Annotated in this window: 51 protein-coding genes and 1 pseudogene (1 of these 52 running past the window's edge); 39 read left to right on the forward strand and 13 right to left on the reverse strand. The window is 73.0% G+C overall.

What is annotated here, in order from left to right; genetic code table 11:
• Positions 1–16: 16 nt before the first annotated feature.
• Together ACZ6EG_RS20025 and ACZ6EG_RS20030 are read left to right on the forward strand one after the other, a co-directional pair.
• A complete protein-coding gene (locus tag ACZ6EG_RS20025) occupies positions 17–1,183 on the forward strand; it encodes a hypothetical protein (protein ID WP_469606232.1) in 1,167 nt (388 codons plus the stop codon).
• Positions 1,120–1,860, forward strand: coding sequence for a tetratricopeptide repeat protein (locus ACZ6EG_RS20030; protein WP_469606235.1), 741 nt, complete (start codon positions 1,120–1,122; stop codon positions 1,858–1,860). Before ACZ6EG_RS20025 ends, ACZ6EG_RS20030 begins: the two co-directional genes overlap by 64 nt.
• A 64-nt stretch (positions 1,861–1,924) precedes the next feature.
• Here the strand turns inward: ACZ6EG_RS20030 and ACZ6EG_RS20035 are convergent, their stop codons facing one another.
• Positions 1,925–3,217: a DUF1015 domain-containing protein gene (locus ACZ6EG_RS20035; protein WP_391970140.1), complete on the reverse strand. Its 1,293-nt coding sequence runs from the start codon at positions 3,215–3,217 to the stop codon at positions 1,925–1,927.
• 71 nt (positions 3,218–3,288) lie between these two features.
• Between ACZ6EG_RS20035 and ACZ6EG_RS20040 the strand changes: the two genes are divergently transcribed.
• From ACZ6EG_RS20040 to ACZ6EG_RS20055, 4 genes are all read left to right on the forward strand, one after another.
• On the forward strand, positions 3,289–4,326 hold the full coding sequence (locus ACZ6EG_RS20040; protein ID WP_391970141.1) for an HAD hydrolase-like protein: 1,038 nt from the start codon (positions 3,289–3,291) through the stop codon (positions 4,324–4,326).
• 102 nt (positions 4,327–4,428) lie between these two features.
• The gene (locus ACZ6EG_RS20045) at positions 4,429–5,475 is read left to right on the forward strand and encodes a FecCD family ABC transporter permease (RefSeq protein WP_391970142.1); all 1,047 of its coding nucleotides are present in this window, start codon (positions 4,429–4,431) and stop codon (positions 5,473–5,475) included.
• A gap of 5 nt (positions 5,476–5,480) precedes the next feature.
• Positions 5,481–6,518 (forward strand): FecCD family ABC transporter permease, encoded by a 1,038-nt coding sequence (locus tag ACZ6EG_RS20050; RefSeq protein WP_391970400.1) that lies wholly within the window; start codon positions 5,481–5,483, stop codon positions 6,516–6,518.
• Positions 6,515–7,402 (forward strand): ABC transporter ATP-binding protein, encoded by an 888-nt coding sequence (locus ACZ6EG_RS20055; RefSeq protein WP_391970143.1) that lies wholly within the window; start codon positions 6,515–6,517, stop codon positions 7,400–7,402. Before ACZ6EG_RS20050 ends, ACZ6EG_RS20055 begins: the two co-directional genes overlap by 4 nt.
• Positions 7,403–7,464: 62 nt before the next feature.
• Here ACZ6EG_RS20055 and ACZ6EG_RS20060 read toward each other — a convergent pair whose 3' ends face one another.
• Entirely contained in the window at positions 7,465–7,812 is a 348-nt protein-coding gene (locus tag ACZ6EG_RS20060; protein ID WP_391970144.1) for a sterol-binding protein, read from the reverse strand.
• Positions 7,813–7,854: 42 nt separating this feature from the next.
• Here ACZ6EG_RS20060 and ACZ6EG_RS20065 point away from each other — a divergent pair, with 42 nt between their 5' ends.
• The 4 genes from ACZ6EG_RS20065 to recN all read left to right on the forward strand — a co-directional run bounded on the left by ACZ6EG_RS20065 (position 7,855) and on the right by recN (position 11,811).
• Entirely contained in the window at positions 7,855–8,205 is a 351-nt protein-coding gene (locus tag ACZ6EG_RS20065; protein WP_469606242.1) for a hypothetical protein, read from the forward strand.
• A gap of 7 nt (positions 8,206–8,212) precedes the next feature.
• Positions 8,213–9,028, forward strand: coding sequence for a hemolysin (locus tag ACZ6EG_RS20070; protein ID WP_391970146.1), 816 nt, complete (start codon positions 8,213–8,215; stop codon positions 9,026–9,028).
• A complete protein-coding gene (locus ACZ6EG_RS20075; RefSeq protein WP_383648493.1) occupies positions 9,025–9,930 on the forward strand; it encodes an NAD kinase in 906 nt (301 codons plus the stop codon). Before ACZ6EG_RS20070 ends, ACZ6EG_RS20075 begins: the two co-directional genes overlap by 4 nt.
• A 162-nt stretch (positions 9,931–10,092) precedes the next feature.
• Positions 10,093–11,811: a DNA repair protein RecN gene (recN, locus tag ACZ6EG_RS20080; RefSeq protein ID WP_469606745.1), complete on the forward strand. Its 1,719-nt coding sequence runs from the start codon at positions 10,093–10,095 to the stop codon at positions 11,809–11,811.
• A gap of 190 nt (positions 11,812–12,001) precedes the next feature.
• On the opposite strand, the gene ACZ6EG_RS20085 is transcribed toward recN, so the two are convergent.
• Complete coding sequence (locus ACZ6EG_RS20085) at positions 12,002–12,235, reverse strand: hypothetical protein (RefSeq protein ID WP_469606246.1); 234 nt, start codon at positions 12,233–12,235, stop codon at positions 12,002–12,004.
• Here ACZ6EG_RS20085 and ACZ6EG_RS20090 point away from each other — a divergent pair.
• Both ACZ6EG_RS20090 and ACZ6EG_RS20095 read left to right on the forward strand, forming a co-directional pair.
• Entirely contained in the window at positions 12,222–12,449 is a 228-nt protein-coding gene (locus ACZ6EG_RS20090; RefSeq protein WP_469606249.1) for an STAS domain-containing protein, read from the forward strand. The two genes, ACZ6EG_RS20085 and ACZ6EG_RS20090, sit on opposite strands and share 14 nt — an antisense overlap.
• 249 nt (positions 12,450–12,698) lie before the next feature.
• On the forward strand, positions 12,699–13,844 hold the full coding sequence (locus ACZ6EG_RS20095) for a glycosyltransferase family 4 protein (protein ID WP_469606252.1): 1,146 nt from the start codon (positions 12,699–12,701) through the stop codon (positions 13,842–13,844).
• 40 nt (positions 13,845–13,884) lie between these two features.
• On the opposite strand, the gene ACZ6EG_RS20100 is transcribed toward ACZ6EG_RS20095, so the two are convergent.
• Together ACZ6EG_RS20100 and ACZ6EG_RS20105 are read right to left on the reverse strand one after the other, a co-directional pair.
• Positions 13,885–15,519: a PucR family transcriptional regulator gene (locus tag ACZ6EG_RS20100; RefSeq protein ID WP_391970149.1), complete on the reverse strand. Its 1,635-nt coding sequence runs from the start codon at positions 15,517–15,519 to the stop codon at positions 13,885–13,887.
• A 187-nt stretch (positions 15,520–15,706) separates the two neighbouring features.
• Positions 15,707–17,509, reverse strand: a complete 1,803-nt coding sequence (locus ACZ6EG_RS20105; protein WP_356606227.1) for a glycoside hydrolase family 15 protein — start codon at positions 17,507–17,509, stop codon at positions 15,707–15,709.
• Positions 17,510–18,055: 546 nt separating this feature from the next.
• On the opposite strand from ACZ6EG_RS20105, the gene ACZ6EG_RS20110 reads away from it, so the two are divergent.
• The 12 genes and pseudogenes from ACZ6EG_RS20110 (at position 18,056) to ACZ6EG_RS20165 (ending at position 31,702) form a co-directional block, all read left to right on the forward strand.
• Entirely contained in the window at positions 18,056–19,705 is a 1,650-nt protein-coding gene (locus tag ACZ6EG_RS20110) for a CTP synthase (protein ID WP_356606161.1), read from the forward strand.
• A gap of 86 nt (positions 19,706–19,791) precedes the next feature.
• Complete coding sequence (locus ACZ6EG_RS20115) at positions 19,792–20,427, forward strand: NUDIX hydrolase (RefSeq protein ID WP_356606159.1); 636 nt, start codon at positions 19,792–19,794, stop codon at positions 20,425–20,427.
• Positions 20,428–20,673: 246 nt separating this feature from the next.
• Positions 20,674–22,701, forward strand: coding sequence for a tetratricopeptide repeat protein (locus ACZ6EG_RS20120; RefSeq protein WP_391970151.1), 2,028 nt, complete (start codon positions 20,674–20,676; stop codon positions 22,699–22,701).
• A 132-nt stretch (positions 22,702–22,833) separates the two neighbouring features.
• Positions 22,834–23,958, forward strand: a complete 1,125-nt coding sequence (gene ald / locus ACZ6EG_RS20125) for an alanine dehydrogenase (protein WP_053128540.1) — start codon at positions 22,834–22,836, stop codon at positions 23,956–23,958.
• A 438-nt stretch (positions 23,959–24,396) separates the two neighbouring features.
• Positions 24,397–25,524 (forward strand): ParA family protein, encoded by a 1,128-nt coding sequence (locus ACZ6EG_RS20130; protein ID WP_356606154.1) that lies wholly within the window; start codon positions 24,397–24,399, stop codon positions 25,522–25,524.
• On the forward strand, positions 25,509–26,060 hold the full coding sequence (locus tag ACZ6EG_RS20135; RefSeq protein ID WP_356606152.1) for a hypothetical protein: 552 nt from the start codon (positions 25,509–25,511) through the stop codon (positions 26,058–26,060). The genes ACZ6EG_RS20130 and ACZ6EG_RS20135 overlap by 16 nt, the downstream gene beginning before the upstream one ends.
• 18 nt (positions 26,061–26,078) lie before the next feature.
• Positions 26,079–27,347 (forward strand): segregation and condensation protein A, encoded by a 1,269-nt coding sequence (locus ACZ6EG_RS20140; RefSeq protein ID WP_469606261.1) that lies wholly within the window; start codon positions 26,079–26,081, stop codon positions 27,345–27,347.
• Entirely contained in the window at positions 27,344–27,997 is a 654-nt protein-coding gene (scpB, locus tag ACZ6EG_RS20145) for an SMC-Scp complex subunit ScpB (RefSeq protein ID WP_469606264.1), read from the forward strand. The genes ACZ6EG_RS20140 and scpB overlap by 4 nt, the downstream gene beginning before the upstream one ends.
• Positions 27,997–29,112: a pseudouridine synthase gene (locus ACZ6EG_RS20150; RefSeq protein ID WP_391970153.1), complete on the forward strand. Its 1,116-nt coding sequence runs from the start codon at positions 27,997–27,999 to the stop codon at positions 29,110–29,112. Before scpB ends, ACZ6EG_RS20150 begins: the two co-directional genes overlap by 1 nt.
• A 62-nt stretch (positions 29,113–29,174) precedes the next feature.
• On the forward strand, positions 29,175–29,894 hold the full coding sequence (locus ACZ6EG_RS20155; RefSeq protein ID WP_391970403.1) for an NUDIX hydrolase: 720 nt from the start codon (positions 29,175–29,177) through the stop codon (positions 29,892–29,894).
• Positions 29,891–30,913, forward strand: a complete 1,023-nt coding sequence (locus ACZ6EG_RS20160; protein WP_469606269.1) for an ADP-ribosylglycohydrolase family protein — start codon at positions 29,891–29,893, stop codon at positions 30,911–30,913. Before ACZ6EG_RS20155 ends, ACZ6EG_RS20160 begins: the two co-directional genes overlap by 4 nt.
• A 4-nt stretch (positions 30,914–30,917) precedes the next feature.
• A pseudogene (locus tag ACZ6EG_RS20165) lies at positions 30,918–31,702 on the forward strand (nucleotidyltransferase domain-containing protein).
• Here ACZ6EG_RS20165 and ACZ6EG_RS20170 read toward each other — a convergent pair.
• Both ACZ6EG_RS20170 and ACZ6EG_RS20175 read right to left on the reverse strand, forming a co-directional pair.
• On the reverse strand, positions 31,628–32,368 hold the full coding sequence (locus tag ACZ6EG_RS20170; RefSeq protein ID WP_469606272.1) for a nucleotidyltransferase domain-containing protein: 741 nt from the start codon (positions 32,366–32,368) through the stop codon (positions 31,628–31,630). The pseudogene ACZ6EG_RS20165 and the gene ACZ6EG_RS20170 sit on opposite strands and share 75 nt — an antisense overlap.
• Positions 32,369–32,391: 23 nt before the next feature.
• On the reverse strand, positions 32,392–32,790 hold the full coding sequence (locus ACZ6EG_RS20175) for a Rieske (2Fe-2S) protein (RefSeq protein ID WP_391970155.1): 399 nt from the start codon (positions 32,788–32,790) through the stop codon (positions 32,392–32,394).
• Positions 32,791–32,931: 141 nt separating this feature from the next.
• On the opposite strand from ACZ6EG_RS20175, the gene aroH reads away from it, so the two are divergent.
• The 5 genes from aroH to der all read left to right on the forward strand — a co-directional run bounded on the left by aroH (position 32,932) and on the right by der (position 37,388).
• A complete protein-coding gene (gene aroH / locus ACZ6EG_RS20180; protein ID WP_356606139.1) occupies positions 32,932–33,294 on the forward strand; it encodes a chorismate mutase in 363 nt (120 codons plus the stop codon).
• A complete protein-coding gene (locus ACZ6EG_RS20185; protein WP_469606277.1) occupies positions 33,291–34,376 on the forward strand; it encodes a prephenate dehydrogenase in 1,086 nt (361 codons plus the stop codon). The genes aroH and ACZ6EG_RS20185 overlap by 4 nt, the downstream gene beginning before the upstream one ends.
• Positions 34,377–34,488: 112 nt before the next feature.
• Positions 34,489–35,184 carry a (d)CMP kinase gene (gene cmk / locus ACZ6EG_RS20190; protein ID WP_391970157.1) on the forward strand — a complete coding sequence of 232 codons (696 nt, stop codon included), beginning with the start codon at positions 34,489–34,491 and terminating at the stop codon, positions 35,182–35,184.
• A gap of 62 nt (positions 35,185–35,246) precedes the next feature.
• Positions 35,247–35,834 carry a lysophospholipid acyltransferase family protein gene (locus ACZ6EG_RS20195; RefSeq protein ID WP_469606749.1) on the forward strand — a complete coding sequence of 196 codons (588 nt, stop codon included), beginning with the start codon at positions 35,247–35,249 and terminating at the stop codon, positions 35,832–35,834.
• A gap of 75 nt (positions 35,835–35,909) precedes the next feature.
• Positions 35,910–37,388 (forward strand): ribosome biogenesis GTPase Der, encoded by a 1,479-nt coding sequence (gene der / locus ACZ6EG_RS20200; protein WP_391970158.1) that lies wholly within the window; start codon positions 35,910–35,912, stop codon positions 37,386–37,388.
• Between the two features lie 70 nt (positions 37,389–37,458).
• Here der and ACZ6EG_RS20205 read toward each other — a convergent pair whose 3' ends face one another.
• Both ACZ6EG_RS20205 and ACZ6EG_RS20210 read right to left on the reverse strand, forming a co-directional pair.
• A complete protein-coding gene (locus ACZ6EG_RS20205) occupies positions 37,459–37,749 on the reverse strand; it encodes a hypothetical protein (protein WP_053128507.1) in 291 nt (96 codons plus the stop codon).
• Positions 37,750–37,822: 73 nt separating this feature from the next.
• The gene (locus tag ACZ6EG_RS20210) at positions 37,823–38,620 is read right to left on the reverse strand and encodes a hypothetical protein (RefSeq protein WP_356606128.1); all 798 of its coding nucleotides are present in this window, start codon (positions 38,618–38,620) and stop codon (positions 37,823–37,825) included.
• A gap of 389 nt (positions 38,621–39,009) precedes the next feature.
• Between ACZ6EG_RS20210 and ACZ6EG_RS20215 the strand changes: the two genes are divergently transcribed.
• The 3 genes from ACZ6EG_RS20215 (at position 39,010) to ACZ6EG_RS20225 (ending at position 41,450) form a co-directional block, all read left to right on the forward strand.
• On the forward strand, positions 39,010–39,837 hold the full coding sequence (locus tag ACZ6EG_RS20215; RefSeq protein ID WP_469606751.1) for a hypothetical protein: 828 nt from the start codon (positions 39,010–39,012) through the stop codon (positions 39,835–39,837).
• A gap of 46 nt (positions 39,838–39,883) precedes the next feature.
• A complete protein-coding gene (locus ACZ6EG_RS20220; protein WP_469606283.1) occupies positions 39,884–40,879 on the forward strand; it encodes a helix-turn-helix transcriptional regulator in 996 nt (331 codons plus the stop codon).
• Positions 40,880–41,234: 355 nt separating this feature from the next.
• On the forward strand, positions 41,235–41,450 hold the full coding sequence (locus ACZ6EG_RS20225; RefSeq protein ID WP_383648534.1) for an I78 family peptidase inhibitor: 216 nt from the start codon (positions 41,235–41,237) through the stop codon (positions 41,448–41,450).
• 18 nt (positions 41,451–41,468) lie between these two features.
• Here ACZ6EG_RS20225 and ACZ6EG_RS20230 read toward each other — a convergent pair whose 3' ends face one another.
• Together ACZ6EG_RS20230 and ACZ6EG_RS20235 are read right to left on the reverse strand one after the other, a co-directional pair.
• Positions 41,469–42,479: a phosphatase PAP2 family protein gene (locus ACZ6EG_RS20230; protein ID WP_469606287.1), complete on the reverse strand. Its 1,011-nt coding sequence runs from the start codon at positions 42,477–42,479 to the stop codon at positions 41,469–41,471.
• Between the two features lie 238 nt (positions 42,480–42,717).
• Positions 42,718–43,884, reverse strand: coding sequence for a glycosyltransferase family 39 protein (locus tag ACZ6EG_RS20235; RefSeq protein WP_391970162.1), 1,167 nt, complete (start codon positions 43,882–43,884; stop codon positions 42,718–42,720).
• 261 nt (positions 43,885–44,145) lie between these two features.
• Between ACZ6EG_RS20235 and ACZ6EG_RS20240 the strand changes: the two genes are divergently transcribed.
• On the forward strand, positions 44,146–45,750 hold the full coding sequence (locus tag ACZ6EG_RS20240; protein WP_391970163.1) for an MFS transporter: 1,605 nt from the start codon (positions 44,146–44,148) through the stop codon (positions 45,748–45,750).
• A 101-nt stretch (positions 45,751–45,851) separates the two neighbouring features.
• Positions 45,852–47,042 carry an acyl-CoA dehydrogenase family protein gene (locus ACZ6EG_RS20245; protein WP_383648540.1) on the forward strand — a complete coding sequence of 397 codons (1,191 nt, stop codon included), beginning with the start codon at positions 45,852–45,854 and terminating at the stop codon, positions 47,040–47,042.
• Between the two features lie 40 nt (positions 47,043–47,082).
• Here the strand turns inward: ACZ6EG_RS20245 and ACZ6EG_RS20250 are convergent, their stop codons facing one another.
• Positions 47,083–47,520, reverse strand: a complete 438-nt coding sequence (locus ACZ6EG_RS20250; protein WP_356606114.1) for a cell division protein SepF — start codon at positions 47,518–47,520, stop codon at positions 47,083–47,085.
• Positions 47,521–47,809: 289 nt separating this feature from the next.
• Here ACZ6EG_RS20250 and ACZ6EG_RS20255 point away from each other — a divergent pair, with 289 nt between their 5' ends.
• The 4 genes from ACZ6EG_RS20255 to ACZ6EG_RS20270 all read left to right on the forward strand — a co-directional run bounded on the left by ACZ6EG_RS20255 (position 47,810) and on the right by ACZ6EG_RS20270 (position 52,398).
• The gene (locus tag ACZ6EG_RS20255; protein ID WP_391970165.1) at positions 47,810–48,982 is read left to right on the forward strand and encodes a DUF5685 family protein; all 1,173 of its coding nucleotides are present in this window, start codon (positions 47,810–47,812) and stop codon (positions 48,980–48,982) included.
• A 27-nt stretch (positions 48,983–49,009) separates the two neighbouring features.
• Complete coding sequence (locus ACZ6EG_RS20260) at positions 49,010–49,792, forward strand: DUF1684 domain-containing protein (protein ID WP_391970166.1); 783 nt, start codon at positions 49,010–49,012, stop codon at positions 49,790–49,792.
• A gap of 213 nt (positions 49,793–50,005) precedes the next feature.
• Positions 50,006–50,911: a S1 family peptidase gene (locus tag ACZ6EG_RS20265; protein WP_391970167.1), complete on the forward strand. Its 906-nt coding sequence runs from the start codon at positions 50,006–50,008 to the stop codon at positions 50,909–50,911.
• A gap of 404 nt (positions 50,912–51,315) precedes the next feature.
• Positions 51,316–52,398 (forward strand): S1 family peptidase, encoded by a 1,083-nt coding sequence (locus tag ACZ6EG_RS20270; RefSeq protein WP_469606295.1) that lies wholly within the window; start codon positions 51,316–51,318, stop codon positions 52,396–52,398.
• A gap of 103 nt (positions 52,399–52,501) precedes the next feature.
• Here ACZ6EG_RS20270 and ACZ6EG_RS20275 read toward each other — a convergent pair whose 3' ends face one another.
• A complete protein-coding gene (locus tag ACZ6EG_RS20275; RefSeq protein ID WP_391970169.1) occupies positions 52,502–53,560 on the reverse strand; it encodes an ABC-2 transporter permease in 1,059 nt (352 codons plus the stop codon).
• 153 nt (positions 53,561–53,713) lie between these two features.
• On the opposite strand from ACZ6EG_RS20275, the gene ACZ6EG_RS20280 reads away from it, so the two are divergent.
• Positions 53,714–57,015 carry the 5' portion of a DNA polymerase III subunit alpha gene (locus ACZ6EG_RS20280; RefSeq protein WP_469606299.1) on the forward strand. Its footprint extends 241 nt past the window's final position, so only the first 3,302 of its 3,543 coding nucleotides appear in the window; it begins with the start codon at positions 53,714–53,716; its stop codon lies off the right edge, out of view.

The raw sequence follows: 57,015 nt of genomic DNA on the forward strand, positions 1-57,015 counted from the left end.
CGTGACGATCGGGACCGTGGGCCGCGTCGCGATGACCGTGCCGGCGACCGTCCCCCCTTCCGTCGCGATGACCGGCGGGATGACCGCCGTGACGATCGCGGTGGCGGCCGTCCCCCGTTCCGTCGTGACGACCGCCGGGACGACCGGGGAGATCGCCCCGCCTCCCGTCGTGACGACCGGCGGGATGACCGCCGTGACGACCGTGGTGGTGACCGTCCCCCGTTCCGTCGTGACGACCGCCGGGACGACCGGGGCGGTTTCGGCCGGCGCGATGAGCGGGGTGGTGACGACCGTGGCGGGCAGCGGGGCGGTTTCCGTCGCGACGATCGCCGGGACGACCGTCGTGATGACAACCGTGGTGGAGGCTACGGGCGTCGTGACGATCGGGACCGTGGGCCGCGTCGCGATGACCGTGCCGGCGACCGTCCCCCCTTCCGTCGCGATGACCGGCGGGATGACCGCCGTGACGACCGTGGTGGTGACCGTCCCCCGTACCGTCGTGACGACCGGGGGGACCGCCCCGCCTTCCGTCGTGACGACCGGCGGGATGACCGCCGTGACGACCGTGGTGGTGACCGTCCCCCGTTCCGTCGTGACGACCGGGGGGACCGCCCCGCCTTCCGTCGTGACGACCGGCGGGATGACCGCCGTGACGACCGTGGTGGTGACCGTCCCCCGTACCGTCGTGACGACCGCGGCGACCAGGGCGGGCGTCCTTCGTTCCGTCGTGACGACCGGCGTGATGATCGGGGTGGTGACCGTCCCCCCTTCCGGCGCGACGACCGGGGTGAGCGTCGTGGTGACGACCGTGGGGACCGGGGCGGTTTCCGGCGGGACGACCGCGGTGACCGCGGTGATCGTGGTGGCTTCCGGCGTGACGACAACCGTGGTGACCGCGGTGGCTTCGGTCGTCGTGACGACCGGGGTGGCGACCGTGGTGGGTTCCGCGGCCGGGACGACCGCCGGGACGACCGCGGTGGGCGGCCCGGTGGATTCCGCGGGCGCGACGACCGGCAGGGTGGCGGTGGCCGCTTCCGCGACGAGCGCGACCGTGACCGGGAGCCGATCAAGCGCCTGCCGATCCCCGAGGAGGTCACGGGTTACGAGATCGACCAGGACGTGCGGCAGGAGCTGCAGAGTCTTCCCAAGACGCTCGCCGAGGACGTCGCGCGGAACCTGGTGATGGTCGCCCGGCTCCTCGACGAGGACCCGGAGGCGGCCTACGCCTACTCCAAGGTCGCCCTGCGTCTGGCGTCCCGTGTCGCCGCCGTACGCGAGGCCGGTGGCTTCGCGGCCTACGCCAACCAGAAGTACAGCGAGGCCCTGGCCGAGTTCCGGGCGGCGCGCCGGATGACCGGGTCCGTCGAGCTGTGGCCGGTCATGGCCGACTGCGAGCGCGGCCTCGGCCGCCCGGAGAAGGCGCTGGACATGGCCGGTGCGCCCGAGGTGCACAAGCTCGACAAGGCCGGTCAGGTCGAGATGCGGCTCGTCGCGGCCGGGGCCCGCCGGGACATGGGACAGTTGGACGCGGCCATCGTGACGCTGCAGAGCCCCGAGCTGGCCTCCAACTCCGTACAGCCCTGGACCGCGCGCCTGCGGTACGCCTACGCCGACGCGCTGCTGGCCGCCGGCCGGGAGCAGGAGGCGCGGGAGTGGTTCGCGAAGGCCGTGGAGTCCGACCGGGACGGCAGCACCGACGCCTCCGACCGGCTCGCCGAACTGGAGGGCGTGGAGTTCACGGACGCCCTCGACGAGGACGAGCACGAGCACGAGCACGAGGGCGGGCACGAGCGCGAGGGCGCGGACGAGCGCGAGAACGATGTGGTGAAGCCTTCCGCCGAGGACGGCGAGGAGGACTGACGTCCACCACGTGACGACGAAGGGGCGGGACCGGTGCACGGTCCCGCCCCTTCGTCATGCCGGGTCACAGATCAAGCGCACGCAGGACCAGGCCCGAGGCCGGCTTCGGGCCGAAGGACGTCGACTTGCGGGGCATGGTGACACCCTGGCGGGCCAGGTCGCGGACGACCTCCTCGCGGACCGGGTGCATCAGCACCGCCGTACCGCCGTCGCGTTCCGCCTTCTCGACCGTGGCCGCCGTGTCGTGGATGTATGAGACATGCGCCGCCGAGTCGTCGGGGACGTACCAGACGTGGGCCAGGAGCGTGGCGTGCAGGACGGTGGCGTCCAGGGTGCGCCAGGCCTCGGGGCGATCGGTGGGGACCGTGTCGGCGAGCAGATCGGGGTCCGGCCGGTCGACCAGGTGGAAGGCGCCGTCACCGGCGAGCAGGAAGGCGTTGCCCGCTTCGGCCGCCTTCGCCAGGGCGTCCATGGCCTGCGACAGGGGAGCGTTCACCCGGCGGACGCGGAAACGGCCGGCCAGGGCGGCCACGGCGTCCGCGACCGGAAGGCCGTGCAGCAGGCGGTGGATCGCGCGGACGCGGAGCGGGTAGCGGACGGTGTCGACCAGCAGGACGAGGCCGTGGTCCCAGGGGCTGGGGGAGGGGTGCTCCGCGCGGAGCGTGCGATAGGTCGCCCAGCGGTGGTGGCCGTCGGCGATCAGGGCCTGGTGACCGGCCAGCTCGGCGCGTACGCGGGCCACGTCGTCCGGGGCGGTGACCGACCACAGGCGGTGGCAGAAACCGTCCTCCGTGGTCGTCGAGAGCAGCGGAGGCCGCTCGACGGTGCCTTCCACGACGGTGGTGGTGGCCGCGGTGGCCTCGTCGCCGCGGTAGGTGAGGAGCAGGGGTTCGAGGTTCGCGCAGGTGGCGCGCATGAGGGCCGCGCGGTCGGCGACGACGTGCGGCATCACGTCCTCGTGGGGCAGGACGATCCGTTCGGAGGGGTCCGACACGCGCACCGCGCCGATGATGCCGCGTTGCAGCAGGCCCTCGCCGTCGCGCTGCTCGTAGACGTACAGGCCCGGTTCGGGGTCGGCGGTGAGGACACCCTCCGAGATCCAGCGTCGCAGGGTGCGGGCCGCCTGTTCGTTGCGCGCCTCGGGCGTGGCGGCCTGGGGCAGGATCAGGCGCACGATGTTGTGCGGGTCGGCGGACTCGAGGTGGAGCAGGCCGTCCGGGCGGACCACGACGTCGTAGGGCGGGGACGTCACGGCGGCCAGGCTGCCGACCCGGTCGGGGTCGTAGCGGAGGCCTCGGAACGGGACGAGTTCCAGGCCCCGGGGCGCCGTTGCTTCCGGGTGACCTGCTGTGTTCATCCCGGCATCGTACGTGTGTCGGTGGCATGGGGGATGATCGGGGGAAAGGCGTCGAACGAGGAGCGATGTACATGAGCCGGAGCGTCAGGACGAGGCCCGACGGCAGTGGGCGGGGCCTGAGCGAGGCGTACGACACGGCACTGCTCGACCTGGACGGCGTGGTCTACGCCGGGGGGAACGCCATCGCGCACGCCGTCGAGTCGCTCGCCTCCGCACGGTCGGGCGGCATGCACCTCGCGTACGTCACGAACAACGCGCTCCGGACCCCGGACGCGGTCGCCGAGCACCTCACCGAGCTGGGCATACCGACGGGAGCCGACGACGTCATCACCTCGGCGCAGGCGGTGGCCCGGCTGATCGCCGAGCAGGTGCCGGCGGGCGCGCGGGTGCTGGTGATCGGGGGTGAAGGGCTGCGGGTGGCGCTGCGCGAGCGCGGCCTGGAACCCGTGGAGTCGGCGGAGGACGATCCGGCGGCCGTCGTGCAGGGCTTCGGCGGCCCCGATCTCCCCTGGGGGCGGTTCGCGGAGGCCTGCTACGCCATCGCGCGCGGTGTGCCCTGGTACGCCTCCAACACCGACCTGACGATTCCGGGCGCCCGCGGCATCGCACCCGGCAACGGCGCCGCGGTGGAGGTCGTCCGGATCGCCACCGGCGCCGAGCCGCAGGTCGCGGGCAAGCCGTTGCCCCCCATGCACCGGGAGACGATCCTGCGGACCGGCGCGCAGCGGCCGTTGGTGGTCGGGGACCGGCTGGACACGGACATCGAGGGCGCGTTCAACGGGGAAGTGGACTCGCTGCTCGTCCTGACGGGTGTCACCGACGGTGCGCAACTGCTGGCGGCGCCGCCGCAGCACCGGCCGACGTACGTCGACGCCGACCTGCGCGGACTGCTGACCGGACAACCGGAGGTGGTGGAGGAGGGCGACGGGAACGCCCGCTTCCGCTGCGGCGGGTGGACGGCCACGGCCGGCGCGGAGCGGCTGGAGCTGGAGGGTGACGGAGCGGCGCTGGACGGACTGCGCGCGCTGTGCGCGGCGGCCTGGACGGCGGGCGGCGACGCGGGGTGCCGGCTGGACTCGGGGAAGGCGCTGGCACGACTGGGGTTGTGATGCGGCGTCGGGAAGCAGACAGACTGTGGTTGCCGGTTGCCGGTTGCCGGTTGCCGGTTGCCGAGATCGTGATCGATTGGCAGGGTAGGCTAACCTAACCGGGTGTTGGTCGACAGTCCCCCCGAACAGCGCGCGGAGACCGCCCCCGCGCCGCCCCCGAAGCGCCGTGTCCTGCGCGTGGTCGGTCTGCCCGTCTCGGCGGCCGTGCTGGTCCTCGTCGCGTTGACGAGTATCGCGATCGGCGCCAAGGACCTCTCCCTGGCACAGGTCTGGCACGGCCTGTTCCACGACTCCGGCACCTACGGTGACGTCGTGGTGGGCGAGCGGCTGTCGCGGACCGTGATCGGCCTGCTCGCCGGAGCCGCGCTCGGCCTCGCCGGAGCCGTGCTCCAGGCGCTCACCCGCAATCCGCTGGCCGATCCCGGCCTGCTCGGCATCAACGCGGGGGCCTCCGCCGCGGTGGTCACGGCCATCTCCTTCTTCGGCGTCACCTCCCTGACCGGGTACGTGTGGTTCGCCTTCGCCGGTGCGGCTGGGGTCGGCGCGCTGGTCTGGTTCCTGGGCGGCAGCCGGGGGGCCACGCCCGTGCGGCTCGTCCTGGCCGGCACCGCCATCAGCGCGGCGCTCTTCGGCTACCTCCAGGCCGTCATGATCATGGACGACGCGGCGCTGGGCAGGATGCGCTTCTGGACGGTCGGTTCGCTCTCCTCGGCGACCGACGGCACCATCAGGGAGGTGCTGCCGTTCTTCCTGGTCGGCACGGTCCTGGCGCTGGCGCTCTCCCGGCCGCTCAACGCCATGGAGATGGGCGACGACACCGCCAAGGCCCTCGGGGCCAACCTGAACCGCACCCGGGCGCTGTCCATGCTCGCCGCGACCGTGCTCTGCGGGGCCGCGACCGCCGCCTGCGGGCCCATCGTCTTCGTCGGCCTGATGGTCCCGCACATCGTGCGCTCCTTCACCGGCCCCGACATGCGCTGGATCCTGCCGTACGCCGCGATCCTGTCGCCCGTGCTGCTGCTGGGCGCGGACGTGCTCGGCCGGATCGTCGCCCGGCCCTCGGAACTCCAGGTGGGGATCGTCACCGCCGTGCTCGGCGGGCCGGTCTTCATCTATCTCGTACGACGGCGGAGGACGGCCCAGCTGTGAAGACCGTGAAGACCAACCGCGCGGTGCGCAGTCCGGGCGGGCTGTCGTTCCGCCTGGACGTCCGGGCGGCCGTCGTAGTCGTCCTGCTGCTGGTCGTCGCCCTCGCCGCGAGCGTCCTGCTGATCGGCACCGGCGACTTCGAGATCCCGGCCGTCGACGTACTGCGGACCCTGGTGGGCCAGGGCAACCCGGGCCAGGAGTTCATCGTCAACGAACTGCGACTGCCCCGGGTCCTGGTCGGCCTGCTGGTCGGCGCCTCGCTCGGCCTGGGCGGCGCGCTGTTCCAGGCCATCTCGCGCAACCCGCTCGGCAGCCCGGACGTGCTCGGCCTCGGGCAGGGCGCGACGGCCGGCGCCCTGACGATGATCGTCCTGTTCTCCGGGGGCTCGGCCCAGGTCACCGGCGGCGCGCTGGTGGGCGGTCTGGTGACCGGCCTCGCCATCTACCTGCTCGCCTGGAAGCAGGGCGTGCACGGTTACCGGCTGGTCCTGGTCGGTATCGGCATGTCCGCGATCGTCACCGCGGTCAACGGCTATCTGCTCACCCGGGCCGACATCGTCGACGCGTCCCGCGCGGTCGTCTGGATGACCGGCTCCCTCGACGGCCGTGACTGGGACCAGGTCTGGCCCCTGCTCGCCCTGTGCGCCGTCCTCGTGCCGCTCGTCCTCACCAACGGGCGGGCGCTGCGGATGATGGAGATGGGCGACGACGTCTCGTACGCCCTCGGGGTGCGCGTCGAGCGCGTACGGGCGCTGCTGATGGTGGCAGCCGTGCTGCTCACCGCCGCCGCCACCGCCGCCGCGGGACCGGTCAGCTTCGTCGCGCTCACCGCACCGCAGCTGGCCCGGCGCCTGACCCGTGCGCCGGGCCCCAACCTGGTGGCGTCGCTGTGCATGGGCGCCGCGCTGCTGGTCGGCGCCGACTGGGTGTCGCAGCGGGCCTTCGGCGCCGAACAGCTGCCCGTCGGCGTGATCACCGGCGTCCTCGGCGGCGTCTACCTGCTGTGGCTGCTGGTCACCGAGCGCAAGGCGGGCCGGATTTGAGTGCCGGCGCCGGTATCCGCAGCAGGCTGAACAACCAAAGGAGCAACGTGAACCGCCTGTCAGCCGAGAACGTCACCCTCGCCTACGACCAGCGCGTCATCGCGGAGAAGCTGTCGGTGGAGATACCCGACAACTCCTTCACCGTGATCGTCGGCCCGAACGCGTGCGGCAAGTCCACCCTGCTGCGGGCCCTGTCGCGGATGCTCAAGCCCAGCGAGGGCCGGGTGCTGCTGGACGGGAACGTCATCCAGTCGATGCCGGCCAAGCAGGTCGCCCGGACCCTCGGCCTGCTCCCGCAGTCGTCCATCGCGCCCGACGGCATCACCGTCGGCGACCTCGTCGGCCGGGGCCGCTACCCGCACCAGGGCATCCTGCGCCAGTGGTCCACGGAGGACGAGCGGGTCGTCCAGGAGTCGATGGCCCAGACCGGGATCTCGGAGCTGGCCGAACGCTACGTCGACGAACTCTCCGGCGGTCAGCGCCAGCGGGTGTGGATCGCCATGGCACTTGCCCAGCAGACCCCGCTGCTGCTCCTCGACGAGCCGACCACGTACCTGGACATCCAGCACCAGATCGACGTCCTCGACCTGTGCGCCGAGCTCCACGAGGAGCAGGGCCGCACGCTCGTGGCCGTCCTGCACGACCTCAACCACGCCGCCCGCTACGCCACGCACCTCATCGCCCTGCGCGGCGGGGAGATCATCGCGGAGGGCGCGCCGAAGGACATCGTCACCGCGGAACTCGTCGAGCGGGTCTTCGGACTGCGCTGCCAGGTCATCGACGACCCGGAGACGGGCACGCCCCTGGTGGTGCCGGCCGCGCGCAAGGCACGGGTGACGGCGGCGGGGCGGCCCGAGAAGGCGGTGGCTTCCAAGGCTTCCTGAGGCGGCCGCAAGGGCCTCTCCAGGTCGCCGGCGGGCTCGCGGAGGCGGTGACTGCGACTCGGCTACAGGAGCTTCCTGAGACGGAACAGGTCCCGCAGCCCCGCCTCCAGCCTCACCCGGCCCGAGCCCCAGGCCTTGGCGAAGTGCAGCTCGCCCTCGACCAGGGCCACCAGGTCGTCCCCGGTCATCGCCAGCCTGATCTCGGCCTTCTCGCGCGGCGGCCCCTCGAGGGTCTCGCGCACGTCGATCCGCCCGTCCGCCATGCGGCCCGCGAACGTGACGTCCAGGTCGGTGATGTGGCAGCTCACCGAGCGGTCCAGCTCGGCGGCCGAGCGCACGTCCCCCTCGGCGCTCCCCATGCTGTCCGCAAGCTTCTCGAGTGCGGCGCGGCACTCCTCGATCGTCGCCATCGGCACCGACCGTACCGCAGCGGCACGCGGTAGCGTCGGGGCATGAGCGACGCAGTGCCGGTGCCCGTGGCCGACGACAGCGAGGCGGACAGGACCGGGGCCCGGGACCTGCCGGGTCACGATCCCGCGGCCCCCGCCCCCCTCGACGTGCCCCGCCCGTCCACCGGAAACGCCGAGGTGGACGCCGGGCTGGCCCGGCTGGCCGACGTCGACCACCTGGCCACCGACGGACACGTCCAGGTGTACGAGGATGTACACCGGGGGCTGCGCGACGCGCTCACCGCGCTCGACGCCCGCCCGGGACCTCCGGCTCCCACCCGTCGCCCGACCACCACCCCTCAACGAGGCCCTTCGGACCACGGGTCCGACTGGCCGCACGAACACAGGAGCTGAACCGAACGTGGCAGGAGTCGCACGCCGCCGTCTCGACGCGGAGCTGGTCCGCCGCAAGCTGGCGCGCTCGCGCGAGCACGCCAGCCAGCTGATCGCCGCCGGGCGGGTCACCGTCGGCAAGACCGTCGCGACCAAGCCCGCCACGCAGGTGGAGACCGCCGCCGCGATCGTGGTGACCGCCGACGACGGCGACCCCGACTACGTCTCGCGCGGCGGCCACAAGCTGGCCGGCGCCCTGTCGGCGTTCCTGCCGCAGGGGCTCGTCGTCGAGGGGCGGCGGGCGCTGGACGCCGGCGCTTCCACCGGTGGCTTCACCGACGTACTGCTGCGGGCGGGCGCGGCGCACGTCGTCGCCGTGGACGTCGGATACGGACAACTCGCCTGGAGTCTGCGGCAGGATGAACGCGTCACCGTCAAGGACCGTACGAACGTCCGGGAGTTGACGCCGGAAGCGATCGACGGGGAGCTGGTGGACCTGGTGGTGGGGGACCTGTCCTTCATCCCGCTCGGACTGGTACTGCCCGCGCTGGTGCGGTGCACGCGACCGGACGCCGACCTGGTGATGATGGTGAAGCCGCAGTTCGAGGTGGGCAAGGAGCGGCTGGGCAGCGGGGGAGTGGTACGCAGTGCGCAGCTGCGGGCCGAGGCCGTGCGGGGTGTCGCCCGCAGGGCCTGGGAACTGGGGCTCGGTGTGAAGGGGGTCACGGCCAGTCCGCTGCCCGGACCCTCCGGCAACGTCGAGTACTTTCTGTGGCTGCGGGCCGGGGCCGGCGAACTGGACCCGGCCGACGTTGACCGTGCAGTGGCGGAGGGGCCGCGTTGACACAGAACCGAGCTCGTACTGTTTTCCTGCTCGCCCACACCGGGCGGCCGGCGGCCATCCGCAGCGCGGAGCTCGTGGTCAAGGGTTTGCTGCACGCCGGCATCGGGGTGCGCGTCCTGGAGGCGGAGGCCTGTGACCTGCCGCTGCCCAGTGAGGTGGAGCTGGTCGGGGAGGCCACACCGCAGTGCCTCGACGGGTGCGAGCTGCTGATCGTGCTGGGCGGTGACGGGACGCTGCTGCGCGGCGCCGAGTTCGCCCGCGCCTCCGGGGTGCCCATGCTCGGCGTCAACCTGGGCCGGGTCGGCTTCCTCGCGGAGGCGGAGCGCGACGACCTGGACAAGGTCGTCGACCGGGTGGTGAGCCGGGCGTACGAGGTCGAGGAGCGGATGACCGTCGACGTCGTGGTGCACCGCAACGGGGACATCGTGCACACCGACTGGGCGCTGAACGAGGCCGCCGTGCAGAAGGCCGGCGCCGAGAAGCTGCTGGAAGTCGTGCTGGAGATCGACGGGCGACCGGTGACGGGCTTCGGCTGCGACGGCATCGTGCTGTCCACGCCGACCGGATCGACGGCGTACGCCTTCTCGGCCGGGGGGCCGGTGGTGTGGCCCGAGGTCGAGGCGCTGCTGATGGTGCCGATCAGCGCGCACGCGCTGTTCGCGAAGCCGCTGGTGACCTCGCCGGACTCGGTGCTCGCGGTGGAGGTGCTGCCGCACATTCCGCCGGGAGTGCTGTGGTGCGACGGGCGGCGGACGGTGGAGCTGCCGCCGGGCGCGCGGGTGGAGGTGCGGCGGGGGGCGGTGCCGGTGCGGCTGGCCCGGCTGCACCACGCGTCCTTCACCGACCGGCTGGTCGCGAAGTTCGCGCTGCCGGTGTCCGGGTGGCGCGGGGCGCCGCACTAGCGGTCTCGAAGGGGTGGTTCCCGACACCGGCGTGCGGGTGCGTCGTGGCTGGTCGCGAGGCTCCCCGCGCCCCTGAGCAGCATGCCCTCACCGGGGGGACAGAGGTGGGCCGGTCGCACTTTGCGTCGCCGACCTCGTAAGGTCGTGTCCGTGCTTGAGGAGATGCGGATACGGTCGCTCGGGGTCATCGACGACGCCGTGGTCGAGTTGTCGCCCGGGTTCACCGCTGTCACCGGTGAGACGGGTGCCGGCAAGACCATGGTGGTCACCAGCCTGGGGCTGCTGCTGGGCGGGCGCGCGGACGCGGCCCTCGTACGGATCGGCGCGAAGCACGCCGTGGTCGAGGGGCGGATCGCCGTACCCGGCGACGCGGCGGTCGCCGTCCGGGCCGAGGAGGCCGGGGCCGAGCTGGACGACGGGGCGCTGCTGATCAGCCGCACCGTGTCGGCCGAGGGGCGCTCGCGGGCGCACCTGGGCGGGCGGTCCGTGCCCGTGGGCGTGCTCGCCGAGCTGGCCGACGAACTGGTGGCCGTGCACGGGCAGACCGACCAGCAGGGGCTGCTCAAACAGACCCGCCAGCGGCAGGCACTGGACCGGTACGCCGGGGACGCGGTCACCGGGCCGCTCGCCAAGTACGCCGAGGCCTACCGGCGGCTGCGGGCCGTCGTCCGCGAGCTGGAGGAGATCACCACCCGCGCGCGCGAACGCGCCCAGGAGGCCGATCTGCTCCGCTACGGCCTCGACGAGGTCGCGGCCGTGGAGCCGCGTGCCGGTGAGGACGCCGAGCTCGCCGAGGAGGCGGAGCGCCTGGGCCACGCCGAGGCTCTCGCGTCGGCCGCCACGGCCGCGCACGCCGCGCTGGCGGGCAACCCGGAGGACCCCGAGGGTGTCGACGCGTCGACGCTGGTGGCGGGCGCGCAGCGGGCCCTGGACGCCGTACGGTCGCACGACCCGGCGCTGGCCGCGCTCGCCGAGCGGATCGGTGAGGTCGGCATCCTGTTGCGGGACGTGGCCGGCGAACTCGCCGGGTACGCCGACGACCTGGACGCCGACCCGCTGCGGCTGGCGGCGGTCGAGGAGCGGCGGGCCGCCCTCACCACGCTGACCCGCAAGTACGGCGAGGACGTCGCCGCCGTGCTGACCTGGGCCGAGCAGGGCGCCGCGCGGCTGACCGAGCTGGACGGCGACGACGAGCGGATCGGCGAGCTGACCGCCGAACGGGACGCTCTCCGCGCCGAACTGGGCGGGCTGGCGCAGGCGCTCACGGACGCGCGGACGGAGGCCGCCGAGCGGTTCGCCGCCGCGGTGACCGCGGAGCTGGCCTCGCTGGCCATGCCCCACGCGCGGGTGTCGTTCGAGATCCGGCAGACCGAGGACCCCGAGGGCGTGGAGGTGGGCGGCCGCACGGTCGCCTACGGGCCGTCGGGCGCCGACGAGGTCGAGCTGCTGCTCGCCCCGCACCCGGGAGCGCCGCCGCGGCCGATCGCCAAGGGAGCCTCCGGCGGTGAACTGTCGCGCGTGATGCTCGCCGTGGAGGTCGTCTTCGCCGGTACGGACCCGGTCCCGACGTACCTCTTCGACGAGGTCGACGCCGGTGTCGGCGGCAAGGCGGCCGTCGAGATCGGGCGGCGCCTGGCGCGGCTGGCGAAGAGCGCGCAGGTCGTGGTCGTCACCCATCTCCCGCAGGTGGCCGCGTTCGCCGACCGGCAGCTGCTGGTGGAGAAGACGAACGACGGCTCGGTGACCCGCTCCGGCGTCAAGGTGCTGGAGGGCGAGGAGCGCGTACGGGAACTGTCCCGGATGCTGGCCGGCCAGGAGGACTCGGAGACGGCCCGGGCCCACGCCGAGGAGCTGCTCGCCACGGCCAGGGGAGACGCGTAGGCCGGGCCGTCCCCGCGGTGACGCCCGGACCCACGCGCCGAGGCCGTCCTGCGGGCGGCCCGGACCGTGGTTCCGAGGCCGTCGGGCGGGGCGGTGGCCGTCGTGGCCCGTCGTCGTCAGGGGTGGCCGGAGCGAGCGGTGCGGGCGGGGGCTGCTCCCCGGCCAGGGGCGGGCTCGGCCCGCGCCGGGTTCACAGGGCCGCGGCGTCGTAGGCCAGAACGGCCTCGATCGTCTTCCCGGGCGGAGCCGGGGTGAGGGGGACGGTTGAGTGGCATTCGCTCGGCTCAGTGGTGACCTCGACTACGACAGCGCCGACGAGCTGCTGGCCGCCGCCCGTGACCGGCTCGCGCTCCAAACCGGTGCCCCGCGTGGTGCGGCTGGGCTGCGCGCGGCTCACCACCTGCGACTCCATGGGCCTGGCCACGCTCCTGATGATCGAGCGGCACGCCGGGGACATCGGAGCCGGGCTCCGGTTGGACGGCCGCCCCCACTTCCTCCGCCGCCTGCTGGAAGTCACCGGCACCATGGAGTACCTCGTGCCCGCACCGTCCGCCGAGTCACCTGCCTCCACGGAGGCGGCGGGCGTCCGCCGCGCTCAGCAGCCCGACGGCCGGGCGTGGTCCGAGCAGGGATCGTGACCCGACGGGCCGAGGCCCACACGGCCCTCGGCCCCCCCCCGCCGGCACGTTCACTCGTGTGAGTGAACTGGTCCTGTCTCGTTGCCCCGCCGGTCGCCCGCGCGCGACGGTCGTCGTTCCCGGAACACCCGTACGGCCTGGCATCCTTGACGGTGTGCCGCACAGGAGACCGCGCTGCACGCCCTCCCCGCACCATCGTTCTGTACGTTCTTCGTGACCGTCCCCCGCCGAACCAGGAGCCCCGGCCACGTGACCCCCGTGAGCAGCCACGCCCCGCACGGCCAGTCGCCGCTGCGCACCGTGCAGGTGCTGGGCGGCGGCAACGCCGGCAGCAGCGCGCATGTGCGCTCCCTGGCCGCGGGGCTCGTCGCACGGGGCGTGAAAGTGACGGTGTGCGCCCCCACCGATGCGGAACGCATCTACGACTTCACGGGCGCCGGAGCAGACCACGTGCACGTGCCGCGCAGCAGCGATCCCGTCTCCGTGGCCGCGCTGCGGACGGTCTGCGCGGACGCCGACCTGGTGCACGCGCACGGGCTGCACGCCTCCTTCCGTGCCGCGCTGGCCCTCGGCGGGCGCCGCGTCCGCACCCCGCTGGTCGTCACCTGGCACGACCGGGCCCATGCCGAGGGCGCGCGCGCCCATCTGCTGCGCGTTCTGGAACGCCGGGTGATGAAGGCCGCCGCCGTGGTGCTCGGCGCCACCTCGGAGCTGGTCGACGGGGCACGGGGGGCCGGCGCGCGGGACGCCCGGCTCGGGCCCGTCGCGCTGCCCGCCCGTCCCTGCGCGCCGGCCGAGCCCGACGACCCCGACCGGCGGCGCGCCAAGACCCGGGCCGAACTCGGCGCGATCGGGCGCCCGTTGCTCATCGCCGTCGGATCCCTGGAGGAGCACCGGGGGTACGACGTCCTGCTCGACGCGGCGCGCGCGTGGCGCCGTCTCGACCCGGTGCCGCTGGTCGTCGTCGCCGGTGAGGGTCCCGCGCGCCCGCAGTTGCAGCGGCGGATCGAGGACGAGGGGCTGCCGGTGATCCTCATCGGCAGCCGTGACGACGTCGGCGACCTGCTGGCCGCGGCCGACCTCGCGCTGCTGCCGAGCCGCCGGGAGGCCCGCTCCGTCCTCGCCCAGGAGGCGCTCCCCGCGCGGCTGCCGCTCGTGGCGAGCGACGCGGGCGGGACCCCCGAACTCGTGGGCGACGCGGCCGAGATCGTCCCGGCCGGGGACGCGGACGCGTTCTCCCGCGCCGTGGTCCGGCTGCTGGACGACCCCCGGCGGTGCGAGGAGCTGAGGGACAGGGGTGTGCGGCAGGCTGCCACCTGGCCGACCGAGGACGAGACCGTCGCGCAGGTCCTCAGCGTCTACGACGAGTTGACGCAGCCCACGCCGATGCTCTGAACGGACCCGGACCCGGACCCGGACCCGGACCCGGACCCGTTCACGGCACGTGCCGGCGGGCGCGCAGGGCCAGGCTCAACGCCAGTACGGTCTGCGGGTCGTCGAGGTCCGTGCCCAGCAACTCCCCGATGCGCGCCAGCCGGTTGTAGAGCGTCTGCCGGTTGAGGTGGAGTTCGCGTGCCGTCTCCGCCTTGCGGCCGGCGTGCGCCAGATACGTCTGGAGCGTGGGCAGCAGGGGCGGCTTGGACCGGTCGTCGTGGTCCCGGAGGGGGCCGATCGCCCGGTCCACGAAGGCCGCGAGGTCCGGATGGTCTCGCAGCCGCCACAGCAGCAGGTCGATGTCGAGGCGCCGGGCGTCGTACCAGGGCCGGTCGGTGAGCCCCTGGGCCGCGGTCGCCGTCTCCGCCGCGTGCCGCAGGCCCGCCGACGCCGCCGCCCAGCCGCCCGCCACCCCGACGACCACGACGGGGGGCTGTGCCCCCGGCCGCCGCATGCCGGCCCGTTCCACGCCCGCCCGCAGCGCCGCCGCGACCCGGTCCGCGACCGACGTCCGCTCCGACTCCGAGCGCAGGCCCACCAGGAGCGGGACCCGGCCCTCGACCGGACGTACGCCCAGCAGGACCGGCACCCCGACGGACGCCAGCTCCTCGGCCACCGCGCGCGCCAGCACCGCCCAGCCGCCACCGGAGGGGGACAGCGCGTCGCCGAGCCGCATCACCACCGGGAGCAGGGGACCGACGCCGGGTTTGAAACCCAGGACGCGTGCCTGCGCCGGGGCGTCCGCCGCGGTGATCCGCCCCTCGGCGAGGTCGGTGAGGAAGTCGCCGCGCCCGCGCGCCGCCAGCTCCTCCTCCTGTCGCGCCTGCATCAGCACCACGGCGAGGATGCCGGCCGCCCGCTCCGCCGCCATCCGGTGCACCGGCGCCAGCGGGGACCGTACGGGCAGCAGGACGAGCCGGGCGCGCACCGAACCGGCACCCGGGCCGCCGCCGGGCACGTCCACCAGGACCGAGCCCGCCGGGGGAGGGGCGTCCTTGTGCGGGCCGCGCAGCCCCTCCCACACCTGGAGCGGGTCGGCGCCCTCGGGACCGGAGCCGGCGGCGTACAGCAGGCGGCCGTCGGTGGTCTCCAGGAAGACCGGGTTGTCCCCGAAGTCGGCCAGGATGCCGAGTACCTGGGGTACCCCGCCGCCGCCCAGCAGGGCCTCCGTGCAGCGGCGGTGCACCTCCTCGGCCCGCTGGAGCAGCGCGTAGTGACCGTTGACGATCTCGGTGTGGACCTCCTCCGTGACCGTCACGAAGGGCACCTCGCGGTGGAGCTGGACCAGGGGCAGCCCGGCCGCGCGGGCGGTGTCCACGAGGGTCGCGGGCAGCCGGGCGAAACGCGGGCCCAGCTCCACGACGAGGGCCGCGATACCGCGCTCGGCGAGCGTACGGACGAAGGCGCGCTGCTCGGCCGGGCGGGTGCCGAGTCCGTAGCCCGTGGTCAGCAGGAGTTCGCCGCCCTTGAGCAGGGAGGCGATGTTGGGCACCTCCCCGGCATGGACCCAGCGCACGGTGCGGTGCAGGCGGTCGGCACCGGCGAGGATCTCCGGCAGGCCGCTGCGCAGGCCGGGGAGTTCCAGGGCGCGCTGCACGGTGATCCCCGACGGCGGGGGTGCGCTGGGGCTGTTCATGCAGCGGACGGTACCCGGGGGTGGCCTGCGGATACATCTCGGGCGTCCGATGCGGTGGTGCTCCGGGGACGGGCGCCGGAGCCCGTGGGCGCCGGGCTGCCGCCGCGCCCGCCCGTGCCGCCCCTGGGGGCACCCCCGGGCCGTTCAGGCCCGAGGGAGGCACGACCGTCCGCAGCGGCGGCGTCCGTCAGCCCCCGTACGCCCCGCTCGCCGTGAGCCGCAGAGCGGTGTCGATCAGGGGGACGTGGCTGAAGGCCTGCGGGAAGTTGCCCACCTGGCGCTGGAGGCGGGGGTCCCACTCCTCGGCCAGCAGACCGAGGTCGTTGCGCAGGGCCAGGAGCTTCTCGAAGAGCTTGCGCGCCTCGTCCACCCGGCCGATCATCGCCAGGTCGTCGGCCATCCAGAACGAGCAGGCCAGGAAGGCGCCCTCGTCGCCGGGCAGGCCGTCCACGCCCTCGTCGCCCCCCTCCGTCGGGTAGCGCAGGATGAAGCCGTCCGAGGTGGACAGCTCCCGCTGGATGGCCTCGATGGTGCCGATGACCCGCTTGTCGTCCGGTGGCAGGAAGCCCATCTGCGGGATCAGCAGCAGCGAGGCGTCCAGCTCCTGGGAGCCGTAGGACTGCGTGAACGTGTTGCGTTCCTTGTCGTAGCCCTTCTCGCACACGTCCCGGTGGATGTCGTCGCGCAGCTGCTTCCAGCGCTCCAGAGGGCCGTCGGCGTCCCCGGACTCGATCAGCTTGATGGTGCGGTCGACGGCGACCCAGGCCATCACCTTGGAGTGCACGAAGTGGCGGCGCGGGCCGCGCACCTCCCAGATGCCCTCGTCCGGCTCCTGCCAGTGGTCCTCCAGGTAGCGGATCAGCTTGAGCTGGAGCACCGAGGCGTAGTCGTTGCGGGACAGGCCCGTCATGTGGGCCAGGTGCAGCGCCTCGGTGACCTCGCCGTAGACGTCCAGCTGGAGCTGGTGGGCCGCTCCGTTGCCGACCCGCACCGGGGTGGAGCCCTCGTAACCGGGCAGCCAGTCCAGCTCCGCCTCGCCGAGCTCGCGCTCGCCGGCGATGCCGTACATGATCTGCAGGTTCTCCGGGTCGCCGGCGACCGCGCGCAGCAGCCACTCGCGCCAGGCGCGGGCCTCCTCGCGGTAGCCGGTGCGCAGCAGCGAGGACAGCGTGATGGCCGCGTCGCGCAGCCAGGTGTAGCGGTAGTCCCAGTTGCGGACGCCGCCGATGTCCTCCGGCAGGGAGGTGGTGGGCGCGGCCACGATGCCGCCCGTGGGGGCGTACGTCAGGGCCTTGAGCGTGATCAGGGAGCGGACCACGGCCTCCCGGTAGGGACCGTGGTACGTACAGTGCTCGACCCAGTCGCGCCAGAACTCCTCCGTCGCCTCCAGCGACTGCTCCGGCTCCGGCAGCGCCGGCGGCTCCTTGTGCGAGGGCTCCCACGAGATCGTGAAGGCGATCCGGTCACCCGGGGCGACCGTGAAGTCCGCGTAGGTGGTCAGCGCCTTGCCGTAGGTCTCGACCTCCGTGTCGAACCACACGGAGTCGGGGCCCGCGACGGCCACCGTGCGGCCCTCGTGCTTGTGCACCCACGGGACCACGCGGCCGTAGCTGAACCGCATCCGCAGCTCCGAGCGCATCGGCACCCGGCCGGAGACGCCCTCCACGATCCGGATCAGCTGGGGCGCGCCGTCGCGCGGCGGCATGAAATCGATCACCCTGACGGTGCCGCGCGGCGTGTCCCACTCGGACTCCAGGACCAGCGAGTCGCCGCGGTAGGTCCGCCGGGCCGCGGTGGGCGGCTCGGCGCCGGGGGCGTAGGCGGGGCCCATCCGCCAGAACCCGTGTTCTCCGGTACCCAGCAGACCGGCGAAGATGGCATGCGAGTCGAAGCGGGGCAGGCACAGCCAGTCGACTGTGCCGTCCCGGCAGACCAGGGCAGCGGTCTGCATGTCTCCGATGAGTGCGTAGTCTTCGATGCGCCCGGCCACGTGCAACTCCAGTCGAACGGCCACGTCACCCCGCGTGGGGGGCGGTCGCTAGTGCGGTCAAGGGTGGGGTCAGGTGTCTGTGTCATGCGTCGTTGAGCCATGAAGCAAAGCAGCCGTTCGGCCGCTAAGCCAAACGCTGTGCCGCAAAGGTCAACCGTTTCTCAACGGACTGACGAACTCTCGTTGTTCCCGGTGCTGACGGGCGGGGGGTGGTGCCGGGTCACCGGGGCGCGCTCGGCAGCGAACGTCCGAGCAGGATACGTCGCACGTAGATGATCTGTGTGCCGCTCCGGGCAACCCGGGTCCGCCGAACGGGTGACCACCGGGTGAGGAAACGGCGACCGGCGCACCTGCGTGTCCGTACGTGCGCGGAGCGTGGCCGGAAGCCATCGCCCCGAGGCGCTGATACGCTGGTAGCCCGTGGACCGGTGGGAGAAAAACCCCGGAACCGCAGCGACGGCGCCGCCGACGACAACCGGGTACGACCGGTTCGCAGGACGCGCGCACCGCACCCCAGACCGCGACCACGGGAGCCCCCTCTTGGCCATGCCGCCCAAATCTTCGACGACCAAGCACATCTTCGTCACCGGGGGTGTCGCCTCCTCGCTCGGCAAGGGGCTGACCGCCTCCAGCCTCGGCATGCTGCTCAAGGCACGGGGTCTGCGCGTCGTGATGCAGAAGCTCGACCCGTACCTCAATGTCGACCCTGGCACGATGAACCCCTTCCAGCACGGTGAGGTGTTCGTCACCAACGACGGCGCCGAGACCGACCTGGACATCGGCCACTACGAGCGTTTCCTCGACCGCGACCTCGACGGCTCCGCCAACGTCACCACCGGTCAGGTCTACAACACGGTGATCGCCAAGGAGCGGCGCGGCGAGTACCTGGGCGACACGGTCCAGGTCATCCCGCACATCACCAACGAGATCAAGCACCGCATCCGCCGCATGGCGACGGACGAGGTGGACGTCGTGATCACCGAGGTCGGCGGCACGGTCGGCGACATCGAGTCGCTGCCGTTCCTGGAGACCGTCCGCCAGGTCCGCCACGAGGTCGGCCGCGACAACGTCTTCGTGGTCCACATCTCGCTCCTGCCCTACATCGGCCCCTCGGGCGAGCTGAAGACCAAGCCCACCCAGCACTCGGTGGCGGCGCTGCGCAACATCGGTATCCAGCCGGACGCGATCGTGCTGCGCTGCGACCGCGAGGTGCCGACCGCGATCAAGCGCAAGATCTCCCTGATGTGCGACGTCGACGAGGCCGCGGTGGTGGCCTGCCCCGACGCCCGGTCGATCTACGACATCCCCAAGACGGTGCACGGCGAGGGCCTGGACGCCTACGTCGTCCGCAAGCTGGACCTGCCGTTCCGCGACGTGGACTGGACGACCTGGGACGACCTGCTCGACCGCGTCCACAACCCCGACCACGAGATCGTCATGGCGCTGGTCGGCAAGTACATCGACCTGCCCGACGCCTACCTGTCGGTCACCGAGGCGCTGCGCGCGGGCGGCTTCGCCAACAAGGCCCGCGTGAAGATCAAGTGGGTCACCTCCGACGACTGCAAGACCCCGGCCGGCGCCCAGGCGCAGCTCGGGGACGTCGACGCGATCTGCATCCCGGGCGGCTTCGGCGAGCGCGGTGTCACGGGCAAGGTCGGCGCGATCAGGTACGCCCGCGAGAACGGGATCCCGCTGCTGGGCCTGTGCCTCGGGCTGCAGTGCATCGTGGTCGAGGCCGCGCGCAACCTGGCCGGTGTCGCGGACGCCAACTCCACCGAGTTCGATCCGGCCACCGCCCACCCGGTCGTCTCGACCATGGCCGAGCAGCTGGACATCGTGGCCGGCGAGGGCGACATGGGCGGCACGATGCGGCTCGGCATGTACCCGGCCAAGCTGGCCGAGGGCTCCATCGTCCGCGAGGTCTACGACGGCAAGGAGTACGTCGAGGAGCGGCACCGCCACCGCTACGAGGTGAACAACGCCTACCGCGCGGAGCTGGAGAAGAAGGCGGGCATCGTCTTCTCCGGCACCTCCCCGGACGGCAAGCTCGTCGAGTACGTCGAGTACCCGCGCGACGTCCACCCGTACCTGGTCGCCACGCAGGCGCACCCGGAGCTGCGCTCGCGCCCGACCCGCCCGCACCCGCTCTTCGCCGGGCTGGTCAAGGCCGCGGTCGAGCGGAAGACGTCGAAGTAACACACCAGTTGTACGGTGGCCGGGGCACGCGCATTCAGCGGCGCGTGCCCCGGCTTTTCGCGTACGTCTGGAAGGGCAGGTCAGGCATGACGGGCAGCAGCATCAAGGACATCCCCGAGGAGTGGGAGGTCCGGGGCACACGGACCCCGTTCCAGGGCAACAAGACCTCCGTCCGCCAGGACGACGTGGTCATGCCCGACGGCTCCGTGGCGACCCGCGACTACCAGGTCCACCCCGGCTCCGTGGCCGTCCTCGCCCTGGACGACGAGGGACGGGTGCTGGTCCTGCGGCAGTACCGCCACCCGGTGCGCGAGAAGCTGTGGGAGATCCCGGCGGGCCTGCTCGACGTCCCCGGCGAGAACCCGCTGCACGCCGCCCAGCGCGAGCTGTACGAAGAGGCGCACGTCAAGGCCGAGGACTGGCGGGTGCTGACCGACGTCTACACCACCCCCGGCGGCTGCGACGAGGCCGTGCGGATCTTCCTCGCCCGGAACCTGTCCGAGGCCGAGGGCGCGCGCTTCGAGGTCGAGGACGAAGAGGCCGACATGGAGCTGGCGCGAGTGCCCGTCGCGGACCTGGTCCGCGGTGTGCTCGCGGGCGAGCTGCACAACAACTGCCTGGTCGTGGGCGTGCTGTCGCTGGTCGCGGCCGAGCGGGGGGACGGGCTGGACGCCCTGCGCCCGGCGGAGGCGCCGTGGCCGGCGCGGCCGTTCGAGGCCTGACTCCCAGCCGCTCCACCAGCCGCTCCCGGGGCCGGTCCTCCCGGGCCCCGGGGCCCGAATCCACCCGCCGGAGGCCTGGAGCCGCACCCGAGGCGCCCTCCGTGGTGTGACCATCGGTTGATCCGATCGGGGGATGTGCCCGCCGCGCTCCGCCGGGAACGTAGCAGAGCGTGAACTAGGCTCGGGAAACGCCCGAACCGGGGTTCCGGCGGGCGCCGACGTGCGGTGGGATCGGGAGTGTGGCCCGTGACGGATCAGGCGGTGGACACGGACGGCGTACGGCTGTCGGAGGACGTGGCCGAGGAGAATCGGTTCCTGGGCCGCGACCGCGAGCTGAAGGCGCTGCGCGCCGACATCGAGCGCGCGGGCCTGGACACCCTCTCCGGCCGCAAGGCCCCCCGCGCGCGCGTGCTGCTCATCGCGGGCCGTCCTGGCTCGGGCCGCACCGCGCTGGCCGAGGAACTGGTCGCCCGGGTCGCGGACGCCTACCCCGACGGTGTGCTGCGTGCCCGCCTGAGCGAGCCGGACGGCACGCGCGTGCCCGTCGCGCGGCTCGCCGGGGAACTGCTCACCGAGCTGGACCGGCCGGCCCCGCCCGGCGCCGACGAGGACGACCTCACCGAGGCCCTGCGCGCCGCCCTCGCCGACCGCAAGGCGCTCCTCCTGCTCGACGACGCGGCCGACGCGGAGCAGGTCGACGCCCTGCTGCCGGACAGCCCGCACTGCCTGGCCGTCACCGTCGCCGAAGGGCCGCTGACCGGCATCGCGGACGTCCGGCCGTGCACGCTGGGCGGGCTGGACACCAAGTCGGCCATGGAGCTGCTGTCCCGGTACACCGGCTCGGTCCGCATCACCGTCGACCCCCGGGCCGCCGAGCAGCTGGTCGAGGTCTGCCAGGCACAGCCGGCCGCCCTGACCCTGGCCGGCGGCTGGCTCGCCGCCCGCCCCCAGGCGGCCGTCGCCGACCTCGCCAAGCACGTGCACGCCGAGGGCGACGAGGGGACCCCGCTCAGCCGCGTCTTCCGCCTCGTCTACGCGTCCCTGCCCAGCACCGCCGCCCGGATGCTGCGGCTGCTCTCCCTCGCCCCGGCCGGCCTGGTCGACCCGCACACCGCGTCCGCACTGGCCGGCTGCTCGGTGCACGGCGCCCGGACCACCCTGGACGACTTCGTCGCCCTCGGCGTGCTGCGCGCGGTCGACTCCCCGCTGCCCGAGTACGAGGTCCCCGGCTGTCTGCACGCCTTCCTGCGCCGACTCGCCACCACCCACGACCGGCCCGCCGAGCTCCAGCTCGCCCGCGCCCGCATGCTGGAGCGGACGGTACGCCTGCTCCAGTCCTGCCGGGCGGTCACCGAGACCGACAGCCCCCAGGCCCGCGAGAAGCTGCTGACCCTGCCCCGCGCCCTGCGCTTCCCCACCCCGAGGGCCGCCGCCGAGTGGCTGGGCGTCCGGCGGCCCGCGCTGCTGGCCGCGGCCCGCCTCGCGGTCGCCGACGGGGAGCTGGACACCCTCGCCCGGCGGCTGATGTCCCAGCTGGTGCGCGCCATGGTGGCCCACTTCGGCACCCAGGCGGCCGCCCCCGACCTGTACGGCATCCACCGCCTCGTCCTCGACGTGGCCGAGCGGCGCGAGCTGCCCCGCGAGAAGGCGGCGGCCCTGCTGAACCTGGCCGACCTGGACGCCCGCACCGGCCGTACCGCCGAGGCCCTGGTGCGCTACCGGGCGGCGCTGGACGCCGGACGGGAGGCGGAGGACCCGTACGCGACCGCCCGCGCGATGGAATCCGTGGGCGGAGCCCACCTGGAACTGGGCGACTACGACCGGGCCGCCGACTGGTTCGGCCGGGCCCTCGCCCAGCGGCTCGCCCGGGACGAGCGCGCCGACGCCGCCCGCGTCTACGGCCGCCTCGCCACCGCCCACACCTACGCCGGCCGCTACGGCGAGGCGCTGCGGGGCTGGCGCGCGGCGGCCGCCGGGTACCGCAGGTCCGGTGATGTGGCCGCACACGCGCGGGCGTTGAGCGAACTGGCCCGCGTCCAGGAGTACGCGGGGCGCCCCGAGGAGTCGCTGCGCACCTGCCAGGAAGCCGTCGACTGGGCCCGCCGGGCCGAGGACGACCGGCTGCAGGCCGCGCTGCACCTGCGGCTGGCCGACACGCTCGACCGGCTCGGCGACCCCACGGCGGCCGGCCTGCAGCGGAGCGTGGCCGATCGCATGTTGAGGGAAGATTCCGCCGAGGCCTGCGAAATCCGCAGCGCTTCGACTGAAGATTGATGCTTTGAAAGGCTAGACAGCGGGAACACCTTCATTAGACTGGCTCTGCCGCACGTTCTTGCGGTCTCTCCCGTTGTGCCCCCGTGTGCGCGGGTACGTGTAGTAATAGACCCATCCTCTGAGCCAAGGACCGTGATCGACGTGAAGGTCGGTATCCCCCGCGAGGTCAAGAACAACGAGTTCCGGGTGGCCATCACCCCCGCCGGCGTCCACGAGCTGGTGCGCCACGGTCACCAGGTCGTCGTCGAGCGCGACGCCGGTGTCGGTTCCTCGATCCCCAACGAGGAGTACGTCGCCGCCGGAGCGCGGATACTCGACACCGCCGACGAGGTCTGGGCCACCGCCGACCTGCTGCTCAAGGTCAAGGAGCCCATCGCGGAGGAGTACCACCGCCTCCGCAAGGACCAGACGCTCTTCACCTACCTGCACCTGGCCGCCTCCAAGGAGTGCACGGACGCGCTCATCGAGTCCGGCACCACCGCGATCGCCTACGAGACCGTCGAGACGCCGAACCGCGCGCTGCCGCTGCTCGCCCCGATGTCCGAGGTCGCGGGCCGGCTGGCCCCCCAGGTGGGCGCCTACCACCTGATGGCCGCCAACGGCGGGCGCGGCGTGCTGCCCGGCGGTGTCCCCGGCGTGCTGGCCGGCAAGGCCGTCGTCATCGGCGGCGGCGTCTCCGGCTGGAACGCGGCGCAGATCGCCATCGGCATGGGCTTCCACGTGACCCTGCTCGACAAGGACATCAACAAGCTCAAGGAAGCCGACAAGATCTTCGGTACGAAGATCCAGACCGTCGTCTCCAACGCCTTCGAGCTGGAGAAGGCCTGCCTGGAGGCCGACCTCGTGATCGGCGCGGTGCTGATCCCCGGCGCCAAGGCCCCGAAGCTGGTCACCAACGAGCTGGTCTCCCGGATGAAGCCCGGGAGTGTCCTTGTCGACATCGCGATCGACCAGGGCGGCTGCTTCGAGGACTCCCACCCGACCACGCACGCCGAGCCGACCTTCCCGGTCCACAACTCGGTCTTCTACTGCGTCGCCAACATGCCCGGCGCGGTGCCGAACACCTCCACCTACGCGCTGACCAACGCCACGCTGCCGTACATCGTCGAGCTGGCGAACCGCGGCTGGGCCGAGGCGCTGCGCCGCGACCCCGCGCTGGCCAAGGGCCTCAACACCCATGACGGCAAGGTCGTGTACAAGGAGGTCGCCGAGGCGCACGGGCTGGAGCACGTCGAGCTGGCCGCCCTCCTCGCCTGAGACCGGCCGCCGCCCGCCGCCCGCCGGCGGCCAGGCCGGTAAATCGGCCAAGTCGGTGACCGGCAAAGGCGATACGTCAACAGTCGCCGTCAACCCCACGCACCCGGCCGGACCTTGCCCGACAAGGTCCGGCCGGGTGTGTGTATGGTCACTTTGCGATTCCTGGCCAACTCGCCTCGAACGTAACGCTTCAACCGATTCGCGCACCGGTGAAACCTGCTGTGCGACGGCCGTACGCCCTTGACAGAGGGTTGTTTCATTGCCGACACATCGGGCCGGGTCCGGCGGATTGTGTTGCTGCGGACGCCCGACACGCCATAGAGTCGCCGAACGTCGGCATGGTGCCACGCTGACCTGTCTAGAAGTTTCCTGGTCACCAAGGAGGTAAGACGACTTGTGAATGAGTCGACATTTACTCCCGGGGGTGGTCAACCAGGAATGCCTGCACGGGCCGAGAGCCCCGGGCGTCTCGAGGCTGTCGGCTCCGTCGCTGTACGCACCTTCGCAGCCCACCAGAGTCCGCAGGCAACTCAGACAGCACACATGAGTATGGATGGCCAACACGTGAACGCCATGGCCGGCGACGGAAGTGGCGCGCCCCGCAACCACTTCGCCGACTACGACGAACTGCCCGAGGGGCACTTCTACGATCCGGACGCGGAGTACGAGCCCGATCCCGAGTACGCGGCCACGCTCGCGCCCGACGCGGCGCGCCAGCGCCGTGAGCGCATCGGTCCGACCGGACGCCCGCTGCCGTACTTCCCGATCCCGGGCCCGCTGACCGATCACGGCCCCGCGAAGATCATCGCGATGTGCAACCAGAAGGGCGGCGTCGGCAAGACCACGTCGACCATCAACCTGGGTGCCGCGCTCGCCGAGTACGGGCGCCGGGTGCTGCTCGTCGACTTCGACCCGCAGGGCGCGCTGTCGGTCGGTCTCGGCGTCAACCCGATGGAGCTCGACCTCACCGTCTACAACCTGCTCATGGAGCGGGGCATGGCGGCCGACGAGGTGCTGCTGAAGACGGCGGTCCCCAACATGGACCTGCTGCCCAGCAACATCGACCTGTCGGCGGCCGAGGTGCAGCTGGTGAGCGAGGTCGCGCGCGAGTCCACGCTCCAGCGCGCGCTGAAGCCGCTGATGGACGACTACGACTACATCGTGATCGACTGCCAGCCCTCGCTCGGCCTGCTCACGGTCAACGCGCTGACCGCCGCGCACAAGGTGATCGTGCCCCTGGAGTGCGAGTTCTTCGCGCTGCGTGGAGTGGCACTGCTGACCGAGACGATCGAGAAGGTCCAGGAGCGGCTCAACCCCGACCTGGAGCTCGACGGCATCCTCGCCACGATGTACGACTCGCGCACGGTGCACAGCCGTGAGGTGCTCGCGCGTGTGGTGGAGGCCTTCGACGATCACGTCTACCACACGGTCATCGGACGCACGGTCCGCTTCCCGGAGACCACGGTCGCCGGTGAGCCGATCACCACGTACGCCTCCAACTCCGTCGGTGCCGCCGCCTACCGCCAGCTCGCCAGGGAGGTGCTCGCCCGGTGTCACGCCGAGTGAGTCTGCCGGGGGCCGACGAACTCTTCCGCACGACAGGGGGAACGGCGCTCCAGGCGTCCTCCCCGCGGCGCCCGGCCAACGGGGAAGCCCGGGTGCCGGCGCCGGCGGGGGAGAGCGACCAGGCCGCCGCCGAGGACGCGCCGCACGCGGTGCCCGCGCGGGGCGGTGACGGCGGGGGCGCCGAGCACGCCGCGGCGGACGCGGAACCGGGCTCGGCGGGCGAGTCCCGCAGCCGGGGCGCGGAGCGCTCCGGGCCGGGTACCGACGCGCAGGAAGGTTCTGCCGCCTCCCGCAAGCGCGGCCGGGCCGCCGCACGCCGCCCCAGCGGCCGCGAGCGCCACGACGAGAAGATCACCGTGTACGTCTCCGCCGAGGAGCTGATGGACCTGGAGCACGCCCGGCTGGTGCTCCGGGGCGAGCACGGACTGGCCGTCGACCGCGGCCGCATCGTCCGCGAGGCGGTCGCCGTGGTCCTCGCCGACCTGGAGACCCGCGGGGACGCCAGCATCCTCGTACGACGGCTGCGCGGGCGGTAGCGGTAGCCTGCGGGGGCCATGACCTCGAACGACGCCCCCCGCCCCGATGCCCGCGCCGGCCGTCGGCGTGCGCTGGGGACGGGTCCGGGGGAGCCCCGGACGGCCGCGTCGGCCCCGCCGCCCCCCGTGGCGCCCGACGAGGTGCCTCCGGGCTCCGGAACGCCCGCCCCCGCCGGGGCGGAGGAAGCGGTTCCGGCAGCGGAGGACCGGCCGACGAGCACGCCTCCCGAGGACCCCGCCCGGGAGGCCCGCGGACCGGTGGCCCCGTCGGCGCCGGTCGTCACCCACCGCGCTGCGCAGGCGCCGGGCGTCGCGTCGGAGGCCGTCGGGTCGGGGTACCGCCCCGTGAGCCCCGTGAGCCTCGCCGGACCGGCCGAGGAGCCGCCCGTGAGCGAGGCGGCGCCCGGGAGCGGGACCGCGTCCGGAGCGGCGCCGGGCGAGGCGCCCACCGCCCTCGCGGAGAACGAGACGGGTGAGGGCGACGGCGTCTTCACCGTGCGGCTCGCCAACTTCGAGGGCCCCTTCGACCTGCTCCTCCAGTTGATCTCCAAGCACAAGATGGACGTCACCGAGGTCGCGCTCTCCAAGGTGACCGACGAGTTCATGGCGCACATCCGCGCACGGGGACCCGACTGGGACCTCGACGAGACCACCGAGTTCCTGGTGGTCGCGGCCACCCTGCTCGACCTCAAGGCGGCCCGGCTGCTGCCCGCCGCCGAGGTCGAGGACGAGGCCGACCTGGCGTTGCTGGAAGCCCGTGACCTGCTCTTCGCGAGGCTGCTCCAGTACCGCGCGTACAAGCAGATCGCGGAGATCTTCAACGAGCGGCTGGAGGCCGAGGCCCGCCGCTACCCCCGCACCGTCGGCCTGGAGCCCCACCACGCCGAGCTGCTGCCCGAGGTCGTCATCAGCATCGGACCGGAGGGCTTCGCCAAGCTCGCCGTGAAGGCGATGCAGCCCAGGCCCAGGCCGCAGGTGTACGTCGAGCACATCCACGCGCCCCTGGTCAGCGTCCAGGAACAGGCCGGGATCGTCGTCGCCCGGCTGCGGGAGCTGGGCGAGACCAGCTTCCGGGTGCTGGTCGAGGACACCGACGACACCCTGACGGTCGTGGCCCGCTTCCTCGCCCTGCTGGAGCTGTACCGGGAGAAGGCCGTCGCCCTGGACCAGGAGACCGCGCTCGGCGACCTGCTGGTCCGCTGGACCGGCGGGGACGGGGACGCCGAACCGGTGGTGACCGACGAGTTCGACCGGCCGCAGGAGGCCGAGGAGGAGCGGAAGGCGTGAGCGACGAGACCACCAAGGCCCCGGGCGGGCCGGAGGCCGTCGCCGGCCTCGCACTCAAGCCCGCCCTGGAAGCCGTCCTCATGGTCGTGGACGAGCCCGCCACCGAGGAGCACCTCGCCCGGATACTGCAGCGGCCGCGGCGACAGATCGCGGACGCGCTCCGCGAGCTGGCCGACGAGTACACCGTCCAGGGCCGGGGCTTCGAGCTCAGGGTCGTCGCGGGCGGCTGGCGCTTCTACAGCCGCCCCGAGTACGCCGCGGCCGTCGAGGGCTTCGCCCTGGACGGCCAGCACGCCCGCCTCACCCAGGCCGCCCTGGAGACCCTGGCCGTGGTCGCCTACCGCCAGCCGGTCAGCCGCAGCCGGGTCTCCGCCGTGCGCGGCGTGAACTGCGACGGTGTGATGCGCACCCTCCTCCAACGGGGTCTGGTCGGGGAGGCGGGCACGGAACCCGAAACAGGTGCGATCCTGTACGTGACGACGAACTACTTCCTGGAGCGGATGGGCCTGCGCGGCCTGGACGAACTCCCGGAGCTCGCGCCGTTCCTCCCGGAGGCTGCGGCGATCGAGGCAGAGACGCTGGAAGGGGTCCCGTCGTTCGATCCGGACGCTCCGGATTCCGAGGACGCAGACGACAAGACGGAACTTTGATGCGAAGCAGCAGCGGCAGGAACAGCAGCGGAAACAACGGCGGGAGCCGTGGTGGCAACAGCGGCGGCCGCGGCGGGAGCAGTGGTGGCCGCGGTAATCCCCGCGGCGCCGGCGGCAACCGCGACGACAAGCAGGGCGGCCGTCCGAAGAGGCCGCGCCCCGAGGAGCGGCGCTACGACGTGGGTCCCGGCGCCACCCAGGACGGTCCGAAGTCGGGCCGCGGTCCCGCGGCCCGCGGTGGCGCCAAGGGCGGTCCGAAGAAGCCCCTCCAGCGGGGACGCTCGGTCCCGGCCACGTCCCGCGAGTACGAGGCGCGGGCCGAGGAGCGCAACCGGGAGCGGTACGCGGGCAGGAAGGACGTCAAGCTCCCCAAGACCTTCCCCGGCGCCGAGCAGGAGGGCGAGCGGCTCCAGAAGGTCCTCGCGCGCGCGGGCTTCGGCTCCCGGCGCTCCTGCGAGGAGCTGATCGAGCAGGCCCGCGTCGAGGTCAACGGCGAGATCGTCCTGGAGCAGGGCAAGCGGGTCGACCCGGAGAAGGACGAGGTCAAGGTCGACGGCCTGACCGTCGCCACGCAGTCGTACCAGTTCTTCTCGCTCAACAAGCCCGCCGGCGTCGTCTCCACCATGGAGGACCCGGACGGCCGGCAGTGCCTCGGTGACTACGTCACCAACCGCGAGACCCGGCTCTTCCACGTCGGCCGGCTCGACACCGAGACCGAGGGCGTCATCCTGCTCACCAACCACGGCGAGCTGGCGCACCGCCTGACCCACCCGCGGTACGGCGTGAAGAAGACCTACCTCGCGCACATCGTGGGCCCGATCCCGCGCGACCTCGGCAAGCGCCTCAAGGACGGCATCCAGCTGGAGGACGGGTACGCGCGCGCCGACCACTTCCGGGTCGTGGAGCAGACCGGCAAGAACTACCTGGTCGAGGTCACCCTCCACGAGGGCCGCAAGCACATCGTCCGCCGGATGCTCGCGGAGGCGGGCTTCCCCGTCGACAAGCTGGTGCGCACCTCCTTCGGTCCGATCACGCTGGGCGACCAGAAGTCGGGCTGGCTGCGCCGGCTGTCCAACACGGAGGTCGGGATGCTGATGCAGGAGGTCGAACTCTAGGGGTTGTTTCCGGGCACCCACCGTCTTTATAGTCGTACTGACTATTAAGGGGGTGGGTGTTCGTGCACGGCTACGACAAGTACGCCTTCGAGCCCTTCGCCGTCACCGTCGATCTGGCCGTCCTCACGCTCCGCGCGGGCGCGCTGCACGTGCTGCTGGTCGAGCGGGGGCAGGAGCCGTACGCCGGCCGCTGGGCCCTGCCCGGCGGCTTCCTGCTGCCCGAGGAGTCGGCGGAGACGGCGGCCCGGCGGGAGCTGGCCGAGGAGACCGGTCTGGCGGACGTCACCGGACTGCACCTGGAACAGCTGCGCACCTACAGCGAGCCCGACCGCGACCCGCGCATGCGGGTCGTGTCCGTGGCCTTCGCCGCGCTGCTGCCGGATCCTCCCGAACCGCACGGCGGGGGTGACGCGGCCGAGGCCCGCTGGGTGCCGTACGACGCGGCCGTGGAGCTCGCCTTCGACCACGGCCGGATCCTCGCCGACGCCCGGGACCGGGTCGGCGCCAAGCTGGAGTACACCTGCCTGGCCACCGCCTTCTGCCCGCCCGAGTTCACGCTCGGCGAGCTCCAGCGGGTCTACGAGACGGTGTGGGGCACCGCCCTGGACCGGCCGAACTTCCGCCGCAAGGTCCTCGCCACCCCGGGCTTCGTCGAGCCCGTCCCGGGCGCCGCCCGTCTGACCGGAGGCCGCGGCAAGCCCGCCGCCGTCTACCGCGCCGGTCCGGCCACCGCCCTGCACCCACCGCTGCTCCGCACCCCTCGGGAAGGACGCCCCGCATGACCACGACCACCGTCACCAAGCGCGCCGCCACCGGGGCGCTCACCGGGCTCGCCCTCGGGGACGCGCTGGGCTTCCCCACCGAGTTCAACGACGTCCCGTCGATCCTCACCAAGTGCGGCCCCTGGCGGGAGATGGCACTGCCCCGGCCGGCGATCGTCACCGACGACACCCAGATGACGCTGGCGCTGGGGAAGGGGTTGCGGACGGCCATGGACCGGGGTGTCCTCGCGCCCGCGGGGATGGCGGGTCCCGTACGACAGGAGTTCATCGCCTGGAACCGCTCACCGGAGAACAACCGGGCCCCGGGCCATACCTGCCTCCGGGCCTGCGAGCTGCTGGAACGACCGGACCGCCCCTGGCAGGACGCCTCCCAGATCCACTCCAAGGGCTGCGGCGCCAACATGCGCGTCGCACCGGTCGGGCTCGTCCCGGGCCTCAGCGACGAACAGCGCGCGGGCGCCGCCCAGTTGCAGTCCGCGCTCACCCACGGGCACCCCACCGCGCTCGCCGCCTCCGACCTCACCGCGCACGCCGTACGGCTGCTCGCCCAGGGAGCCGAGCCGACCGGACTGGTCGGGCTGCTGCGGTCGTACGCCTACGACAACCGCACCCGCTACCACGAGCGCTGGCTCGGCGACCTGTGGACCCGCGCCCAGGACCCCACGCCGGAGCACTTCATCGCCCGTGGCTGGGACGAGTGCCTGGCCATACTCGACCGGCTGCAGCGGGCGGTGCGCACCGTCTCGCCGGAGACCGACCCGTGCCTCGCCGTCGGAGAGGGCTGGATCGCCGAGGAGGCCATGGCGGCCGGGCTGCTCTGCTTCCTGCTCTTCGTCGACGAGCCGCTGACCGCCCTGCGCCGCGCCGCCTGCACCTCGGGCGACTCCGACTCCATCGCCTGCCTCGCGGGCGCCTTCGCGGGCGCGTACCTGGGCGCGGACGCCTGGCCGGCCGAGTGGGCCGACCGCATCGAGTACCGGACCGACCTGCTGGCCCTCGGAGCGCTCTGGGACGCTTGAGCGCATGATCGACGCTCTCGACATCGACCTGGCCCCGGTGGTGGCCGAACAGCCCTTCCCGGTGCTGTTCGCCACCGTCTCCGGCGCCCACCTCTACGGCTTCCCGTCCCGCGACTCGGACGTGGACCTGCGAGGTGTCCACCTGCTGCCCGCCGCCGACCTGGTCGGCCTGCGCGAGCCCGAGGAGACCCTCCCCCATAGCCTGAACGGCATGGGGGGACCCCCATGCGGATGTGGGACCGGGACGGCGTCGAGATGGACCTGGTCACGCACGACCTGCGCAAGTTCGTGCGGCTGATGCTGCGGCGCAACGGCTACGTGCTGGAGCAGCTGCTCTCCCCGCTGGTCGTGCACACCACCGACGCCCACCGGGAGCTGGCCGCGCTCGCGCCGGGCGTCCTCACCAGCCACCACGCCCACCACTACCGGGGGTTCGCGGGCACCCAGTGGCGGCTGTTCGAGAAGACCGGCGAGCTGAAGCCGCTGCTCTACACCTTCCGGGCGCTGCTCACGGGCATCCACCTGATGCGGGCCGGCGAGGTGCAGCCGCGCCTTCCCACGCTCCTCGGGGAGGTCGACGCCGCCCCGGGCTACCTGCCCGAGCTGATCGCCGCCAAGGCCGAACGCGAGCACGGGGACGCCGGTGTCGCCCACGCGCGCGTGCGGGCCGACGTGGAGAGGCTGCACGGGGTCCTGGACGAGGCCGAGGCGGCATCAGACCTGCCCGACGCCGCCACCGCGTACGACGCCCTGCACGACTTCGTCGTACGGGTCCGGCTGGAGGGCTGAGGCGCGGCGGACGCGGACGAGGAAGTCCTCGACGCGGCGCCGGTCCGGCTCCTCGGGCAGCGGGCTGCGCCGGGCCGCCTCCTCGCCCTCCCGCGCCAACCGGGCCATCCGGGACTCGACCTCCGGCCAAGGCACCTCGCCGCGCTTCACCGCGAGCAGCGCCTCCCGGTGGTCGCCGACGTCGATCGTCAGGGTGCCGGTGCGCAGCAGGTCGCGGGCGGACGTCAGCAGCCGCAGCAGGTGCATCGCGTGCTTCCAGCGCGGGGCGCCGTGGGTGCTCACGTCGGCGTCCAGCTTGCGGCGCTGGCCGTGGGCGTACCTGGTGAACGTCTCGTGGACCCGGCGGGAGAGGAACGCGTCGCGCAGGGCGAGCAGCTCGCGACCGGTGTCGTCGACGTGCTCCACGAGCGGGGAGTGCAGGCACTCCAGGATGTTGGGGTTCGCGCGCAGCGCCAGCTCGCAGAAGCGCTCCAGCTCCCAGCTGAACTGCTCCTCGGCCGGTCCCTCCACGTGCGTCGGCGGCTTGTCGAAGCGCCAGAACAGGGGGGGCGTGAGGTACACGCCCCGGCGGTCGGTGTCGCTCTCCTCCGTCGCCAGGCCGAAGGCGCGCGAGCCCATGACACAGGCATAGATGGTGTGGTCGCGTACCAGGGTCTCGGGGCGCATGCGGGGGAGCGTACGCGGGGGCCTCACGCCAGGCGGACCGCATTTCCCTCCACCGTGATCTCTTTCGCGGGCAGGGGTTCGGTCGCCGGGCCCTGTTCCACCGCGCCGTCGGTGACGCTGAACCGGCTGTTGTGGCAGGCGCAGTCGATGGTGCCGTCGCGCACCTCCGACACGATGCAGCCCTGGTGTGTGCAGACCGCCGAGAAGGCCTTGAAGTCGCCCGGCTCCGGCTGGGTCACCACGACCTTCTCGGCCGCGAAGACCTTGCCGCCGCCCACCGGGATGTCGTTCGTCGACGCCAGTTCCCGCCCCGGAGAGGTCCCCGCCTCGGAGGAGCCGCCGCCGTCCTCGCCGCAGCCGACCGCGAGCGCCGCCGCGCCCGCCGAGAGGAGTGCCGTACGACGCGTCGGGCTGTGGTTCACGGGGTCACTCCGAAGGGGATGCGGTGGACGTTCCGGCCGCGGTCAGCGTCTCAGGAGACGGGCGCCCCGGGCCGGTACGCGGCGGGCTGACTACGCTGGACGGACCACAAACCGATACGCACGTCAGCAAGGAGCATCGCCGTGGCGGTACGAGCGGTCCGGGGCGCCGTCCAACTGGAGCGGGACGAAGCCGGACACATGGACGAGCAGGTCGCGGCCCTGCTGACCGCGGTCATGGAGCGCAACGACCTGACCGGCGACGATCTGATCAGCATCTGGTTCACGGCCACCCCCGACCTGCACAGCGACTTCCCGGCCGCCGCCGCCCGCAAGCTCGGCATCACCGACGTCCCGCTGATCTGCGCCCAGGAGCTGGACATCGAGGGCGCCATGCCCCGGGTCGTCCGGATCCTCGCGCACGTCGAGTCGGACCGGCCCCGTGCCGAGATCACCCACGTCTACCTCGGCGCCGCCGCGGCCCTGCGCAAGGACATCGCCCAGTGAGAACCGCACTCGTCATCGGCACCGGCCTCATCGGCACCTCCGCCGCCCTCGCCCTCTCCCAGCGGGGCGTCACGGTGCACCTCAGCGACCACGACCCCGAGCAGGCCCGGACGGCCGCCTCCCTGGGCGCCGGCACCGACGCGGCGCCGAGCCGACCCGTGGACCTCGCGATCGTCGCCGCTCCGCCCGCCCTGGTGGCCGACGTCCTCGCCGACGCCATGGCCCGCGGCGTCGCCCGCGGCTACATCGACGTGGCCAGCGTCAAGGGCGGCCCCCGGCGCGAGCTGGAGGAACGACGCCTGGACCTCTCCGCCTACATCGGCACGCACCCCATGTCCGGCCGGGAGAAGTCCGGCCCGCTGGCCGCCACCGCCGACCTCTTCGAGGGCCGCCCCTGGGTGCTGACCCCGACCCGGGACACCGACACCGAGGTGCTGAACCTCGCCCTGGAGCTGGTCTCGCACTGCCGTGCGGTGCCCGTGGTGATGGACGCGGACGCCCACGACCGCGCCGTGGCCCTCGTCTCCCACATGCCGCACCTGGTGTCCAGCATGGTCGCCGCCCGCCTGGAGCACGCCGAGGAGGCCGCCGTACGGCTGTGCGGGCAGGGCATCCGCGACGTGACCCGCATCGCCGCATCCGACCCGCGGATGTGGATCGACATCCTCTCCGCCAACCCCGGGCCGGTCGCGGACCTGCTCACCGACGTCGCCGCCGACCTGGAGGAGACGGTGCGGGCCCTGCGCGCCCTGCAGTCCTCCGACGACGACAAGCGCCGCGAGGGCGGCACCGGCATCGCCGAGGTGCTGCGGCGCGGCAACGCGGGGCAGGTGCGGGTCCCGGGCAAGCACGGCAGCGCCCCCCGGCTCTACGAGACGGTGGCCGTCCTCATCGACGACCAGCCCGGCCAGCTGGCCCGCATCTTCGCGGACGCGGGACGGGCCGGGGTCAACATCGAGGACGTTCGCATCGAGCACGCCACCGGGCAGCAGGCCGGTCTGGTCCAGCTGATGGTCGAGCCGAAGACCGCCCCGGTGCTGACGGCGGCCCTGAGGGAGCGGGGCTGGGCGATCCGGCAGTGACCCCGGGGATCGGGCGCCTGTCGGAGGGGTCCCGGGGAGCCAGTAACCTGGTGCGGGGCGCATTCGTGTCCCGCACACCACTCACCGCACCGCACCAGGAAGGTGTCCCCTCGTGGAAAACGGCGCCGCCCCGACCGCCCCGGCCGTGATTGTCGCCATCGACGGCCCCTCCGGCACGGGCAAGTCGAGCACGTCGAAGGCCGTCGCCGCCCAGCTCGGCCTGAGCTACCTGGACACCGGCGCCCAGTACCGGGCGATCACGTGGTGGATGGTGACCAACGGCATCGACACCGACGACCCGCACGCGATCGCCGCCGCGGCCGGCAAGCCCGAGATCCTCTCCGGCACCGACCCCGCCGCCCCGACCATCACGGTCGACGGCACGGACGTGGCCGGCCCGATCCGCACCCAGGAGGTCACCTCCAAGGTCAGCGCGGTCAGCGCCGTCCCCGAGGTGCGGACCCGGATCACCGAGCTGCAGCGGACCATCGCCGCCGCCGCCCCGCTCGGCATCGTCGTCGAGGGCCGCGACATCGGCACGACCGTGCTGCCGGACGCCGACCTGAAGATCTTCCTCACCGCCTCCGCGGAGGCCCGCGCCGCCCGCCGCAGCGGCGAACTCAAGGGCGCCGACGTCAACGTCACCCGCGAGGCCCTGATCAAGCGGGACGCGGCCGACTCCAGCCGCAAGACCTCGCCGCTGGCGAAGGCCGACGACGCGGTCGAGGTCGACACCACCGACCTCACCCTCGCGCAGGTCATCGAGTGCGTCGTCACCCTCGTCGAGGAGAAGCGGGCGGGGAAGTGACCGCAGCCTCCGTCCCGTCCGAGAAGGGCGCCGAGATCGGGCGACGCATCGGCGTCGGCCTGATGTACGGGCTCTTCCGGCCGCGGGTGCTCGGCGCCTGGCGGGTGCCCGCCACCGGCCCGGTGATCTACGCCGTCAACCACTCGCACAACGTCGACGGCCCGATGGTCATGGGCGTGGCACCCCGGCCGACGCACTTCCTGATCAAGAAGGAAGCGTTCATCGGTCCGCTGGACCTCTTCCTGCTCGGCATCGGGCAGCTGAAGGTGGACCGCTCGACCGCCGACCGCACCGCCATCACCCAGGCGCTGGGCGTCCTGGAGAACGGCGGTGTGCTCGGCATCTTCCCGGAGGGCACCCGCGGCGAGGGCGACTTCGCCGCGCTGCGTGCCGGGCTCGCGTACTTCGCGGTCCGCAGCGGCGCGCCGATCGTCCCGATCGCGGTGCTGGGCAGCTCCGACCGCCCCGGACGGCTGATAAAGGCGCTGCCTCCGCTGCGCTCGCGCATCGACGTCGTCTTCGGCGACCCCTTCGACGCGGGCGACGGCAGCGGGCGGCGCACCCGCATGGCACTGGACGAGGCGACCGAACGCATCCAGAAGCAGCTCACCGCGCACCTGGAAAACGCCAGGCGCCTCACCGGGCGCTAGGCGACACTTGAGTAGTGGATCACCCGGAACTGGGGGTTTTCCACCGATCACCACGATGAACGAGGTACGGACTTCATGAACGACCACATCCACTCCGAGGGCTCGGGCGGGGAGCACGACCACGGGGCGCTCGGCGACGCCGAGTACGCGCAGTTCATGGAGCTCGCCGCGGTAGAGGGCTTCGACGTCGACGAGGTCGAGGGCGCGATCGAGGAGGCCGGGCACGGTCCGCTCCCCGTCCTCGCCGTCGTGGGCCGCCCCAATGTCGGCAAGTCGACCCTGGTGAACCGGATCATCGGCCGCCGCGAGGCCGTCGTCGAGGACAAGCCCGGCGTCACCCGCGACCGCGTCACCTACGAGGCCGAATGGGCCGGCCGCCGCTTCAAGGTCGTCGACACCGGCGGCTGGGAGCAGGACGTCCTCGGCATCGACGCCTCCGTGGCCGCGCAGGCCGAGTACGCGATCGAGGCCGCCGACGCGGTCGTCTTCGTCGTGGACGCCAAGGTCGGCGCCACCGACACCGACGAGGCGGTCGTCCGGCTGCTGCGCAAGGCCGGCAAGCCCGTGGTGCTGTGCGCCAACAAGGTGGACGGCCAGAGCGGCGAGGCCGACGCCTCCTACCTGTGGTCGCTGGGCCTCGGAGAGCCCCACCCGGTCTCCGCGCTGCACGGCCGCGGCACCGGCGACATGCTGGACAAGGTCCTGGAGGCCCTCCCCGAGGCCCCGGCCCAGACCTTCGGCACCGCCGTCGGCGGCCCGCGCCGCATCGCGCTGATCGGCCGGCCCAACGTCGGCAAGTCCTCCCTGCTGAACAAGGTGGCCGGCGAGGAGCGCGTCGTCGTCAACGAGCTGGCCGGCACCACCCGCGACCCCGTCGACGAGCTGATCGAGCTGGGCGGCGTGACCTGGAAGTTCGTCGACACGGCGGGCATCCGCAAGCGCGTCCACCTCCAGCAGGGCGCCGACTACTACGCCTCGCTGCGCACCGCCGCCGCCGTGGAGAAGGCGGAGGTCGCCGTCATCCTCATCGACGCCTCGGAGCCGATCTCGGTCCAGGACCAGCGGATCGTCACCATGGCCGTGGAGGCGGGCCGCGCGGTCGTCGTCGCCTACAACAAGTGGGACACCCTCGACGAGGAGCGCCGCTACTACCTGGAGCGGGAGATCGAGACGGAGCTCGGCCAGGTGGCGTGGGCGCCTCGGGTCAACGTCTCGGCGCAGACCGGCCGGCACATGGAGAAGCTGGTCCCCGCGATCGAGACGGCCCTGGCCGGCTGGGAGACCCGCGTCCCGACGGGCCGGCTGAACGCCTTCCTCGGCGAGCTGGTCGCCGCCCACCCGCACCCGGTCCGGGGCGGCAAGCAGCCCCGCATCCTGTTCGGCACCCAGGCGGGCACCAAGCCCCCGCGGTTCGTGCTCTTCGCCTCCGGCTTCATCGAGGCGGGCTACCGGCGCTTCATCGAGCGCCGGCTGCGTGAGGAGTTCGGCTTCGAGGGCACGCCGATCCACATCTCGGTGCGGGTGCGCGAGAAGCGCGGCGCGAAGAAGAAGTAGCGGTCAGGAGTGAGTACGAGAGAGGGCGACCCCCGGCCGGGGGTCGCCCTCTCTCGTCACTCGGGGGTGGTCAGGCGCCTCTGCGCGGCGCCGGCGGCAGCGCGGCCGGTACGTGGTGCGTTCCGACGCGCTGCCACACCGACTGCTGGCCGACACGGGCGCTGTGGGCCCCCGCGCTGTAGGCGCTGTACGTGCCCCTGCTGCGCGGGATGCTCCTGAACGACGTGAACCCCAGCTCCTCCTCGCCGCTGCGATCGCCCGGCAGCGATCGGAAGGACCGGACGTACTCGGCGTAGAGCGCGTCGTAGATCGGTGTGGCCGAAGGGCCACCCTGGCGGTGGAAGGCGTCGTATGCGTACACGTATGTCCAAACGACACCGCGCGGGAAGGGATGCGGCCCGGACGCTGCCCGTCCGGCGTCCGGAGGGTCGGGGTCAGGTCCCCGCCAGCGGCAGCGCGGCCGCCACCAGCTGCCCGTTCGCCGCCGCCTTGTCCAGCGCGTCCCGCAGCAGGTCCTCGCGCGGCTGCCGTCCGATCGATCCCACGGGCGCCGCGAACATCAGCACCTGCTGGTGCTTGTTGGCCGCGGTGCGCCAGCCCTCGGTGACCTGGAGGGGCTGGTGCGCCTGCCACCAGGCCACCGGCCGGCCGCCGTTCGTCCCCGGCTGGAGCACCGCGTGCAGCTGGCCCATCGCGAGCAGGACCGACCAGCCGTGCAGGACGCCCGGCGCGGTGGTCAGTTCGATGACCGGCATGAAGCCCTGCTCGATGAGGAGCGGCAGGAAGTCGTCGCCGAGGCCCGTCGTGCCGGGCCGCGCGATGGGGGCGGTCGGCTCCACCACCAGGGCCGGGTGCAGCTCCCCGGCGATCAGGATCAGTCCGCTGGTGACCCCGAGCACGGCCTGCTCGGGCGCCGCTTGCTCGGGCGCGGCCCGCTGGGGCTCGGGGCGGGCGTGGTCGGCGTTGATGGAGCGCACCGCCCCCTGGAGCTGCTCCTCGGTCACCTTGACGACCTGGGAGGGCAGGCAGCCGGCGTGCGCGAAGGCGAGCACGGCCGTCTCCTCGCCGATGAAGAGGACGGTGCTGGTGCGCTCCTGCTCGCAGTCGCCCGGGGTGCGACAGGACGTGCAGTCGTAGCTGCCGGGGGCGGATTCCCCGGCGAGCAGGCGGTCGGCTTCTTCGTCGCCGATCTCGGCGCGTACGTCGTCGCTGACGTCGAGCATGCGCGGCACGGGTGGCTCCCTCGGGATGCGGTGCATGGCCGGACCGGGTGGCTCCCGGGCCGTGGTCCGGGCGGTCCCCGGCTCATGCAGAGACAACGGGCGATCCGTGGCCGGAGTCACGCCCATGGCCAAGGGAATCGAACCGCCGGACGCGGACGGCCACCGCACGGACCGGAACGCTCCCGAAGGGCCAAATGCCCTGCCGCGTTGGGGCGTTGAGGTGGTGGGGGTGAGGTCGGCGAGGGCGTTCGACAGTCGACATATCAGGAAATCAGTGAATGAACCGGGTGACCGCAAGTGCTGTGGCCGTGACCACATCGCAATCGGACACGAACAACCAAATGGCCGGGTTCCGGGTCTCACCGGACGACGAGAAGCCCAGGGAGGAACCGCACCGCATGACGCCCCCGGCCCCGCCGGCCGCTCCGCTTCGTGCCGACTGCGTCGGTGACTCCGCGGGCGGCCTCACCTTCGACGTCGCCGCGCACGGGGACCCCCGGGCGGCCCTCCTCGTCCTGCGCCGCCGCGGCGCGGGCGCCGCCGGCGACGAGGTCGGGCTGCCGCTCGCCCCGGCCGCGGAGGGCCGGCTGCGTGCCGCGCTGCCCAGCAGCGTGTCCCTGCCCGAGGGGCGCTGGGACGCCTACGCGCGCGTGTCCGACGGTGCGCCGCGGCGCCTGGTGCCCGGTGTCACCGACCTGCGCCCGCTCGCCGACCGCACCCCCGGCGGACTGCTCGGCCACGTCGCCGTCCGCATCCCGTACGCCGACCGGCAGGGCAACCTCACCGTCCGCTCCTGGCTGCGCGCCCCGCACGCGGAGGCGGGGGAGCTGCACCCCACGGAGGGCGGGCTGCGCGTGCGCGGGCGGGTGTACGGCACACGGCTCGCCCCCGGCGCTCACGCCGAGCTGCGGCCCCGCCCCGGCACCGGAGGGGGCGACGTACTGCGGGTGGACGTCGCGGCCGACCGGGCGGACTTCGGCTTCACCCTGCCCTACGAGGCGCTGGCGCCCGGCGCGTGGGACCTGTGGCTGCGGCCCGCCGGTGAGTCCGGCCCGGTCGTGCGCCTCGCGACGCTGCTGGACGACGTCGCCGACAAACATCCGGTCCCCGCCTGTCCGCCCACGCGCGTGCGGACGCCGCACGGGTCCGTGCAGGCGGGGCCGTTCTACACCCGGGACAACGACCTGTCGGTGTCCGTCACCGCCCTGACCGACCCGACCCCCTGAGGATCGCGGACCGCACCTGTCCGCGACGGACGGCAGACTCGGTGCCATGCTCGAGACCTCGGCACGGCTGCTGCGCCTGCTCTCCCTGCTCCAGGCCCACCGCGAGTGGTCCGGCCCCGACCTGGCCGACCGGCTCGGCGTCTCCGCGCGCACGGTGCGCCGGGACGTCGACCGGCTGCGCGAGCTGGGCTACCCCGTCAACGCCAGCCCCGGCACCGGGGGCGGCTACCAGCTGGGCGCGGGAGCCGAGCTGCCCCCGCTCTTGCTGGACGACGACGAGGCGGTCGCCGTGGCCGTCGGACTGCGCACGGCGGCGGGGCAGGGCGTCGAGGGCATCGGGGAGACCTCCGTGCGCGCCCTCGCCAAGCTGGAGCAGGTGCTGCCGAGCCGGCTGCGGCGCAGGGTGGGCGCCCTCAACGCCTACACCGTGCCGATGCTGCGCGAGCCCGGGCCGTCCCCCGTCGACCCGGCGGTCCTGACCGAACTGGCCCACCTGTGCCGTGACGGGGAGCGGCTGCGCTTCGCCTACCGGGGCCACGACGGAACCGACAGCCGCCGCACCGTGGAGCCGTACCGGCTGGTGTGCTCCGAGCGCCGCTGGTACCTGGTCGCCTTCGACCTCGACCGGGCCGACTGGCGCACCTTCCGGGTGGACCGTGTCAGGCCCAGGCCGCCGCACGGCCCCCGCTTCGTCCCGCGCGAGCCGCCGGCCGAGGACCTGGCGGCCTATGTCTCGGAGGGCGTCTCCACGCGCGCGTACGCCACTCACGCGCTCGTACGGCTGCTGGTCCCGCTCGAGGAGGCCGCCGAGCGGATCTCGCCCACCGCCGGGGTACTGGAGCCGGAGGGGCCCGCCGGCTGCCTGCTGCGCACCGGCGCCGGCAGCCTGGACGTCATGGTGGTGCACCTCATGCTGCTGGGCTTCGAGTTCGAGGTGCTGGAGCCGGACGGGCTGACGGAGGCGATCGAGGCGGCACGCGACCGGCTCACCCGTGCCCTGTCCCGGGCCGAGCGGACCGGAGCGGGTGTGGAGAACATGTGAGAAACAGATGTGTTCGCTGTGCCGGTGGCCGCTGTCCGCAAGCGGGTTCAGGGCCGTGCGGACCCGGAATGCGCCGTGACCGCGGCGGGACGCCGGGGTGCGCCGCGGGTCTTTTCCGAGCGTCTATTCGACGGAGTGGCGCGACGCGCGGCAATTCACCTTTCACGACTGCGGAAGGAGCCGGGAAGGCGTGCGGAAGGAGTACGGAACCGTCCCGAAACCATCCTTCCGAGTGGCGCGGTCCCGTCAAAACACGGTCCGTGATCCTGTGACAGAAGTGTGACCGGAGGGGCATCCGCGATCCTCTTACCGGCCTGGGCTTCCCCGTCCGGGGGGCAGGGCTTAGCGTGGCGGCATGGCACCGATTCCGACACCACCGGCCGAACCCCAGGACAGTCCGGACACCTATGTCGGCCTCGCGTCCGACGCGGCCGAGCGGCTCGCCCGGGAGCGGGGGTGGTCGACGGTGCGGTCACTGGCACCGGGGACGATCATCACCATGGAGTACCGCGTGGGCCGCCTCAACTTCGAGGTGAAGGACGGCCGCGTGGCCCGCTCCTGGAAGGGCTGAGGCGCGGGCGCGGGCGGGTCAGCCGCCCGAGACCGGGCGTGCGGCGGGGGCCGTGTTGCGCGGATGCCGGTCGGCGTGCGGCGGCCGGCGACTGCCCGCCGGGGTCACCGGCGTGCGGTCCGAGCGGGCCGTGTGCGGGCCCGGGGCCAGGCACGCCGGGGCCCGGGTGCGGGGCGCGGCGACCGGCTCGCGGGCCGGGGCCTTCTCCTGGACGGAGGCGGGCGGGGTGACGACCACGGGCGGGCCGACCGGCCGCCCCGCGCCTCCCGGACGGCGGGCGTACCAGCGGTCGCGCAGACCGAGGATCCAGGTCTCGGTACGGGTGATCAGCGGCTCGAACCACGGCAGCGCCAGCAGGATCAGCAGTCCCGCGGCCCAGCCGAGGAGGACGTCGCTGAGCCAGTGCGTACCGAGGTAGACCGTGGACATGCCGACCCCGAGCGAGGTGACCGCCGACAGGGCCGACAGCCAGCGCCGCGCCCTGGGCGTCGAGGCCATGTAGGCCAGGATGCCCCAGGTCACGACGGCGTTCGCGGTGTGACCGCTCGGAAATATATCGCCGCCGAGCCACATCTCGTTCGAACCGATCGTGGTCGCGTAGTGCGGCCCCAGCCGTCCCATGCCGTACTTGGCGGCTCCGACCGTGACGTTCAGCAGGAGCAGGGAGACGCCGAGCGCGATCAGCGGGCGCAGGGTGTGCTGCCGCCAGGACCGCCAGCCCAGCCAGGCCGCGACCATCACCGCGGTGGGGCCGCGCTGGCCCAGCACCACGTAGTAGTCGACGAACGCGTGGATGCCGGGCCACTGCTGGTAGGGCCGGAAGAACATGACCTGCCAGTCGAGGCGGACCAGCCACGAGGTGATCAGCACGGCCCACACGATCGCGACGTAGAACGCGAGGGTTCCGGCGAACAGCGCGAACCTGTGCCGGCTCATCTCCGGCACGTCCAGGAGCGCCGGTCGTTCCGGCTCCCGGTCCAGTCTCGCGAACACCCGGTCCAGACGGGTGAGCTTCCGTTCGGTACGCACCCAATCGACGTTACAGCGAGTGAGGAGTGATCCCGGCCGAATCAACGGCTTTGTGATGACGATGTGATGTGGGATTGCTCTCAGCGGGCAGTTTATTTTCGAGGAATCCGCAATCCGGGTGTACGGCGGACTTCAATTCCTTTGATCGGTCCGGTCGGCGGTTTTATCGTGCTTATGAATTCGTTAACCGAATGCTGGTACGGAATTCTCCCGGCGGCCATCGGGTGTCCCGGACCGGTCAGGGCGGGCCGGAGCCGTTCAGCCAGAACGCCCCGTAGACCGCCGACGCCACCGCGACGCCCCCCACCACCAGCGCCGACCTGGAGGTTCGCCACCGGGCCAGGGCCAGGGCGAGGGGCAGCAGCAGCGGGAAGGCGGGCAGCAGCAGCCGCGGTTTCGAGCCGAAGTAGCTCGAGGCGCACAGGGCGAGGGCGATCACGATCCCCGCGTACACCAGCAGGGCGGGCGGCTGGCGCTGCCGTACGCACACGACGTACAGCCAGACGAGCAGGGCGACCCCGACGACGAGGCCGACGCCCGCCAGGGCCGACGGGAACGACGTGAACCGCCCGGCGACGAAGCGGGCGAACGCCGCGCCCCCGTCGAAGCCGTTGCGCCAGCCGGCCTGGACCTCGAGGTAACCGAGCGGGCCCCCGCCGGTGCGGTGGCCGACCCACAGCACGTAACCGGCGGCGCCCAGGGGCGCCAGCAGCATCCCCAGCACGCGCCGCGCGCCGTCACCGCGGGCGCGCTCCGGGGCGGCGCCGTCCCGGCCGCGTACGTGGGCCGTGATCGCGGCCACCCACACCGCGGCCGCCACCGCGAGCCCCACCGGGCGGGTCAGCCCGGCCAGCGAGGCCAGCAGTCCCGCCGTCACCCACCGTCCGGTCAGCACCGCGTACAGCGACCAGGCGGCCAGCGCGGTGAAGAGGGACTCGCTGTACGCCATCGACTGCACGACGCCGACCGGCAGCACGGCCCACAGCAGCACCGCGCACACCCCCGCGCGGCGGCCGTACACCCACTCCGCCACGGCGAAGATCCCCCAGGCCGCGGCGAGCGAGGCGAGGAGGCTCACGGCGAAGCCCGCGTCCGCGTACGACAGCGGCGAGACCGCCGCCCCCAGCCGCTCCAGCCAGGGCAGCAGCGGGAAGAAGGCCAGGTTGGAGTGCACGTCGCCGTCTGGCAGGCGCACCTCGTAGCCGTACCCCAGCTCGGCGACCCTGGTGTACCAGAGGGAGTCCCAGCGGGCGGTCAGCAGTGTGTACGCGCTCTTGTCGCGCGCGGCGCTCCACAGGGCGAGGGCGAGCAGGCCCAGGGCGCGTACCGCCGCGTAGCCGAGGAGCGCCGGGGCGGCCCGGCGCAGGGCCCCGCGGCCCGCCGCAGGCGTATCAAGATCGGTCACGGACCCGATTATCGGCCGGGTGCGGGGGCGGTCCGTCCGCCGGGGCGGCCGGGGAGGCGGGCGCAGTGGCGGACGCCACACGTGCGCCGCGGCAGGTGTGAGGCCCGCCACGTGCGCGGTGGACGGTCTCGCGTACTCTGGCCAGTCACTCGCGTTCCGTTGCACGGCCCGGAGGCCCCGCTCCTCTCCGGCCGAGCCGCAGGGGAGTCCCCACCCCCGCGATGCCCGCCGGACGCGAGGGAACATCTTGGAGGTACGTGCATGTCCGGGACGACCACGGCTGCCACCGCGCTGCGCCGTCGGACGGCCGGGGCCGGTGCCAACCGCTGGGTCGTCCTGGTCGTCCTCTGCGTCAGCCTGCTGCTGGTCGCGGTGGACGCGACGGTGCTGCACGTGGCGGTCCCCGCCGTCACCGAGGACCTGCGGCCCGGCGCGATCGAACTGCTCTGGATCGTCGACGTCTACCCCCTCGTCTGCGCCTCGCTGCTGATCCTGTTCGGCACGCTGGGTGACCGGGTGGGCCGCAGACGCATCCTCCTTCTGGGATACGCGCTCTTCGGCGTGGCCTCCGGGCTCGCGGCGCTCGCCGACAACGCCCAGGTCCTGATCCTCGCCCGGGCGCTGCTCGGCGTCGGCGGGGCCATGATCATGCCGGCGACGCTGTCGATCCTGCGGCAGGTCTTCCCCGACCGGCGGGAGCGGGCGCTGGCCATCGGCGTCTGGAGCGCCGTGGCCGCGGTCGGCGCGGCGGTCGGGCCACTGCTCGGCGGGTTCCTGCTGGAGCACTTCTGGTGGGGCTCGGTCTTCCTCGTCAACATCCCGCTGATGCTGGTCAGCCTGCCGGTGGGGCGGCTGCTGCTGCCCGAGTCGAAGGGCGACGGCCGCGGGCCCTGGGACGTGGTCGGCGCGCTGATGGCGGCGGGTGGCCTGTTCGGGGCGGTCCTGGGCGTGAAGCGGCTCGGCGGTGGCGAGCCGGTGGCGAGCGTGCTCACCGTGGTGCCGCTGGTGGTGGGTGCGGCCCTGCTGATCGCGTTCGTCCGGCGTCAGCGGCGGCGCACCCATCCGCTGGTGGACCTCACCCTGTTCCGCCGGCCGGCGTTCAGCACGTCGGTGGGCTGCATCGTGCTGGCGATGCTGGCGCTGGTGGGTCTGGAGCTGATCGCCGCGCAGTACCTGCAGCTCGTGCTCGGGCTCTCCCCGCTGCAGACCGGGCTGCGCCTGGTGCCCCTGACCTTCGCGGCGATGGCGGCGGGGCTGGCGGGCGCCCGGATGCTGCGGCGGTTCGGGCCGCGGCGGATGGTGTGCGCGGGCTTCTGCCTGACGGCCTTCGCGGTGGTGCTGCTCACGGCGATGGGCCGGACCGACAACTGCGCGCTGATGCTGACGGGCTTCGTGCTGCTCGGCTTCGGCCTGGAGACGACGCTGTTCGGGGCGTACGAGTCGATGCTGAGCGAGGCTCCGCAGGCGCAGGCCGGTGGGGCGGCGGCGATCGGGGAGACGTCGTACCAGCTGGGCGCCGGGATCGGGATCGCGCTGCTGGGCACCGTGATGAACGTGGCGTACGCCCCGGGACTGACGGGGGGCGTGTCCGGGGTGCCGGCGTCGGCCTCGGCGGCGGCGGGGCATTCGCTGGGGGAGGCCTACGAGGTCGCGGCGCAGCTCGGCGGGCCCGCGGGGGCGGCGTTGCGGCGGGCCGCCGCCGACGCGTTCGTGCACGGGCTGCACGTGACGCTGGTGGTGAGCGCGGGGCTGCTGTTGCTGGGGGCCGCGATGGCGTTGCGGTTGCCGCGGGTGATGAGCTGCGAGGAGGAGGCGGTCTCCGTGCCGGCGCCCCGGGACGCGGTGGAGTCCCGGGTCTCCGTGTGAACCACGGGTGAGCATGGTGGACGTGCGCGACGCCGCACCGTAACGTCGGGCGGGAGAACCGCGACTAGCAGCGCTAGTTTTCCTGTCCCGGAGGGTGTTCCATGGCCGCGTCCCCCAAGCCGCCCGCGTTCGACCCCGCCGATCCGCTCGGCGTCGACGACCTCCTGGAGCCGGAGGACCTGGCGATCCGCGACACCGTGCGGGAGTGGGCCGCGGACCGGGTGCTGCCGTACGTCGCGGACTGGTACGAGAAGGGCGAGCTGCCCGGCATCCGGGAGCTGGCCCGCGAGCTGGGCGGCATCGGCGCCCTGGGCATGTCGCTGAAGGGGTACGGCTGCGCCGGCGCGAGCGCCGTGCAGTACGGGCTGGCCTGTCTGGAGCTGGAGGCGGCCGACTCCGGCATCCGCTCCCTGGTCTCCGTGCAGGGCTCCCTCGCCATGTACGCCATCCACCGCTTCGGCAGCGAGGAGCAGAAGCGGACGTGGCTGCCGCGGATGGCCGCCGGCGAGGTCATCGGCTGCTTCGGGCTGACCGAGCCCGACCACGGCTCCGACCCCGCCCACATGCGCACCCGCGCCAAGCGGGACGGCGGCGACTGGGTGCTCGACGGACGCAAGATGTGGATCACCAACGGTTCGGTGGCCGGCGTCGCCGTGGTCTGGGCGCAGACGGAGGACGGCATCCGCGGGTTCGTGGTCCCCACCGACAGCCCCGGTTTCTCCGCGCCCGAGATCAAGCACAAGTGGTCGCTGCGGGCCAGCGTCACCAGTGAGCTGGTCCTGGACGGCGTACGGCTGCCCGCCGACGCCGTGCTGCCCGAGGTCACCGGTCTGCGCGGGCCGCTCAGCTGCCTCACGCACGCCCGTTACGGCATCGTCTGGGGTTCGATGGGTGCGGCCCGCAGCTCCTTCGAGGCGGCCGTGGAGTACGCGAAGTCGCGGGAGCAGTTCGGGCGGCCGATCGGCGGCTTCCAGCTGACCCAGGCCAAGCTCGCCGACATGGCGGTCGAACTGCACAAGGGGATCCTGCTCGCCCACCACCTGGGGCGGCGCATGGACGCCGGCCGTCTGCGTCCCGAGCAGGTCAGCTTCGGCAAGCTCAACAACGTACGCGAGGCCATCGACATCTGCCGTACGGCCCGCACGATCCTCGGCGCCAACGGGATCTCCCTCGAATACCCCGTGATGCGGCACGCGACGAACCTGGAATCGGTGCTCACCTACGAGGGCACCGTCGAGATGCACCAGCTGGTGCTGGGCAAGGCGCTCACCGGACTCGACGCCTTCCGGTAGGCGTCCGGGGGGGGGCGGGGCCGTGGTGCGTGGCCCCGCCTCAGCTCTGGTTGAAGAATCCGTCGGAACGGTGCGCGGCGGGCTCGCCGCTGATGACCTGCGTGTCGGCCGGGCTCAGCAGGAAGACGCGGGTGGACACCCGCTCGATGGAGCCGCGCAGGCCGAAGATCAGGCCGGCCGCGAAGTCGACCACCCGCTTGGCGTCGGTGGCCTCCATGGCCGTCAGGTTCATGATGACCGGGACCCCGTCCCGGAACAGTTCGCCGATGGACCGTGCGTCCCGGAAGCTGTCCGGGGTGACGGTCGCGATGCGGCGGCCCTTCTCCTCGGCCACGTCCGAGGCCACCTTCACCCGCGGGTCCGTGACCCAGGCGTCCCCGGGCTCGGTGCCCTCGGTGTAGTCGTCGTCGTAGTAGCGCTCGTCATCGTTGTCGTCGACGAGGCCGAGCCACGCACTCGCCTTGCGTACCGATCCCATGGACGCCTCCTCTCACAGCGGTCTTTCGTGCTTCCGCATCCCTATGGTCATCCATGATGCGGACGTCGCGCCAAGTGGATAGACGCCGCGCGGGGGGTTTGTGACGGTACTGGTGCACAGCGAATCCGTCGAGAGTCCTTGTGTCCCAAGGGCCGTTTCCCAAACGGATGCTGACTGTGAGTGAAATATGATTCTTCCCGGCGGACGGGTGAGGGCGGGTGCGTACGGGTGAACCCGTCGGTCGGTACGATGCCGCAGCTCAACGTCGTACGAGCCACGGGGGAACGTCGTGTTCGGAATAGTCAGGCCTTGTCGGCACCGGCTCGGGGAGAGCCTCACGAGCCAGTGGATGGCGCATTTGTGCGGGTTGTGTCTCGCTCTGCGCAAGGACCACGGGCAGCTCGCGCGCATAGTGACGAACTATGACGGATTGCTCATATCGGTTTTGACGGAGGCTCAGTCCGGTGAAAAGGGGACGGGTGCCGGACGGCGCACCGCCGGGCCCTGTCCGTTGCGCGGGATGCGCACCGCGTCCGTCGCCCACGGTGAGGGGGCCCGGCTCGCCGCGGCCGTCTCCCTGGTGCTGGCCTCGGCCAAGGTGCGCGACCACGTCGCCGACGGGGACGGGATGCTGGCCCGCCGTCCGCTGGCCCGGGCCGCCCGCCGGGTCGCCGCGGGCTGGGACGCCGCCGGTGCCCGAGGGGGCGGCGCCGTCGGTTTCGACACCGCCGTACTGGTCGACGCCGTCGACCGGCAGGGCGGCATCGAGGCGCTCGCCGGGCCCGGCACACCGCTGCTCACCGTCACCGAGCCGACCGAGACCGCGACCGCCGCCGCGTTCGCGCACACCGCCCACCTGGCCGGCCGGCCGCGCAACGCCGAGCCGCTCGCCGAAGCCGGGCGGCTCTTCGGCCGGCTCGCCCACCTGCTCGACGCCGTGGAGGACAGGGAGGCCGACGCCGCGTCGGGTGCCTGGAACCCGCTCACCGCCACCGGGACCCCGCTCACGGAGGCCCGGCGGCTGGCGGACGACGCCGTGCACGGGGTGCGCCTCGCCCTGCGCGAGGCGGAGTTCGACGACGGGCGGCTGGTGCACCGGCTCCTCGTGCACGAGCTGGGCAACTCGGTCGACCGCGCATTCGGCACCGTCTCGTGCGCCCACGGCAGCCATCCGTACGCCCCTCCGGGCTCCCCCGGGGGCCCCGGTGCGCCGATGCCTCCGGAGCCGCCGCGCCGGGACCGTCGAGGGCTGCTCGCGGGGTGCGCGGTGTGGCTGGGGCTGGCGTGTACGTGCCAGATGTGCTGCGGCACGTACCACGACCCGTGGAGCGGGGAGGAGAAGGAGTCGCCCTGTTCCAGCGGCGACTGCGGCAACTGCTGTGAATGCTGCGACTGCTGCGGCAACTGCTGCGGCGACGACGGGTGCGGGTGCGACGGCTGCGACTGCGGCTGCAGCTGCTGACGCGCCCGGCATGGGAGGGTTGTCCGCATGACGACGGACGCATCCGACGAGTGGAAGCAGTGGCACGCGCAGCGCGTCGCGGCGGTGTCGGCGCCCTACGGGCCGCTCGCGCTGACCGGCACGTACTGGCTGGAGGACCATCCGGAGGGGCAACTGCCGGGCGTTCCCGGGAGGTGGACGGCGGACGGCGACGCGGTGCTGCTGCGGGCCGCCGGGACGGACGGGCTCACCGTGGACGGCCGGCCCCTCGACGGGGAGGTGCGGCTCACGGCCGACCCGGGTCCGGCGAACTCCCGCGTGACCCACGGCGAGCGGCACCTGGTCGTCCTGGTGCGCGAGGGCTCCTGGGGCGTGCGTGACTTCGATCCGGCCGCCGGGGCGCGGCGGGCCTTTGGCGGCATCGCGGCCACGCCCCACGATCCGCGCTGGTCGGTACCGGGGCGCTTCACGCCGTACGACACCGGGCGGCGCAGCGTGCGGGTGCCGAACGCGGACGGACGGGAGCGCGGGCTCGGCCTCGGCGGGGAGCTGGCCTTCGCGCTGGAGGGGCGGGACCTCACGCTCCAGGTGAGTGTCGAGGAGGACGGCTCGCTGTGGGCCGTCTTCGCCGACGCCACCAGCGGGAGCACCAGTTACCGCTTCCGGTTCCTGCGACCGGCCGCGCCGGACGACGAAGGCCGTACCACGGTCGACTTCAATCGCGCGCTGCTGCCGCCCTGTGCCTTCGCCGACCACTTCGTCTGCCCCTTCCCCCCGCCGGGGAACACCCTGGAGGTCCGCGTCGAGGCGGGGGAGCGCGAACCGCGCTGAACGCCGCCCTGGGGGGCGGAGGCGGGTGGTTCAAAAGGCGACGGCCGAAAGGCACCCTTGCGCCGACCGGTCGTTCGGCCGAATACTCCAACCTCAGCGCTTGTCAGGAGCACGACGCGTCCGGAACCCGGACGTTCCGGGCCCCTGGCTGCGCCTCACGGGCCCCCAACCCCACAGGAGGGGCCCCCGACTTCCCCCGTGGAGGAACGAAAAGTGAGGAACAAGCGCACCACCCCCCGCAGCGGCATCACGAGACGGACTCGGCTGATCGCCGTCTCCTCCGGCCTCGTGGCCGCGGCCGCGATCGCGATCCCCAGCGCGAACGCGGCACCGACCCCGGCCACCTTCAGTGCCGCCGAGCTCAACAGCGCCAGCAGCGCGGTGCTCAAGGCCGACGTCCCCGGCACCGCCTGGGCCGTCGACAGCAAGAGCGGCCAGGTGCTTCTCACGGTCGACAGCACGGTCTCCCAGGCCGAGATCGCGAAGATCAAGGAGCAGGCCGGCGACAAGGCCGGCGCGCTCACGATCAAGCGCACCCCCGGCACGTTCAACAAGCTCATCCAGGGCGGTGACGCCATCTACGCGAGCAGCTGGCGGTGCTCCCTCGGCTTCAACGTCCGGGCCAGCAACGGGACCGAGTACTTCCTGACCGCCGGTCACTGCACCGACGGCGCGGGCACCTGGTACTCCAACTCCAGCCGCACCTCGGTCATCGGCTCCACGGCCGGCTCCAGCTTCCCGGGCAACGACTACGGTCTCGTCCGGTACTCCGGGTCCGTCAGCCGGCCCGGTACCGCGAACGGCGTGGACATCACCCGTGCGGCCACCCCGAGCGTGGGCACCACGGTCATCCGCGACGGTTCCACCACCGGTACCCACAGCGGCCGGGTCACCGCTCTGAACGCCACCGTCAACTACGGCGGCGGCGACGTCGTCGGCGGGCTGATCCAGACCACGGTCTGCGCCGAGCCCGGTGACTCCGGCGGCGCGCTCTACGGCAGCAACGGCACCGCGTACGGTCTGACCTCCGGCGGCAGCGGCAACTGCTCCTCCGGCGGTACGACGTTCTTCCAGCCGGTCACGGAGGCCCTGAGCGCCTACGGCGTCAGCGTCTACTAGGCCGCTCCACCGGATCGCGACCGGCGGAACCCGAGCCCCCGCACACCGACAGGCGTGCGGGGGCTTTCCGTTGTCCGTGTCCGGTCCCGGGAGTCGCCACCGCGTGTAGACGCACACGCGTGGCTGGGTGCGCAAGGGGCGAATTCCGGACAGGGCGGGATCCGGTCGGCCGGACCTCTGTTACTCGCCCGTAGCGTTTGCTGGTGCGTTCGCCGCACGAATCCTGCTGGAAGGGACATGAAAGGTGAAGGTCCTGTGCCCGCACCGGTGTTGTCGTGCGCACGTCCTGAAGTCGACCTTGTGTGCCCCCTGTGTGTTCGGAAGAGTGAGCGCTCGTCAACCAGCCTTCCGGTTCGCGAGGTCCCCACAACCTCCCGGGCCGACCCCCCACAGGAGGACATGAGTTGAAGCACCGACGCATACCCAGGCGACGGGCCGCCGTGGTAGGTGCGGGCATCACCGCACTGGTCGCCGCGGGAGTCACCTTCCAGAGTGCGAACGCCAGCGAGGCCCCGAAGGCCTCCGCCCCCGAGCCCCTGTCGGTCACGGCGGCCGGAAAGCTCGCCTCGACGCTGCTGGGCGACCTCGGTACCGACGCGGCGGGCACGTACTACGACGCGGAGGCGAAGAGCCTCGTCGTCAACGTGCTCGACGAGACCGCCGCGCGGACCGTCGAGGAGGCCGGCGCCAAGGCCAGAGTCGTCGAGAACTCGCTCGCCGAACTGAAGAGCGCGCGCACCACCCTCGCCGAGGACGCGGCCGTCCCGGGTACCGCCTGGGTGACCGACCCGACCACCAACAAGGTCGTCGTCACCGCCGACCGCACGGTCTCCGAGGCCGAGTGGGCCAAGCTGACCAAGGTGGTCGAGGGGCTCGGCGCCAAGGCGGAGCTCCAGCGGACCAAGGGTGAGTACCGGCCCTTCATCGCGGGCGGCGACGCCATCACCGACGGCAGCGGCCGCTGCTCGCTCGGCTTCAACGTGACCAAGGGCGGGGAGCCGCACTTCCTCACCGCCGGTCACTGCACCGAGGGCATCACCAGCTGGCAGGACTCCTCGGGCAACCAGCTCGGCGACAACGTGACGTCCAGCTTCCCGGACAACGACTACGGTCTGGTCAAGTACTCCGGCGAGGTGGACCACCCGAGCGAGGTCAACCTCTACAACGGCTCCTCGCAGGCCATCTCCGGCGCCGCCGAGGCCACCGTCGGCATGGAGGTGACCCGCAGCGGCTCCACCACCCAGGTGCACTCCGGCAAGGTCACCGGCCTGGACGCCACCGTCAACTACGGCAACGGCGACATCGTCAACGGCCTGATCCAGACCGACGTCTGCGCCGAACCCGGCGACAGCGGCGGTTCGCTCTTCTCGGGCGACAAGGCCGTGGGCCTCACCTCCGGCGGCAGCGGCGACTGCACCTCGGGCGGTGAGACCTTCTTCCAGCCGGTGACGGAGGCCCTGTCGGCCACCGGTACGCAGATCGGCTGAGCGGCACCGCGTCTGAAGCACGGCTGAGGTCCCGTCCCGCGCGCGAGGGGCGGGACTTCGGCGTGTCCGCGGACGGGTCGGCCCGCCCGCGGGCGCGGCGGTCTCAGCCCGTCTGCGTGGGCAGCTCCGCCTCCCGGCGCGCGCGGCGCAGCACGGCCGCCAGCACCGTGAGCACCGTCCCCGCGACCGCCCACACCCACAGCACCAGCAGGGGGACGGTCGTGTCGTTGCCCTTGAAGTAGGCGATCGAGCGGGCCGCCCAGGTGCCGGCGCCCGGCGGGAGCCACGGGCCGATCTCCCTCCAGAACGGCGGCAGCATCGGCAGCGGGAAGGCGCCGCCCGCGCTCGGGTTGCCCGCGATCACCACCAGCAGGATCGCCAGCCCGATACCGACGATCCCGAAGACGCCCTGGAGGGCGAGGGTGGCGGCGCCCACGGCGAAGATGACCAGGGCGCCGAGCCCCCACAGGTCCACCACGCTGCCGGGCAGCGCGCCCAGGACCGGCCCGACGATCACCGCGCCGCCGAGTCCGCCGACGATCGCGACCAGCGCCATCACGATCAGCCGGATCGCCGCGCGGAGCGGGTCGGCCGGGCGGGCGCCGGCGCTGATCGCGAGGATCGAGGCGCACAGGTAGCCGCCGACGCACCAGCCCACGACCAGGTAGAAGGACGACAGTCCGTCGAAGTCCCGGTCCGAGGCGGGGGCCACGTCGACGGTGCGCACCGTGCGGCCCTCGGACCGCTCCACCTGGGCGACGATCCCCTCCAGGGTGGTGGCGAGGACGGTGCCGCCGCCGGAGGCGACCAGCAGCGTGTCGGTGCGGCCGGAGGGGTCGGCGATCAGGGCGCCGTCGATCTCCCGGTTCTCGATCTGCTTCCGGGCGCTCGCCGCGTCGGCCACCGTGCGCGGGTCCAGCGGTGATCCGGGGAGCCGCTCCAGTCCGCTCACCGTCCGCTCGGCCACCGCCGGCGGCGCGACCACCCCGAAGGGCACGTCCTTCGGCTTCGGGTCGTGCAGCGCTCCCACGTAGGACGCGATGAACAGCAGCTGGAGCGCGATCACCCCGAGCACGAGCAGGGTGGCCCGTGGGGTGACGGCGTCCTTCACCTCACCGAGGAAGGAGCCGCTCCGGGTGCCGGTGCCTGGGGTGTGCGACATGTCCCCACGGTCCGGGCCGACGGACGTTTGCGCAGGTGGGGAGGGGCCGAACGGATGTCGCACAAACATTCGAGGATGGAGGTATGGTGGGGGTGAAGTGGTTGGGAACAGACGTTCGATAAGGCGTCGGGTTCAAGGGATCGGGAGGTGCGCGTGCCGGGTTTCACGCATCTGCACACCGTCTCCGGGTTCTCCGCCCGCTACGGCGCCTCCCACCCGGAGCGGCTGGCCGAGCGCGCCTTCGAGCGGGGCATGGACGCCCTCGCCCTCACCGACCGCGACACCCTCGCGGGGACGGTCCGCTTCGCCAAGGCCTGCGCGAAGGCGGGCGTCCGTCCGCTGTTCGGCGCGGAGCTGGCGGTGGCCGCCCCCGAGCCCGAGGCGGACCGCACGGAGACCTCCGTACGCCGGGACCGGCGCCGGACCCCCGTGCGCGGCGGAGCCTTCGTCGACGAGTCGGCCCCGCGGGTGACCTTCCTCGCCCGGGACGGCGCCCGCGGCTGGGCCGACCTGTGCCGGCTGGTGTCCGCCGCCCACACCGCCGAGGGCACCCCGCTGCTGTCCTGGGCCGACAACCACGGGGCCGGCCTGACCGTCCTGCTCGGCCCCTCCTCCGACGTCGGCCGCGCCCTCGCCGCCGGCCGCCCCGACCGCGCGGCGAAGCTTCTCGCCCCCTGGCGCGAGGTCTACGGCGACGCCCTGCGCCTGGAGGCCGTCTGGCACGGCCGTGAAGGGACCGGCCCGGGCTCCCTGCGCCTGGCCGCCCGCACCGTCGGCCTCGCCGCCGAGCAGGGTGTCCGGCCGGTGCTGGCCAACGCCGTCCGGTACGCCGACCCCGGCCAGGGACCGGTCGCCGACGTCCTGGACGCCGCCCGCCGCCTGGTCCCGATCGACGCCACCAGGGAACTGGACTCCGGCGAGGCCTGGCTGAAGGACGCCGACGCCATGCGCCACGCCGCCGAGCGGATCGTCGAGGCCGCGGGCTTCCGGCGCGACACGGCCCACCGCCTGCTGGAGCAGACGCAGACCACGGCCGCCGAGTGCCTGGTCGACCCGGACGACGACCTCGGCATGGGCGCCGTCCACTTCCCCGAGCCGCACCTGGTCGGCGCCGGGCGACGCACCGCCCAGCGGGCGCTGGCCTCCCGGGCGGCGGCGGGCATGGTGCGGCGCGGCTACGACCGGCGCCGGGACCACCGGGAGTACTGGGAGCGGATGCACCACGAGCTGGACATCATCGCCCACCACGGCTTCGCCTCGTACTTCCTCACCGTCGCCCAGGTCGTGGACGACGTACGGCACATGGGCATCCGGGTCGCCGCGCGCGGCTCCGGCGCGGGCTCGCTCGTCAACCACCTCCTCGGCATCGCGCACGCCGACCCGGTCGAGCACGGGCTGCTGATGGAGCGCTTCCTGTCCAAGGAGCGGGTCGTGCTCCCCGACATCGACATCGACGTGGAGTCCGCGCGCCGCCTGGAGGTCTACCGCGCGATCATCGACCGCTTCGGCGCCGAACGGGTCGCCACGGTCGCGATGCCGGAGACGTACCGGGTGCGGCACGCCATCCGCGACGTCGGCGCCGCCCTGTCCATGGACCCGGCGGAGATCGACCGCGTCGCCAAGGCCTTCCCGCACATCCGCGCCCGCGACGCCCGCGCCGCGCTGGAGGAACTGCCCGAGCTGCGGGAGCTGGCGGGGGAGAAGGAGAAGTACGGGAAGCTCTGGGAGCTGGTCGAGGGTCTGGACGCCCTCCCGCGCGGGGTCGCCATGCACCCCTGCGGGGTACTGCTCTCCGACGCCTCCCTGCTCTCCCGGACGCCGGTCATGCCGACCAGCGGCGAGGGCTTCCCCATGGCGCAGTTCGACAAGGACGACGTCGAGGACCTCGGGCTGCTCAAGCTGGACGTGCTCGGGGTGCGGATGCAGTCGGCGATGGCGCACGCGGTGGCCGAGGTGAAGCGGGCCACGGGCGCCGAGGTCGACCTGGACTCGGTGCCGGAGGGCGATCCGGCGACCTACCGGATGATCCGCTCCGCCGAGACGCTGGGCTGCTTCCAGATCGAGTCGCCGGGGCAGCGGGACCTGGTCGGCAGGCTCCAGCCGTCGACCTTCCACGACCTGGTCGTCGACATCTCGCTCTTCCGGCCCGGCCCGGTCGCCGCCGACATGGTGCGGCCCTTCATCGAGGCCCGGCACGGGCGGGCGCCGGTGCGCTACCCGCACGAGGACCTGTCGGAAGCGCTGGCGGGCACCTACGGGGTCGTCGTCTTCCACGAGCAGGTCATCGACATCGTGGCCGTCATGACCGGCTGCGGACGCGGCGAGGCGGACCGGGTGCGGCGCGGGCTGTCCGACCCGGAGTCCCAGGGGCGGATCAAGGTGTGGTTCGCCCAGCACGCGGCGGCGCGCGGGTACGACGCGGAGACGATCGGGCGGACCTGGGAGATCGTCGAGGCCTTCGGGTCGTACGGCTTCTGCAAGGCGCACGCGGTCGCCTTCGCGGTGCCGACGTACCAGTCGGCGTGGTTGAAGGCCCACCATCCGGCCGCCTTCTACGCCGGTCTGCTCACCCACGACCCCGGCATGTACCCCAAGCGGCTGCTGCTGGCGGACGCGCGGCGGCGCGGGGTGCCGATCCTGCCGTTGGACGTCAACACGTCGGGGGTCGCCCACAGGATCGAACTGGTGTCTGAATCAGGTAAGGCGCGCCGGCCGGGGACGTGGGGCCTGCGCCTCGCCCTCCTGGACGTGCACGGCATCAGCGAGGCCGAGGCGGAGCGGATCGCCGAGGGGCAGCCCTACGCCTCCCTGCTCGACTTCTGGGAACGGGCCCGCCCCAGCAGGCCGCTGGCCGGACGGCTCGCCCAGGTCGGCGCGCTGGACGCGTTCGGTGCCAACCGCCGCGACCTGCAACTGCACCTGACCGAGCTGCACCGCGGCGCCCGGGGCGGACGTGGCGACCAGCTCCCGCTGTCCGGCGGGCGCGGGACCGCGTCGGCCGGGCTGCCCGACCTCACCTCGGCGGAGAAGCTCAGCGCCGAGCTGGGCGTGCTGTCCATGGACGCCTCCCGCAACCTGATGGACGACCACCGGACCTTCCTGAACGAGCTGGGCGTGGTGTCGGCCAAGCGGCTGCGCGAGCTTCGGCACGGGGAGACGGTGCTGGTCGCGGGCGCCAAGGCGGCCACGCAGACCCCGCCGGTCCGCTCCGGGCGGCGGGTCATCTTCTCCACTCTCGACGACGGCACCGGCCTGGTCGACCTCGCCTTCTTCGACGACTCGCACGACACCTGCGCGCACACCGTCTTCCACTCCTGGCTGCTGCTGGTGCGCGGGGTGGTGCAGCGGCGCGGCCCGCGCAGTTTCAGCGTGGTCGGCTCCGCCGCCTGGAACCTCGCCGACCTGCTGGAGGTGCGCCGCGAGGAGGGACTCGAGGGCGTCGCGGCCCGGCTGGC

Source organism: Streptomyces sp. NPDC041968, from assembly GCF_055589025.1.

Coding starts and splice junctions, on each gene's coding strand:
- ACZ6EG_RS20035 (WP_391970140.1), bottom strand. CDS start 3,217: ATGAACACAGCAGGTCACCCGGAAGCAACGGCGCCCCGGGGCCTGGAA.
- ACZ6EG_RS20040 (WP_391970141.1), top strand. CDS start 3,289: ATGAGCCGGAGCGTCAGGACGAGGCCCGACGGCAGTGGGCGGGGCCTG.
- ACZ6EG_RS20060 (WP_391970144.1), bottom strand. CDS start 7,812: ATGGCGACGATCGAGGAGTGCCGCGCCGCACTCGAGAAGCTTGCGGAC.
- ACZ6EG_RS20065 (WP_469606242.1), top strand. CDS start 7,855: ATGAGCGACGCAGTGCCGGTGCCCGTGGCCGACGACAGCGAGGCGGAC.
- recN (WP_469606745.1), top strand. CDS start 10,093: ATGCGGATACGGTCGCTCGGGGTCATCGACGACGCCGTGGTCGAGTTG.
- ACZ6EG_RS20090 (WP_469606249.1), top strand. CDS start 12,222: ATGGGCCTGGCCACGCTCCTGATGATCGAGCGGCACGCCGGGGACATC.
- ACZ6EG_RS20100 (WP_391970149.1), bottom strand. CDS start 15,519: ATGAACAGCCCCAGCGCACCCCCGCCGTCGGGGATCACCGTGCAGCGC.
- ACZ6EG_RS20110 (WP_356606161.1), top strand. CDS start 18,056: ATGCCGCCCAAATCTTCGACGACCAAGCACATCTTCGTCACCGGGGGT.
- ACZ6EG_RS20115 (WP_356606159.1), top strand. CDS start 19,792: ATGACGGGCAGCAGCATCAAGGACATCCCCGAGGAGTGGGAGGTCCGG.
- ACZ6EG_RS20130 (WP_356606154.1), top strand. CDS start 24,397: ATGCCTGCACGGGCCGAGAGCCCCGGGCGTCTCGAGGCTGTCGGCTCC.
- ACZ6EG_RS20140 (WP_469606261.1), top strand. CDS start 26,079: ATGACCTCGAACGACGCCCCCCGCCCCGATGCCCGCGCCGGCCGTCGG.
- ACZ6EG_RS20150 (WP_391970153.1), top strand. CDS start 27,997: ATGCGAAGCAGCAGCGGCAGGAACAGCAGCGGAAACAACGGCGGGAGC.
- ACZ6EG_RS20160 (WP_469606269.1), top strand. CDS start 29,891: ATGACCACGACCACCGTCACCAAGCGCGCCGCCACCGGGGCGCTCACC.
- ACZ6EG_RS20170 (WP_469606272.1), bottom strand. CDS start 32,368: ATGCGCCCCGAGACCCTGGTACGCGACCACACCATCTATGCCTGTGTC.
- ACZ6EG_RS20195 (WP_469606749.1), top strand. CDS start 35,247: ATGTACGGGCTCTTCCGGCCGCGGGTGCTCGGCGCCTGGCGGGTGCCC.
- der (WP_391970158.1), top strand. CDS start 35,910: ATGAACGACCACATCCACTCCGAGGGCTCGGGCGGGGAGCACGACCAC.
- ACZ6EG_RS20215 (WP_469606751.1), top strand. CDS start 39,010: ATGACGCCCCCGGCCCCGCCGGCCGCTCCGCTTCGTGCCGACTGCGTC.
- ACZ6EG_RS20220 (WP_469606283.1), top strand. CDS start 39,884: ATGCTCGAGACCTCGGCACGGCTGCTGCGCCTGCTCTCCCTGCTCCAG.
- ACZ6EG_RS20225 (WP_383648534.1), top strand. CDS start 41,235: ATGGCACCGATTCCGACACCACCGGCCGAACCCCAGGACAGTCCGGAC.
- ACZ6EG_RS20240 (WP_391970163.1), top strand. CDS start 44,146: ATGTCCGGGACGACCACGGCTGCCACCGCGCTGCGCCGTCGGACGGCC.
- ACZ6EG_RS20245 (WP_383648540.1), top strand. CDS start 45,852: ATGGCCGCGTCCCCCAAGCCGCCCGCGTTCGACCCCGCCGATCCGCTC.
- ACZ6EG_RS20250 (WP_356606114.1), bottom strand. CDS start 47,520: ATGGGATCGGTACGCAAGGCGAGTGCGTGGCTCGGCCTCGTCGACGAC.
- ACZ6EG_RS20260 (WP_391970166.1), top strand. CDS start 49,010: ATGACGACGGACGCATCCGACGAGTGGAAGCAGTGGCACGCGCAGCGC.
- ACZ6EG_RS20275 (WP_391970169.1), bottom strand. CDS start 53,560: ATGTCGCACACCCCAGGCACCGGCACCCGGAGCGGCTCCTTCCTCGGT.